Source organism: Aquipseudomonas alcaligenes NBRC 14159, from assembly GCF_000467105.1.
Taxonomy (GTDB): domain Bacteria; phylum Pseudomonadota; class Gammaproteobacteria; order Pseudomonadales; family Pseudomonadaceae; genus Aquipseudomonas; species Aquipseudomonas alcaligenes.
Genome location: NZ_BATI01000034.1, coordinates 1 through 53969, shown reverse-complemented (window position 1 = coordinate 53969; position 53969 = coordinate 1). Strand labels below are relative to the sequence as shown.

Genomic DNA, 53969 nt, shown 5'->3' with positions numbered 1-53969 from the left:
GAAAAAGTGACCGTCCGACGGGGTTGGTGCATTTTTTGCGACTGAATCAGCGGCATTAGTGGTATTGTGCGCGCCGAAAACTTCCCGCCCGAGTGCCCTGCAGGCCTCGGCGCGCCGGGCCTGAGGCCGGCGCAGGGTGGCTTCGCCGCCGCGACGAGTTGAAGAATTGAACGCACGGATTGCCCACAGGCGAAACGTGCCGGACGAGGTTGCTCGGTGTCTGTCAGGCCAAATCATCGGCCACGGCGCCAGCCCTCCGAAGCTCCAGACACCCGTCTGGCTGTCAGTGATTAGACGCCGATGCGCGGCTCAAAAGGCCGATGTCAGCGGTTTGGTACTGCAGATCTTGGAGAAGCGTTAATGACGCAAGTCAATCACGAAACTGTGGATGTGCTGCTGGTCGGCGCCGGCATCATGAGCGCTACCCTGGCGGTGCTGCTCAAGGAACTGGACCCGAGCCTCAAGCTGGAGATCGCCGAGCTGCGTTCTTCGGGCGCCATCGAGAGCTCCAACCCGTGGAACAACGCGGGTACCGGCCACGCCGGCCTCTGCGAGCTGAACTACACGCCGCAGGCGGCGGACGGCTCGATCGATATCAAAAAGGCCGTGCAGATCAACGCCCAGTTCGAAGTCTCCAAGCAGTTCTGGTCGCACCTGGCCGGCAAGCCGGGCTTCGGTTCGCCGCGTGACTTCATCAACCCGGTGCCGCACCTGAGCTTCGTGCGTGGCGAGAAGGATGTCGGCTTCCTCAAGAAACGCCATGAGCTGCTCAAGCAGCACCATGCCTTCGAAGGCATGGAGTACACCGAAGACAAGGCCACCATGGCCGAGTGGATGCCGCTGATGATGGCTGGCCGCGATGCCAGCGAACGCATCGCCGCAACCCGCTCCGCCAACGGTACCGACGTCAACTTCGGCGCCCTGACCAACCAGCTGCTGCAGTTCCTGTCCACCCAGGGCGGCGTCACCATCAGCTACAGCCAGAAGGTCACCGACCTGTCGCGCAGCGCCCAGGGCTGGACCGCGCAGGTGAAGAACACCAAGAGCGGCGAGCAGCGCGAGATCCACGCGCGCTTCGTCTTCCTCGGCGCCGGTGGCGGTGCGCTGCCGCTGCTGCAGATGTCCGGCATTCCGGAAGGCAAGGGCTTCGGCGGCTTCCCGGTCAGCGGCCAGTGGCTGCGTTGCGACAACCCGGAAGTGGTCAAGCAGCACCAGGCCAAGGTCTACAGCCAGGCCGAAGTGGGCGCTCCGCCCATGTCCGTGCCGCACCTGGATACCCGCGTGGTGGATGGCAAGACCTCGCTGCTGTTCGGCCCCTACGCCGGCTTCACCACCAAGTTCCTCAAGTACGGCTCGTTCCTCGACCTGCCGCTCTCGGTACGCCCGAGCAACATCGGCCCGATGCTGGCCGTGGCGCGCGACAACTTCGACCTGACCCGCTACCTGATCAAGGAAGTGTTGCAGTCGCCGGAACAGCGCCTGGACGCCCTGCGCAAGTTCTACCCGAACCTGAACCCGGCCGACTGGCGCCTGGAGATTGCCGGTCAGCGCGTGCAGATCATCAAGAAGGACGCCAAGAAGGGCGGCATCCTGCAGTTCGGTACCGAACTGGTGGCGGCCGAGGACGGCTCCATCGCCGCGCTGCTGGGCGCCTCGCCGGGCGCTTCGGTGACCGTCTCGATCATGCTCAACCTGATCGAGCGCTGCTTCGCCGACAAGGCCAAGGGCGAGTGGGCGGCCAAGCTCAAGGAGATCTTCCCGGCCCGCGAAAAGGTGCTGGAAGAGGATGCCGCGCTGTATCGCGAAGTCGCCGAGCAGACCAGCAAGGCGCTGCAGCTGGCCTGACAGGTCCGCATACAACAAAGCCGCCCTCGGGCGGCTTTTTCATGCCTGGCGTTCAGGCCGCCAGGGCAGGGCGCGGTCGCCTGCCGATATGCCGCGGCGCCACCATGGCCTCCAGCGGCAAGGTCTGGCCCAGCCACTGGCTGCGCAGTTCGCGCACTTCCACCCAGCCTGCTTCGCCGGGCAACTCGCGGGCCTCGCGCAAGGCGCGGCAGGTGCCCATGGCATCCAGCAGGGCGAAGCGGCGCATCCGTGCGCGCGGGGTCAGCAGGGACCAGAGACTCATCATCGGAACATTCCTCCTCAGGTGCGCCAGTCTTATCGCACGGGGCGGTGACAGGGCGATGACAGGAACCCGCCCGGCGCCGCAGCGGTCGGAAAGACAGTCGGCAGGCTGCTGGGTATACTGCCGGCCATTTTCCGTTGCCTTCTTTTCTGGAGATCGCCCATGAACAAACACCTGCTGTTCGGTCTGCTAGCCGTACTCGGCGTCAGCCTCGTCGGCTGTGCCCACAGCCCGCAGCAACTGCGTCCGCAGCCGAAGCTCAATGCGCCGCTGGTGGCCGTTGGCCAGGGCCAGCCGGTGGTGGTGCGGGTGGTGGACGGTCGCCAGTCGCCGGTGCTCGGTACCCGTGGCGGCCTCTACCCGGAGACCAGCAACATCAGCGTGCAGGGCCAGGACATCCTGCCGCGCCTGCAGGCCGAGGCCGAGGCCGCGGTACGCCTGCTCGGCTTCACCCCGAGCCCGAACGCCTACAATGCGCCGCAGCTGACCCTGACCCTGGCCGACCTCAAGTACCAGTCGCCGAAGGAAGGCATGTATGTCACCGAGGCTGACATCAGCGCCACCTTCCGCGCCGATGTGCAGAACAGCAACCGTCGCTACAGCGGCCGCTATGGCGCCTCGCTGAATCAGCGTTTCGGCATGGCGCCGAATCAGGAGACCAACACCAAGCTGGTCAGCGACGTACTCAGCGACGCCCTGACCCGCGCCTTCAAGGACCCGACCATCGGCCAGCTGCTCGGCCAGCAGTAACTCACGCGCAATGAAAAAAGCCCGGCCAGTGCCGGGCTTTTTCATGCGTGCCGCGCGCGGGGTTCAGGCCGCCTCGGCATAGAGTTCGGGCAGGCTGAAGCCGGTGCGTTCGTCGATGTCCGGCAGGTCATAGTGCTCATGGCCACCGAGGGCGCAGTACACCAGCCAGTGGTGGTCCTGCACGTTGAAGGAGAGCTCGTCTACCAGGGCTTCCACCTCCTCCAGCGAGTCGATCAGATAGTCGCGGTCTACAGGTTGCGGGTTGAGCATGGCGGTTCCTCCGCTGTTGTGAATGTCGCTCCGTCACGGTAGTGACTGTTGAGTCACTAAAAGGAGAATCAAACCCTAGGCCAGGAAAATGACCGTTTTTAGATGTATTGGTGATAACTCGGCTCGTTCGTCGGAAACGGAATTTATAACCGAGCACTTTTCAGTAGACTGCCGCCCCGCAACGACGGGCCTTGAGCTCAGCTTGAGCGTTGCGTTGCCTGCTTTTGGTGCGCCGACGAATGGCATAGGCCGTACGGTATGGCGTCGCAGTGGCTGCTGCCTGTTTTCGGTGTCGGTCCTTTCCTGTTGATGGTGCACAGCCCTGGCTGTCGAGGTGATTCGCGTGTCCCTGCAGTACTTCTGGTCCCTGTTCTCGAGCTATCCCGGGCAAGTGGTCAACGGCCTGGCCCTGTTCTTTGCCGTGGCCGGCAGCTGGCTGCTGCTGGCGACCCGCCTGCGCGAGCAGCGCGCGTACGCCCGCCTGGCCGGCGAAAGCGAGCTGGAAGAGATTGATCAGGAAGCTTCGCTGCTGGACGAGCCGACCCTGCGCATCAACCGTTTCTTCTACCTCTTCGGCAGCGCCACCCTGAGTGCTGCGCTGCTGCTGTCCTGGTTCAGCACCCGCCTGTAAGCCAATGCAGACCTCGGCAGTTGCCGAGGTCTGCGCAGATCGCGACAGAAAACCGCCCGGTCATCCTCTTTTCTCGACTTTTCGTCGCAGCCCGCTGCCCGACATTCCTCCGCTCGGTGCGGGCCTGCCACCTCGCTGCCCTGCCGAGTGATGCGACATAGGGTGCACTAAATTCCCTCGATGAAGCGCCGTTGATGGCGCCCGGCTATTACCCGTGAGCGGCACGCCTGAGGCGCGCATGGGCTTTTGCCGTGACTGTCTGGTCATATTACAGGGTGGCCTAATAAGCTAATTAGAACTCCTGCTCTAATTAGATGCGGCGCCGATATAAATTGATGTTTCATTAGTCGAATATGGCTTTTTGCTATTCATTACAGAAATAGTTCACGGAATGCCGTGTTGACATTAATGGCTGGCTAAAAATAGGATTCGGCCAGCTTTGAAGCTGAACCATAAGCGGTCGTCAGGAAGTCGCCGCCAAAATAATAATAAGTTCTGCAGTGTCCAGGCTCTGGTCTTTTGGCGTTGCGGGGGATGAATGGATGCGGCACGGCATAGTTTCCTTGTTTGCAATTATCGGGTGGGCCTTATGGATGCCACCTGCGCTGGCGGCTGCTCAGCAGTCCACGCAAACTTCAAATGCCTCTCCGGCAATTGTCGAAGATGCACAGGCCGTGGATATCATTCGGCGCGCCGATCGTATTCGTGCGCCGGCTGAACCCTTTCGTTATGCGCTGACCCTGGTGGAAATGAAGGGCGATCATGAAGTTGCCCGGCAAAGTTTCGATGTGGCCATGCGTTTTTACAAGGCGGAGGCCGGGCAGGAAGGCGATGCGCGCGCATTGGTGCGCTTCGTTGAACCGCCCAGTGAAAAAGGCAAATCGCTGTTGTCGATATTCGACAAGCTCTGGTATTACGAGCCTAAGTTGCGTCGGCCAATTCCCATTTCGCGCCAGCAGCGCCTGGTGGGGCAAGTTTCCAATGGCGATGTCGTCGCCACAGATTTCGATCTTTCCTATATCTCCAAGTTGGCGGCCACCGAGGAGTGTGACGGGCGCAAGTGCTATCGCCTGGAACTGCAGCGGCGCTGGCCTTATGTTACTTACCCGAAAATCATTTATTGGGTGGATGCGGAAAATTATCGCCCCTTCAAGGCAGAGTTTCTCGCCACCAATGACAAGTTGATCAAGCGTGCCTGGTACCGCGATTACAAACCGGCCCTGGGGGTCGAGCGGCCGCATGAAATCTATATCGAAGACAGTCTGAAGAAGGAACAGTACACCCGCATGCTGTACTCCGACGTGCGCCTGGAGGCCGTGCCGGAGGCGTACTTCCAGAAAGAATACTTGCTGCGTCTGCGTTGACTCTCTGACATGGAAGGGTGTGGTGTTGCGATGAGGCGCAGTGGCGTTCTATTGGCCTGGATTTGTCTGGCGCTGCTGGCCAGACCGGCCGGCGCGGAGCCTTCGTGCAGCCTTGCAGGCTTTGCCGGGAGCGAAGCAGGACGCTCTGCGACGCGGGAAGCACAGCTGAACCCAGAGGGGGAATTCACCCGTGCGATGAGTTCGGCAGCGGCCTACGGCGAGGTGAATGGTGACTGCGCGGGCGAGGCGGCCAAGTTGCATTTCAACCTGTTCGGCGAGCATCTGCGCACGTTCGGTGAGAGCGGCAGCGCCCAGCAAAGTGAAGGTCACGACACGCGTGGCTTTGTGCGCGAGGCCTATGTATCGCTGACGCCACATGAGTCTGTTTTTATCGATATTGGCAAGAAGGATATACGCAACGGTCAGTTCTTTTTTGTCAGTCCGTTGGACTTTCTACAGGCGCCGAGCAATTACGCCGAGCGCGGTGTAATCAATGCATTGGGTGTGTCCTGGCGCGACACTTATCGCGAAGGCGCTCTGCTCGCACAGATGTCCTGGTTCAATCAGGCCGGCACACTGGAATTGGCGGTACTACCGCAACTGGCCAACCCGTCGCACAAACCACGGGTGGCGGAGTGGAACACTTCGCAGCGCACAAATTCGGCAGAGCGCTATTACCTGTCGTATACCACGGCGGTGTTCGAGGACTTTAATCCTCGGCTGGTACTGGTTGGTGGTGAAAGTTATGCCTTCGGTCTGGGCACCAGCGGTTTCATCAATGACGACTGGATTCTCAGTGTCGAATTGTCGGTGAATGAAAAGAGTCAGGTTCGCAAGTTAGATGAAGCGGCGCTGAATAAATTGCAGGCCTGGCAGTTGCCGACTGCGGATGATTTTTTCAAGGAACAGGATCGGCAGCGTTTCTATCAGTTCGGTGCCGGTCTGCGCTACACCACGGATAACAATACGGCGATCTCCCTGGAATACCTTTTTCAGGATCAGGGCTGGCATCAGCGAGATTGGGATAACTACTTCGAGACGCTGGAGTTGCTGGAGGGGGCTTATCAGGCAACCTCGGTGGATCTGTTCAGGGATTATCAACTGTTGTTTGCTCAAGAAGCCGACAACATGGCGCGGCGTGATCTGCTGCCGGGTCGTAATTACCTGATGTTGCACCTGGATGATAACGAGGCGGAGTTGCGCAGGTGGTCCTGGGAAAGTTCGACGATCTACAACATCGAAGATCGCAGCTTTGCCCTCAATCTGCACCTGTCCTCGCAGTTGACGCGCAACTTTGAAGTCTATTTAGGCGGCGGTTATCTGGACGGTCCGGATAACAGTGAATTCGGTCGGTTGGGAAACAGCGGGGTGGGTTATGCAGGCGTTCGAGCAATCTGGTGACAAGGCGGGTGTGGCCCTGCTGTTTCCGGGGCAGGGTACCCAGCATATCGGCATGGGCGAGGCGGTCTGCGACCAGTCGCCCGCCACCGCGCGGGTCTGGGACTGTGCAAGCGACATCGCCGGTTTCGACCTGCGCCGCCTGTGCAGCAAGGGGCCGATGCCCAAGCTGGACAAGACCCAGTACCAGCAGGTGGCGGTCACCTGCGTCAACATCGCCAGCCTGGTCGCCCTGCGCGAGCGCGGCGAGCCGGATGTGGCGGCGCTGGCCGGGCACAGCGTCGGCGAGTTCTCCGCGCTGTTCGCCGCCGGTGTGCTGGGCATGGAGGATGTGTTCCGTGGCGTGGCTGCTCGCGGGCGCATCATGCAGGCACTGGCCGAGCAGACCGATGGCGCCATGTACGCCATCAAGGGCGTTGGCCGCGACGCTATCGCCGAGCTGATCGCCGCGCATGAACTGGGCGATGCGATTACCGTGGCCAACGACAACTCGCCGCGCCAGCAGGTGATCTCCGGCAGCAAGGCGGCGCTCAAGGAGCTGCTGCCGGCGCTGCTGCGGGCCGGCTTCGAGCAGGTCAAGCTGCCGGTCAACGGCGCCTGGCACAGCGCGCTGATGCTGCCCGGGCGCGAGGATTTCCAGGCGGTCATCGACGGTCTGCAGTTCGCCGCACCCCAGCTACCGCTGTTCACCAACCAGGCGGCAGCCGCCGTCAGCGATATCGAGCAGATTCGCCAGGATCTGGTGGTCAATCTGTATTCCACCGTGCGCTGGCGCGAAACCATGCAGGCACTGGTCACCAGCGGCGTGGGCGGTTTCCTCGAGGTTGGTCCGAAGAAGGTGCTGGGGCGCCTGCTGCAGGATTTCACCGAGCTGCAGCCGCTGCCGCCGGTAGGCCATGTCTCCGACCACCTGGCGCCGCATGCGGCGCTGGCCGACTGAGGCGCCGGACATGTTGCCGACTTTCCGCCAGCACGCCGGCCGCTATGGTTTCGGCTTATGCCTGGGCGTCAGTTTCCTGTGTCTGCTGATGGCCTTTGCCCTGCTGCGCAACAGCCAGGCGCTGGGTCTGCTGGAGGTGCTGCCGGCCGGTTTCGCCATCGCCTTCGGCGTCACCCTGGGCGCCTCCCGTGATGCGCCGGGTTACTGGATCTACGCGGCACGTTCGCTCAAGTTCATGGTCCTGCCGAGCGAGCTGCAGCAGCTGCAGCAGCTGCGCGTCAGTCCGCTGATCGGGCTGCTCAATCCGCTGCGGCGGCCGCTGAGCCTGCCGCTGCTGCTGGCCGGGCTGATCACGGTGTTGCTGTGGGCGGGGCTGGCGCTGCTGCCGGCCTATCCGGCGCTGGTCACACTGGTGGTGCTCGGCCTGCTCTTTCCGCTGCTGCTGGCGTTGCTGCTGACCGGCAGCGCGCCCTACTTCATGGTCCTGGCCAGCGATCAGGGCGAGAACGCCATGTTGCCGCAGATGACGCGCCTGCGTGATGCCGGTCGCTATCGCGCCGAGGATCTGGCCATCAGCCTGCTGATCAGCCTGGCGCTGATCTGGCCGCTGCATGGCCGCCCGGACTTCGACCTGCAGAGCGGTTACGGCAAGCCGGAGTTCGCCGTGGCAGCGATGATCCTGGGCTGGATCGTCACCTTCTTCCTGCTGCTCGGCGCGCGGCGCTCGCGCCTGTACTCGGCCGTGGGTGAGCGCCTCTCCGCACTGCTGCGCACCCCCTCGGCGCCAGTAGCAGGCAGTGCCCGGGTGCTGCCACGCATGGCTCTGTATTACGCCGCCGTTGGGCTTTGGGCCCTGGTGCTGTGCGGCTTGCTGGCACAACTGCCGCAGCCGCTGCCGTTCCCGCTGTTCTGCGCACTGTTGCTGGTCGCTCCCGGCTGGGCCTTCTGGCGCGAGCGCGGACTGACCCAGCAGCGCGACGCCGAGCAGGCCGGCCTGTTCATCCGCGAGCTGGGCGTGCAACCGGTGGCGGCCGGCATGCCGCAGAGGCCATGAGCATGCACATCGGTATCGACATCGTGGAAATCGAGCGTATCCGCACCGCCAGCCGGCGCAGTGGCGAGGGTTTCCTCAACCGGGTCTACACGGCCCCGGAACGTGACTACATCGGCGACGCCGAGGCCAACGCGGAGCGCGCGGCGGGCATCTGGGCGGCCAAGGAAGCGGCGGTCAAGGCACTGGGCACGGGTTTTCGCGACGGCATCCAGTTCCACGACCTGCGTATCGAGCATGAAGACGCGGGGCGGCCGTACCTGGTGTTCGGCGGGCGCTTCCTCGAGGAAATGCAGCGGTCGGGTCTGACCGCGGCGAGTTTGAGCATATCCCACTGCGGCACCCACGCAGTGGCGGCGGTTGTGCTCGGGTGACAACCAGAAGATAGGGCTAGGGCAATGGCAACGTATACGGATTTGCAGGGGAAGGTCGCTTTGGTGACCGGCGCCAGTGGCGATATCGGCCTGGCGGTGTGCGAGAAGCTGCTGGAGGACGGCAGCAAGGTGTACGCCACCTACAACAACAACCCGGCGCGCCTGGGTGAGCTGGCCGACCGCCAGGAGTTCGCCGGGCGCCTGGTGGCGCTCAAGTGCGACATCACCAACAAGGCCGAACTGGACGCCGCCATGGCGCGGATCGAGGAGGCCGAGGGCAAGCTCGACGTGCTGGTGAACAACGCCGGCAAGTACCGCGACAACCTGTTCTCGATGATGGACTTCGACGAGTTCGACGACGTGGTCAAGACCAACCTGTACGGCACCTTCATGGCCACCAAGGCGGCCCTGCGCCTGCTGCGCAAGGCCAAGCAGGCAACGGTGGTCAACGTCTCGTCGATCGCCGGCCTGACCAACAGCTTCGGCCAGACCAACTACAGCGCGGCCAAGGCCGGGATGATCGGCTTCACCCGCACCCTGGCCGGCGAGTTGGGCTCCAAGGGCGTGCGCGTCAATGCCGTGGCCCCGGGCCTGATCGAGTCGGTGATGACCAAGCGCGTGCCGCGCAACGTGATCCGCCAGACCCTCTCGGTAATCCCCCTGCAGCGCATGGGCGAAACCCGCGAAGTGGCCGAGGCCATCGCCTTTCTCTGCTCCAGCTCCTCGAGCTACGTCGTCGGCCAGACACTGGTGGTCGATGGCGGCCTGATCATGCGTTAAGGAGGCCCCATGGCCGATACCGAAGAAAGTCTCGTCGCACCCTCGCTGCTCATGAAGATGGGCCCCTGGCGCTATCCGTTCTTCCTGGTCGACAAGATCTGCGAATTCAAGCGCGGCTCGCGCGGCTACATCACCGCGGTGAAGAACATCTCGTTCAACGAGCCGCAGTTCACCGGGCACTTCCCCGACAGCCCGATCATGCCTGGCGTGCTGATCGCCGAGGCGATGGGCCAGACCAGCGACTACCTGACCCTGCTCACCGCCTTCTGCGAGGAGTACGAGCAGCGTTTCGACTGCGACCTGTCCGAGCGCCGCGACCTGCAGAAGGCCCTGCACAGCGAGGAGGGCATGGAGATCATCGCCGCCATCCGCAAGAAGTGGGGCGGTGTGCTGGCCTCCCAGGACCTCAAGTACAAGAGCGTGGTCCTGCCCGGCGACACCCTGTTCATGCGCAGCGAGCTGGTGATGAAGGACCCGGCCGGCTTCAGCCACTTCAAGGTCGAGGCACGCATCGGCCGGCGCGTCACCACCGTCGGCAAGCTGGCCAATTTCTGGTTCGACATGAGCAAGCCATTCAACTACCCGGGCTAAGCCCGACCGCGAGGACCCCACTATGGACAAGCAACTGCAAGACGCCATCGCCCAGCGCCGGGCCGTACTGGACAAGCTCAAGGACAGCCTGATCGACCGTCTCAACCTGTACCAGAACCGCGCCCAGATCGACGACGACACCCCGCTGTTCGGCAGCGGCCTGAAGCTCGACTCGGTGGATGCCACCGAGCTGGTGGTGATGCTCGACGAGGAGTTCGGCGTGCGCGTTTCCGAGGGTGACGACCCGTCCTACATGCGCAACGTCAACTCGCTGGCCAACTTCATTCTGCAACGCCAGGCCGCAGCCGCCTGACTTCTGCCGCACACAATTCGAGGGACACAACGATGAATCCGATGGAAGCCGTTCACCAAGCCGCCGGCGCCACCCTGGGCGAACGCAATGGCGTGCGCATCCCGCTGCACTATGGCGAGCCCGCTGCCGAGCACCAGGCCGCGCGCAAGAACATCCTGATGGTCGATTACTCGCACTTCGGCATCGTCGAAGTCCAGGGTGACGAAGGCTATGACTTCCTCAACCGCGTGGTCGGCGGCGACCTCTCGGTGATCCGCGACGAGCAGGCGCTGTATACCGTGCTGCTGGACGACAAGGGCCAGATCGTCACCGACCTCTATGTGCTGTGTGACGATGAGCGCTTCCTGCTGCTCACCGAATGGGTCAAGGGCGACACCCTGGCCGCCAGCCTGCAGGCGCTGGTCGGCGAGGAAGCAGTCGAGATCGCCGCGCAGAACCAGCTCGGCACCCTGCTGTTCGAAGGCCCCTACAGCTGGGAGCTGATGGCCGAGCTGTTCGGCTTCGACGTGCTCGGTCTGCCGTTCCTCGAGTTCATGCACGTGGACGACGTGACCCTGCTGCGTGCCGGCAAGCACGGCGAGTTTTCCTACAAGGTGCTGGGCCCGCGTGAGTCCCTGGCCGAGCTCTGGCAGCGTGCCCTGGAGGCCGGCGCCAAGTTCGACCTGAAGACCGGCGGCATCGAGTTCCAGAGTCGTTCGCGCCTGGAGAACCCGTGCTGGGACCCGGCCCTGGCCGGTGAATTCACCCGCTGCCCGATCGAGCTGCAGCTGCAGTGGGCGGTGCGTTACGACAAGGACGAGTTCGTCGGCAAGGACGCCCTGCTGGCCAAGCTGGAAGAGGGCGCCGCGCAGCGCGTGGTCGGCTTCCTGGTCAAGGGCGACGGCGCCGCGGCCAACATTGGCGATGCCGTGTACAGCGGCGAGAGCGTGATCGGCAAGGTGATCACCCTGGGCTGGTCCGAGGGTGTGCAGGCGCATATCGGCCAGGCGCTGCTCGACAGCGACTACGCCTACGCCGGCCTGGACGGCTATGCCATCGACGCCAGCGGTGCGCGCGTTGCCATCAGCACCGTGGCGATCCCCTTCCTGCAGAACTTCAGCTTCCTGGTCAACCCGGCCGAGCACAGCTACGTCGACCCGTCGCGGCCGAAGAGCCTGCTGGAGCAGCAGGCCCAGTAATCCACGTCATCAGCCACAGCGAGCGGGCCGCCGGGGCGGGCGGTCCGTTCTCAGGTCGCCGCCTCGGAGGAGTCACACATGGTTCAGCGCAAGCGGGTAGTAGTCACAGGGATGGGCGTGCTCACGGCGCTCGGCAATACGCTGGAAGCGTTTCGCGAGGGCCTGTTCGCCGAAAAGGCGGCCATCGGTCCCAGCCAGCATTTTCGCCACTATTTCGACGATGCCCTGGCATCCGAAGTGCTGCAGCCGGTCGAGTACCCCGGCATCGATCCGCAGCGCCTGCCCGAGCTCGACCGTACCTCACTGTGGGGGTACAAGGTCGGCCGTGATGCCCTGGAGCATGCCGGCCTGCTCGGCGATCCGCTGCTGGAACGCACCAGCCTGGTGGTCGGTGTGTCCTCGGCCAGCGCCGAGGCCATCATGCCGCTGATCGAACACCAGCCCGAGCAGTTCAGCCCGCGCAAGATGGAAGTGTGCGGCAATTTCTCGGCGATCTGCCCGGTGGTGACTTCGCTGCTCGGCCTCAAGGGCGGCTTCGAGCTGGTGGCCACGGCCTGTACGGCCAGTACCAACGCCATCGGCATCGGTTTCGACCAGATCCAGAATGCCAAGAACCCGGTGGCGCTGATTGTCGGCTCCGACCCGGTCTACCTGCCCACCTTCGCCGGTTTCTATGCGCTCAAGGCGATGCGTGAGGAGCCCTGCTGCCCGTTCTCCGGCACCCCCGGCATGTCCGTCGGCGAGGGCGCCGGCGCGCTGGTGCTGGAGGAGTACGAGCACGCCAAGGCGCGTGGCGCCACCATCTATGGCGAGATCATCGGCTACGCCACCAGTTCCGATGCGCACCATGAAACAGCGCCGGACCCGCGCGCCGAAGGCGCCACCCTGGTGATGCGCGCGGCGCTGCGCAACGCCGGCGTCGGCCCGGAGGCCATCGGCTACATCAATGCCCACGGCACCGGCACCGAGGCCAACGACCGCGCCGAGACCCTGGCGATGAAGAAGGTCTTCCCCAACATCGCCGATATCCCGGTGAGTTCGACCAAGTCCTACTTCGGCCACAACATCGGCTCGGCCGGCATCATCGAGATGATCGCCTGCCTGACCACCCTGCCGTCCGGCAAGGTGCTGCCGACCCTGAACTTCTCCACCCCGCGCACCGGCTGCGACCTCAACTACGTGCCCAACCATTTCCAGGAGCACCAGGTCGGGCTGTTCATGAAGAACAACTACGCCTTCGGCGGCAACAACTGCAGCATCGTCGCCTCGGTGACCCCGGAGACTGCGGCGGCCACCGAGTACCAGCCGCGCCGCGTGGCCATCACCGGCTTCGGTGCGCTCAGCTCGCTGGGCTATGGCGCCGAGCAGATCGCCGAGAACATCCGCAATGGCGTCGATGGCTCGCTGTCGGTATCGGCCGATGACTGGCTGGGTAGCGGCGAGCAGGCCCACGACCTCAATCAGCTGATGCAGGCCAATCCGGCGCTGGCCGAGCGCCTGGCCGGCATGACCGAGGCCGACCTGCGCGCCATGCAGTTTCGTGCCCACGAGGTACGCGGCATCGAGGCGCGCAAGCACCTGAAGAACTACGACCCGCGCAAGGCCAGCCGCATCGGTACCCACGGCCTGCTGGCCGTCGAGCAGGCGCTGCAGAGCGGCGGGCGCAAGGTGCGCCACGGTGATACCGACGTCGCGCTGATCATGGGCATGTCCAAGGGCCCGCAGGCCACCATTGCGCGCTATGCGCAGAGCCTGCACCCGGACCCCAAGCGCGCGCGTACCTTCGAATTCCCCTCGGCGCTGATGAACTCCACCGCCACCTTCTGCGCCATCAGCAAGGGCCTCAAGGGCTACAACACCACCCTGTCCACCGGCTACAACGCCGGCCTCGGGGCGCTGCTCTACGGCTACGAGCTGGTGCGCCAGGGCCTGCAGCCGCAGGCGCTGGTCGGCGGCGCCGAGGAGAATGCCTATGCCTCGGTGCTGATGTCACCGGCGACGGCCGATCGCCTGTGCTGGAGCGATGCCGCGGATGCCTTCCAGGTCTATGGCGCCAACCCCAGTGGCTTCACCCTGGGCGAGGGCGCCGCGGTGGCCCTGCTCGAAGACCTCGACGCCGCCCGTGCACGCGGTGCGCAGGTGCTTGGCGTGGTGCTCGGTTATGGCCGCTCCTGCGATGCCGCCTACCCGGGCGAATCCGGTTTGGCTGCCGGCAACGCGATGATCGCGGCGATCCAGCAGGCGCTGGCCGAGGCCGGCCTGCAGGCCAGCGAGGTCGACCTGATCTGCGGCACCAGCTGGGGCACCGGTGACAGCGCGCAGAAGGAACTGGACGCGGTACGCGCCGTGTTCGGCGCGCTGGCGGCCGAGGTGCCGCTGGTCAACTACAACGGTCACTTCGGCTTCGTCGAGTCGGCCGCCGGCCTGCTCAACCTGGCGCAGGTGCTGCAGATCATGCGCAGCGGCGAGATCGCGCCGATTCCCTACACCCGCGAGTTCTGCGCCGACGACATCGCCTTCGTGCGCCAGCCGCTGCGCCGCGAGGTGCGCCACGCGCTGGTGCTGGGCGCTTCGGACGGGGGCAACAACTACGCCCTGCTGGTGCGCAAGGATGGCTGACGCCGGGCGTGCGGTGATCTCCGGCCTGGGCGTGTTCAACGCCCTTGGCCAGAATGCGGCCTCGCTCTGCGCGGCGCTGGCCGAGCAGCGCCTCGGCCCGCGCACGGGCTTTTTCGCCAGCGAGCGGGCGGCCCAGGGCAACGGCCTGATGTTCAATCCGCAGCAGGTGGCGATGCCGGCGTTGCCGGCGACCCGGCGCAACCCCGCCGGCTGCGATGCCGAGACCGCCTGCGTGCTGATCGAGAAGGTACTCGACGAAGCGCTGGCCCAGGCCGGCCTGAGCCGTGCCGAGTTGGCCGGTTCGCGCGTGCAGTGCTACATCGGCGGCCAGGGCGTGCAGCCGGACATCATGAAGTTCACCGCCTACCTGCAGCGCAACGATGCCGAGGACCTGCTGTTCAACCCCGGCATCCGCCAGATGCACAGCGACAGCTATGCCGAGGAGCGCCTCGGTCGCCTGCTGATGCGCCGCATCGGCCTGGCGCTGCCGCCGCTGGCATTGTCCACGGCCAGCTGCTCCAGCCTGTCGGCGCTGTTCCTCGCCCGCCAGGCGATCGAGAGCGGCGCCGCCGACCTGGTGCTGGTGGCCTCCTGGCAGCAGGTGTCGCAGTACAACCTGATGTTCATGGGCGGGGTCAACGCCCTGGCCCGTGAGGTGGCACAGCCGTTCTCGGCCGCCACCGAGGGCGTGCTGCTGGGCGGTGGGGCGGCGCTGGTGATCCTCGAGAGCGAGGCCCATCTGCAGGCCCGCGGCGGCCGCGGCCAGCTGCGCATCGATGGCTTCGCCGTCTGCCAGGGCGGTGGCTCGGGGCGCGGCGGGCAGTCCTTCGCGCCGGATTTCCGCACCCTGGCGCGCACCGTTGAGGCCTCTCTGGAGCAGGCCGCCGCCACGCCGGCCGACATCGGTTGCCTGTTCATGCACGGCAACGGCATTCGCGGCAGCGACCAGGCCGAGCTGATGGCGGTGCGCAAGCTGTGGGGCGACCACGCCGTGCCGGCCGTTTCCTACAAGGCGCAGCTTGGCTACCAGGTGGCGGCCAGCGGCCTGACCGACCTGGCCATCGCCGCCGACGCCCTGCGCGAGCGTCGCCTGCTGGCCTTCAAGGCCCTGGCGCCGCTGGACGCCGCCGGGGTGCACCTGCACGCCGATGCCGCCCCGCTGACGCTGCACAGCGACAAGCTGGTCAAGCTGGGTCTGGGTATCGAAGGTTCCATGGCTGCCTGCACGCTGACGCGGCTGGCCGGATAAGCGAGAGCATCATGTCTGTCGAAGAAATGCAGTTGACTCCGCTGCGCCCGGCCAGCGCCGCCGAGCTGCAGACGCAGCCCGAGCAGTACAGCAATACCCTGGCCCTGGTTGGCCTCTCGGTACTGCAGGCAGAGCGCGCCCCGCAGCGCTTCGAGCCGCGCTGGTTCCGCGCCTGGGAGGCGCAGCTGTACCGCAAGGCCGCGCGCCAGACGGGCCGGCGCCAGTGGGATTTCAGTCGTTTCAGCCAGGACGGTGGCCTGGATGCGGCCAAGTCCGGCTACCGCGACACACTCAACGCCGTCGCCCAGGCGGCCAAGCAGGCGGTGGCCGCCGCCGAGGCCAGCTGCGGACGGCGCAGCGCGCGTGAGCGCATGGCCCTGCTGTATTTCGACTTCTGGGGGCAGAGTTCGCACCTGGAGCAGGCGTTCAACTGGCGCGACAGTTTCGATCTCGACGTGATCCCCAAATTCATCCTGCGCGACCAGGCTACCGAGGCCTTCTCCTGCAAGGTGCAGGCGGGGCGCGGAGCCTTCATCCAGGCCCTGCGCATGGCGCAGTCGCTGCTGCACAGCGGTGCCGCCGACAGCGTGCTGCTGGGCGGGCTGTTCCGCAGTTTTCCGGTGCTGTGCTTCGCCGAGGCGCTCAGCGGCAACGCTGCCGAGCGCGCCTGGCTGGGGCGTGGCGGCCAGCACAACGCGCCGCTGGTGGAGCGCGCCGGTTTCATGGTGCTGCGGCGCGGCGAGGCGCTGGCCAGCGCGCGTCAGCCCGGCCTGCTGCTGGGTGCGCCGCGTTACCTGCAGGCCCCCGCCGGCCGCGAGGCGGCGGGCCAGTGGCTGGGCGAGCGCTGGGCCGAGCAACTGCCGGAGCGGCGCGCGCTGGTCTACGGCGGCCACTATCCGTCCAGCCTGCTCGATCAGGTCGAGGCCGGCGCGGTGGCCGCTGCTGGCGAGCACTGGGTGTACGAAAACATCTGCCGGCGCTTCGGTGACAGTGGCGGGCTCAATCCGCTGCTGGCGCTGCAACGGCATGCCGAACGCAAGGCGGCGACCGCGGATACCCCGCCGGCGCTGCTGAGCCTGAGTGACAGCCAGGGCGGCACCTGGCTGCTGCGGGGGGAGTGATGAGCATGGACAAGGATGCCCAGCTGGCGCATACGCCGGCGCCCGGCGAGACCCGCCGGCTGCAGCTGGTCAAGGCGACCCAGTTGCCCATCGTGCGCCTGAGCGCGGTGGAGAAGTGCTACGGCAAGGGCGAGGGCCGCGTGCAGGCGCTGCGCCGCATCGACCTGCAGATCGAGCGTGGCGAGTTCGTCGCGCTGGTGGGCCAGTCGGGCAGCGGCAAGAGCACGCTGCTCAACCTGATCGGTGGGATCGACCGTCCCAGTGCCGGCGCCGTGCATTTCCTCGGCCAGGACCTGGCCGACCTCAACGACCGCGAGCTGGCCGCACTGCGTGCCCGCGAGATCGGCTTCATCTTCCAGTTCTTCAACCTGCTGCCGGTGCTCAGCGTGTTCGACAACGTCTACTACCCGCTGATGCTCAACGGCTACCGCAAGGAGCAGGCGCGCCACCTGGTGATGCAGGCGCTGGAACGGGTCGGCCTGCAGCAGCATGCGCTGCGCCGGCCGGTGGAGCTGTCCGGCGGCCAGCAGCAGCGGGTGGCCATCGCCCGTGCACTGGTGAAGAAGCCGGCGCTGGTGATCGCCGACGAACCCACCGGCAACCTGGATTCGGAAACCGGCCGCTCGGTGCTGGAGCTGATGCAGGAAATCAACCGCGAGAACGGCACCACCTTCATCATTTCCACCCATTCCGATGCCGTGCGCGATGTGGCCGGGCGGGTGGTGAGCATCGCCGACGGGAGGATCGCGCCATGAGCCGCTGGCTACTGCTGCTGAGCCTGCTGGTCGCGGGAGGCGCCCAGGCTTCCATCGACGCCGATCAGCTGCGTGAGCAGGGGCGCGCCGCCCTGGATGCACTGGTGTCGCGCCATGCCTCTGCGCCCGTGCGTGAGCAGGGCATCCTGGCCGTGGTGCGGGCGCCCAGCGAGGGCCTCGACGAGCGCACCCTGGAAGCGCTGGCGACCTGGCGCGAACAGCACCCCGACGACCTGCCGGCCAAGCTCTACGAGGGCTACGGCTGGCTGTTCATGGCCGGCGAGTACGTCAAGCGGCAGAACTACTTCCGCGCCGCCGAGCTGGCCAAGCGCGGCTTCTTCCTGATGGACGAGGCGGTCGACCAGAACCCCGAGGACTGGCGCCTGCGCCTGCTGCGCGCGCGCCTGGACTGTTACGTGCCGGCCGAGTTCGGCCGCCATGTGGTGGCGCTCAAGGATCTGCGTTACCTGCGCGAACACGCCGAGCAGGTGCCGGCCGAGCTGCTGCCGCTGGTGGACTTCCTGCAGGCGCGCGCCGAACGCGCGGCGGGCGATGAGGCTGCGGCCAACGCCCTGGTCTCGCCCTGGCGTGAATTGCTGCAGGCCGAGGACCGTCTGCCCATCACCCGCGCCGAGGTGGAGCGGGTCCTGACCACGATCGTGGAGGCGGCGCCATGAGCGAGCTGTTGTACTACCTGGCCAACGCCATCATCGTCTACGCCCTGCTGCTGGTGCTGTGGACCGCCCTGCGCCGGCCCACCTCGATCCGCTACGCCTTCGCCAACCTGTTCCGCCAGCGCCGCCGCTCGGGCATTACCCTGTTGGCGATCATCATGGGCGGGGTGGCGGTGTTCACCTTCGGTGGTTTCGTCCAGCACTCCTTCTCGGCCCTGCGCGAGCAGACCATTCGCACCAACCTCGGCCACCTGCAGCTGTACCGCGAGGGTTACCTCGCCAGCGGCGCCACCAACCCGCTGCGCCACGGCATCCCCGGCTACCAGGAGATCAAGCGCATCCTCGCCGCCGACCCCGAGCTGGGGCCGCTGCTGAAGACGGTGACCGGGCAGATCGAGTTCTCCGGCATCGCCTCGCACTACGAGTCGGAGACGTCCACCTTCATTTCCGGCGTCGGCATCGAGCCGGCCAGCTCGCTGACCCTGGGCGCGCTGGACCGCATCGTGCTGGGCAGCGACCTGTCGCGCATCGACGGCCTCGGCGTCACCATCGGCACCGGCGTGGCCAAGGGCCTGGGCGCCGGTTACGACAGCGAGCTGGACCTGCTGGTGGTCAATCCCAAGGGCGGTCAGAACGCCATGTCGGTGACGGTGCGCGGGGTCATGGAGTCGGGCATCAAGGAGTACGACGACCGCTCGCTGAAGATGCCGCTGGAAACCGCCCAGGCGCTGCTGGAAACCGACGAGGTCAGCCGCATCATCATCCTGCTCAACGATACCGCGCAGACCGACGCCGCGCTCAAGCGGGTGCAGGCGATCATCGCCGAGCATGGCCTGGCGCTGGAGGTGCGGCCCTGGTCCGAGCTGGCGGTGTACTACCACCAGGTGGTCAGCCTGTTCGACGGCATCTTCTTCTTCATCAAGTCGATCGTCAGCGTCATCGTGGTGTTCATGATCGGCAACACGCTGATGATGAACGTGGTTGAGCGCACCCGCGAGATCGCCACCCTGCGTGCCCTCGGCCTGACCCAGCGCGAGGTGGGGCGGCTGTTCATCCTCGAGGGCATCTTCATCGGCCTGCTCGGCGCCGCGCTCAGCGTGGCGGTAGGCATCGGCCTGGCCGAGCTGATCAACATCCACGGCCTGCCCATGCCGCCGTCACCGGGCTACACCAAGGGCTACCTGGCCTTCATCCTGTGGGACGAGGATGTCGACCTGTTCTGGTTCACCTGTGCGCTGGCCATCGTTACCGCCGTACTGGCCTCGATCATTCCGGCGAAGCGGGCTTCGAAGTTGCTGATCGCCGAGGCGTTCAGATTTACCTGAGCAATTGAAAAGTTGCCGGTCGGAGGGCTTTCAAGTTGTCCGGCTGGCAGTAATAAACGATGCACCTGAGTGCAGGAAAAGTTGCGCCTGTAAGTAGGCGTTTAATATTGCGCTGCTGTTATTGAAGTTGTTGTTGGCGAGCGCACTTCATATACAGAGTGAGAGAGAGTTATGACAACGGAACGGCAAGTCGTCCTCATTACCGGCGCCGCCCGCGGCATAGGCGCCGCCATCGCCGAGCGCTTCATCGATGACGGCTTCGATGTGGTGCTCAACTACCGGCGCAGCCAGGGCAAGGGCGCCGCCAACCTGGACAACCTGGTGGCCCGCGCCGAGGCGCGCGGCGTGCGTGCCTACAAGGCGCTGGCGGACATCTCCGAGAGCCGCGACGTGGAGCAGATGATCAAGAGCCTGCGCCTGGACGGCCTGGAGCGCATCGACCACCTGGTGCTCAACGCCGCCAGCTCGCCGTTCAAGCCGGTTCTCGAACTGACCAAGCACGACTGGAAGCAGCTGTTCGGCACCAGCCTGGTCGGCAACGTGGCAGTGATCAATGCTGTGGCGCCGCTGATGCCGGCCGGCGGCACCATCTGCGCCATCTCCGGGGTGGGCTCGCACCTGGTGTTGCCCAACTACCCGCTGGGCCTGATGAAGGCAGCCCTGGAGAACCTGGTGCGCTACCTGGAAGTGGAGCTGTATGACCGCGGCATCCGCGTCAACGGCGTGTGCGGCGGGCTGGTGCGCAGCGAGATGCTGCCGTACCTGTCGGAGATGTGGCCGCGCATGATCGCCAACATGGAATCCTGCGGCCGGCGCTGGGCGCTGGAACCCGAGGAAATCGCCAATGTGGTCGCCTTCCTCGCCTCGGAGCGCTCCAGTGCCATTCGCGGGCAGATCCTGGTCGCCACCGGCGGGGTAGGTCTGGCGGCCTGATCCTCCAGCGCTGCAACAAGCCGGCGCTAAGCCGGCTTTTTCATGCCTGCCAGTACGGTAGCCCGGATGCAATCCGGGGGACGGAGCTGCCTGCTTCCCGGATTACATCCGGGCTACGAGTGCTCCCCCCTCCCGCTGGCGGGAGAGGGGGCGGGCGGCCCGCGTAGGGAGAGGAGGCTTCAGCCTTCGCAGCGCTTCAGCACCAGGGTGGCGTTGGTGCCGCCGAAGCCGAAGCTGTTGCTCATCACCGTGTTCAGGTTTACCCCGCTGCGCGCCTCGCGCAGCACCGGCATGTCGGTCAGCTCGGGATCGAGGTTGTCGATGTTGGCCGAGCCGGCGATGAAGTTCTCGCGCATCATCAGCATGCAGTAGATCGCCTCGTGCACGCCGGCGGCGCCCAGGGCGTGGCCGGACAGGCTCTTGGTCGAGCTGATCGGCGGCATCTGGCGGCCAAACACCTTGCGGATCGCGCGCATCTCGGCCAGGTCGCCCACCGGGGTGGAGGTGCCGTGGGCATTGATGTAGTCGATCGGCTCCTCGACACTGGCCAGCGCCTGCTGCATGCAGCGCATGCCACCTTCGCCGCTGGGCGCGACCATGTCGTAGCCGTCGGAGGTGGCGCCATAGCCGATGATCTCGGCGTGGATGCGCGCGCCCCGCGCCAGCGCATGGTCCAGCGCCTCGACCACCACCATGCCGCCGCCGGCGGAGATGACGAAGCCGTCGCGGCGCGTGTCGTAGGGCCGCGAGGCCTTTTCCGGGTTGTCGTTGTGCTGGCTGGAGAGGGCGCCCATGGCGTCGAACAGGTAGCTCTGGCTCCAGTGCTCTTCTTCGCCGCCCCCGGCGAAGACGATGTCCTGGTTGCCCAGGCGGATCTGCTCCATGGCGTGGCCGATGCAGTGCGCGCTGCTGGCGCAGGCGGAGGCGATGGAATAGCTGAGGCCCTTGATGCGGAACGGTGTGGCCAGGCAGGCGGAAACCGTGTTGCTCATGGTGCGCGGCACGCGGAACGGGCCGACGCGGGCGATGCCCTTCTCGCGCAGGATGTCCATGGCCTCCATCTGGTTGAACGCAGAGGCGCCGCCGGAGCCGGCGATCAGGCCGGTGCGCGGGTGGGAAACCTGCGCGTTGTTCAGTCCGGCATCCTTGATCGCCTGCTGCATGGCCAGGTAAGCATAGGCCGCAGCGTCGCCCATGAAGCGCTTGACCTTGCGGTCGATGTTCAGCGCATCCATGTCCAGCGGCACCGCGCCGCATACCTGGCTGCGCATGCCGACTTCGGCGTAGGTAGGGTTGAAGCGGATGCCCGAACGACCCTCGCGCAGATGGCGGGTGACGCTCTCCAGGTCATTGCCGAGGCTGGAAACCAGCCCCATTCCGGTGATCACGACGCGGCGCATGTGCAAATTCCTTTTCAGACCGTGGGCCGGGCCGGTTCGAGCTGCGGAAGGCGGCGAAGAATGCACTCGGGCAGAAGTTTGCGCACACCGTCCGGTCAATAAAAGTTGCCGGTTTTCCCTGTGCGATAACTAACCAAAGTTCGTGGCTGATTGCCAGCGTTAGTTGCTGAATATGTGGGCTTTGGCGAGAAAAAACAGCAGCGTGTTAAGCAACTTGAAGCGCGGGCGGATATATATCGAAATAACGCCGAAAGTTTGGCCGGATGATCAGATTAAAAGGCCCGCCGCATGGCTCGGCGGGCCTTGCACTTACAGCGGCAGGCCGGCCTTGATGCGGTACTGGTTGCGTACCGGCGTGGCATACTGGCGAATCAGCCAGGGATGCTGCTCGGCGGGGCAGGCCGCGAGGCGGCGTTGCCACTCGCTGCGGGCAGTGGCTACCTCAGCTGCGGGGAACAGCTGCTCGACCGATGGCACGGCGAGGGCACTATCGCGCTCCTCCCACTCGGCATAGGCCAGCAGGTGCACCGGGAACAGCCGGTAGCCACTGAGGATGTGCTGGTCCATCAGCGTGGCCAGCTGCTTGGCATCCTCGAAGCCTTCGCGCACCGGCGCGCCGAAATGCACGTGGACGCGGCCCTTGTAGCCGGTGATGCCCAGGGCGATGCTGGCGTCGTCCTCGCCCGGCGCCTTCTCGTAACCGCCGGTGCTGGCGCGAATCTTTAGTTCGCGGGCCTTGGCCTGGTCGCAGGGGTCGTACTCGTAGCTGATCGACACCGGCACCAGGTTCAGCGCCGCCAGCGCCTCGGCGAACGGCTCGTCCTTGCGGCTCATGTGGAACATCTTGAGGATCGCCGAATCGGTACGGTCGTCGCCGTCCTTGGCCCGGCCTTCGGCCTGGGCGATCCAGATCGACTGGCCTTCCTCGCGGATCGAGTGGTTGATATAGGCCGACAGCAACTGGAATGCCGCCAGCTTCTCGCGCCGCCCGGTAATGCTGCGGTGCACGATGAAGCTCTTGTTCAGGCGCATCAGGTCGCTGACGAATGGGCGCTGCAGCAGGTTGTCGCCGATGGCGATGCGCGGGGTCGGCAGCCCGGCGTGGAACACCGCGTAGTTGACGAAGGCCGGGTCCATCACGATGTCGCGGTGGTTGGCGAGGAACAAGTAGGGCGTGCCCGCCTTCAGGTGCTCGATGCCGGAGAAGCTGATGCCGTTGGTGGCGCGCTCCACTGTGCGGTCGATATAGGGCTCGATGCGCGCCTGCAGGGCATCCACCGAGGCGATATCGGCCGTCTCGCGGCGCAGCAGATGGGCTATAAGAGGTTTGAGCAACCAGCCGAATGGCCCGGCCAGGCGCGGGAAACGGAAGCGAGTCAGGGTGCCGAGGAAGGTGTCGTCGCTCAACAGGCGCGCCAGTACGGCGGGGACTTCGTGGTCGGCGTAAGGTCGGATGGAATCGAATTCGCCCATCATGTTCTCGTTGTTCGGCTACTCGGATTGCCCCACCGGGGCCACGTGCTCCGCAGGTGCGCGGGGTCAGCAATAGACCGGCGATTATAACGGCAAGTCACACGGAGGCCGCGATGCTGGAATCACAGATGTACCAGTGCCCCTATTGCTGGGAAGAGGTCGAGGCGCTGCTCGATCTGTCTGCCGGTGATCAGGAGTATGTCGAGGACTGTCCGGTGTGCTGTCGGCCGATCATTTTTTCCCTGCAGACCGATGGCGAAAACTGGTCGCTGGATGTGCGCGGGGAGAATGATTGATGCAACGCATCTACGAGCCGCAGGACCTGCTGGAGGCTGAGCTGTTGCTGGGCATGCTGGCCAGCGAGGGGGTGGAGGCGCATCTGGCCGGGCGCCACCTGCTCGGGGCGGTGGGCGAGTTGCCGGCGCTGGGCCTGCTCGGCCTGCTGGTGGAGGATGAGGAGGCCGAGCGGGCGCGGCGGCTGATCGCCGCGTACAATGCCGCCGCGCCGCTGCCGGGCGAGGAGCCAGACGGGCTCCCCGGTGTGTTGCTGTGTTGAGTTCTTTTGCCTCCTTCTGCTGGAAACCCCGCCGCCCATGAGTGGACGCTACGCCCTGTTCCGTTGGCCCCAGGCCCTGTCGAGCCTGCCGGGTTTTCCCGAAGGATTTCCGCAGCGCTGGAACCTTTCGCCCGGCGCCCAGGTGCTGTTCATCCACCAGCCCGAGGGCGAGCTGCAGGCCGCTGCCGGCCGTTGGGGGCTGACGCCGGCCTGGCTGGAGGACCTCTCCAGGGCGCCGGCCCATGCCCGGGCCGAGACGCTGGCCGAGCAACCGATGTTTCGCGAGGCCTTCCGCCTGCGCCGCTGTCTGCTGCCGGCCAACGGCTTCTATGAGTGGCGCGGCCAGGCCAACCGCAAGCGCCCATACTGGATGAGCAGCGAGGGGCTGCTGTACCTGGCCGGGATCTGGGAGGCCTACCCGACCGCCGGGCAGACCTACCTGAGTGTGGCGATGATCACCGCGCCGGCCAGTTACCTGCGCCGGCCGATCGTTCTCGATCAGGCGGCGACCCGCGCCTGGCTCGACCCGCAGACCCCGGTCGAAGCGCTGCAGGCCCTGCTGGAGGCGCCGCAACCGGCGCTGCGCGAGCGGGCCTTGAGCACGCTGATCAACGACCCCGCCTTCGAGGGGCCGGATTGCCTCACGCCGGCCTAGGCCGGAACCTCCTGGTACTCCGGACGCCGCGCCAGTTCTTCCTTCAATAGCGCCACCAGCAGACGCACCTTGGGCGACAGGTGCCGCTGTTGCGGATATAGCGCCCACACGGCAGTGTGTGGCGGGCGCTGTTGCGGCAGCAGGTCGACCAGCGCGCCGCTGCGTAGGTGCGGCTGCACGTAGTAGTCCGGCAACTGGCACAGGCCGAAGCCACGCAGGGCGGCGTCGAGTACTGCCTCGCCGCTGTTGCAGCGCCAGTTGCCCTGCACCCGTTGGCTCAGCTCGCGACCGTCCTGCTGGAAACTCCACTGGTCGCTGCTGCCGACCAGGCAGTTGTGCCGGCCCAGCTCGGACAGCGAATGAGGTCGGCCGTAGCGCTCCAGGTAGGCCGGCGCCGCGCACAGGTGCATGACTCGTGGCGCCAGGCGGGTGGCGACCAGTCGCGAGTCATGCAGGCGGCCGAGGCGGATGGCCAGGTCGAAGCCACCCTGCAACAGGTCGAGAGACTGGTTGTTCAGCTCGATCTCCACCCGCAGCTGCGGGTGACGCTCCATGAAGCTGTTCACCAGCGGCACCACGAAGCGCTCGCCGTAGGCCACGGCACAGGTCATGCGCAGCAGGCCCTTGGGCTCCCCGGCCAGGTCGCCGATGGCGCGCAGGGCTTCGTCGCGGGCGTCCTGCAGGCGCTGGCAGTGCTGCAGGAAGGTCTGCCCTGCCTCGGTCAGCGTCACCTTGCGTGTGCTGCGGTAGAACAGGCGCGTTTGCAGGCGTTCCTCGAGGCGCGCCACCTGGCGGCTGACCTGCGAGGTAGAAAGCCCCAGGCGCTGCGCAGCAGCGGCGAAGCGGCCGCATTCGGCGACCGCGACGAACTCGTCCAAGCCTTCCCAGTTGCTCATCGATTATCCCTGGTTGGCAATAATGTTTTGCTGACTGCCTGGATTATCCAGAAAAACGCCGAGGTCTACACTCTCGGCACTTTTCATCCACTGGAGAACGTCCATGATCAAGTCCCGTGCTGCCGTCGCCTTTGCGCCCAATGAGCCGCTGAAGATCGTCGAGATCGATGTCGAGCCGCCGAAGGCCGGTGAGGTGCTGGTGCGCATCGTCGCCACCGGTGTTTGCCATACTGACGCCTACACCCTGTCCGGTCAGGATTCAGAGGGCGTGTTTCCCTGTGTACTGGGTCACGAGGGCGGTGGCATCGTCGAAGCAGTGGGCGAGGGCGTGACCTCGGTGAAGGTCGGCGATCATGTGATCCCGCTGTACACCGCTGAATGCCGTGAGTGCAAATTCTGCAAATCCGGCAAGACCAACCTGTGCAGCTCGGTACGTGCCACCCAGGGCAAGGGCCTGATGCCGGACGGCACCACGCGTTTCAGCTACAACGGTGAGCCGGTCTATCACTACATGGGCTGCTCGACCTTCTCCGAATACACCGTGTTGCCGGAAGTCTCGGTAGCGGTGATCCCCAAGGAAGCGCCGCTGGACAAGGTGTGCCTGCTCGGGTGTGGTGTGACCACTGGTATCGGTGCCGTGCTCAATACCGCCAAGGTGGAAGAGGGCGCCACGGTGGCGATCTTCGGCCTGGGTGGCATCGGCCTGGCAGCGATCATTGGCGCCAAGATGGCCAAGGCCTCGCGCATCATCGCCATCGACATCAACCCGGCCAAGTTCGACGTGGCCCGCGAGCTGGGTGCCACCGACTTCGTCAATCCGAAGGACCACGCCAAGCCGATCCAGGACGTCATCGTCGAAATGACCGATGGTGGCGTCGACTACAGCTTCGAGTGCATCGGCAACGTGCAACTGATGCGCGCTGCGCTGGAGTGCTGCCACAAGGGCTGGGGCGAGTCGACCATCATCGGCGTGGCGCCGGCTGGTGCCGAGATCAGCACCCGTCCGTTCCAGCTGGTGACCGGGCGCGTCTGGCGTGGTTCGGCCTTCGGCGGCGTCAAGGGCCGCACCGAGCTGCCGAGCTATGTCGAGAAGTCGCAGAAGGGCGAGATTCCGCTGGACACCTTCATCACCCACACCATGGGCCTGGAGCAGATCAACGAGGCTTTTGACCTGATGCACGAAGGCAAGAGTATTCGTACCGTTATCCATTATTGATCCGTAGGGTGGATAACGCCGCCGCAAGGCGGCTTATCCACCTTCAGTGGTGGAAACGCTATGCGGCTTCCACGGGGCGGCCTCCCGCACCACGAGAGAGGAGTTTCACGTGACTCTGGACATCGTCTCCAGCAATAAGAGTTTCGGCGGCTGGCACAAGCGCTACCGGCACCGCTCGACGGTGCTCAACTGCGACATGGTGTTCGCCGTATACCTGCCGCCGCAGGTGGAGCAGGGCGCCAGGCTGCCGGTGCTGTACTGGCTGAGCGGCCTGACCTGCACCGACGAGAACTTCATGCAGAAGGCGGGAGCGCAGCGTATGGCTGCCGAGCTCGGCCTGATCATCGTCGCGTCCGACACCAGCCCGCGTGGCGAGGGCGTGCCGGATGACCCGGACAAGGCCTGGGACTTCGGCCTGGGTGCCGGTTTCTACCTCAACGCCACCCAGGAGCCCTGGGCACGCCACTACCGCATGTATGACTACGTGGTGCAGGAGCTGCCGGCGCTGATCGAGGCCAACTTCCCGGTCAGCGACCAACGCGGCATCGCCGGCCACTCCATGGGCGGTCACGGTGCGCTGATCTGTGCGCTGAAGAACCCTGGTCGCTACCAGTCGGTCTCGGCGCTCGCGCCGATCAGCAATCCGCTGCAGTGCCCCTGGGGCGAGAAGGCTTTCTCCCGATACCTGGGTGAGGACCGTTCGCGCTGGCGCGAGTGGGATGCCTGCGCGCTGCTGGCCGAGGCAACGGAGCGGCTGCCGATTCTGGTCGACCAGGGCGACCGCGACGACTTCCTTGAGGTCCAGCTCAGGCCGCAGGCCCTGCAGGCGGCGGCCAGCGCCGTGGGCCATCCGTTGACCCTGCGCCTGCAGCCGGGTTACGACCACAGCTACTACTTCATTGCCAGCTTTATCGACGACCACCTGCGCCATCATGCGGCGGCGCTGCTCGCCAGCGGCGGGTAGTCGGCATTTGCGGTCGGGGCACCGGTCTGACTAACCTGAGTGCCCTCAGCCAGAGGAGCCTGTGATGCATCCCTTTGAAGCCAAGCAGCCTGAGCGGTTGGCCATGTACCTGGGCTATGCCGGCCTGATTCCTTTCGTCAGCGGCGCGCTGGGCGTCTGGGTCGCGCCGAGCAGCTGGCGGCCTTTCGTGATGACCGCGCTGCTGGATTATGCGGCCGTGATCCTGGCCTTCATGGGCGCCATCCACTGGGGCCTGGCGATGCGTGCCCAGGCCAATGACGAACGTGCCAGGCTGCAACTGGGGCTGTCGGTAATCCCGCCGTTGCTGGGCTGGGTTGCCATCGCCAGCGGTAAGCCCTTCGGACTGGTTCTACCGATCCTCCTTTTCGCCTTCGTGATGCTCTACTTCGCCGACCTGCGTGCGACCGCGCTGGGCCTGGCGCCGCAATGGTATCCGGCGCTGCGCCGGCCCCTGACCCTGGTCGTCAGCATCAGCCTGCTGCTGGCCTGGGCCAGCCTGCTGCGTGCATGACTGTTGTCGTCTTGGGTGATCGATTGCGCGAGCCCATCGCCCGCCTGGGGTAGAATCGTCGCCTGATTTTCTTCGGGGCGTTTCTCTTATGCGTATCGGTCATGGCTACGACGTTCATCGCTTCGGCGAGGGCGATTTCATCACTCTCGGCGGCGTGCGCATTCCCCACAAGTTCGGCCTGGTGGCCCACTCCGATGGCGACGTGCTGCTGCATGCGCTCAGTGACGCCCTGCTCGGCGCCTGTGCCCTAGGCGACATCGGCAAGCACTTCCCCGACACCGACCCGACCTTCAAGGGAGCCGACAGCCGCGCGCTGCTGCGCCATGTGGTCGGGCTGGTGCAGGCCAAGGGCTATGTGGTCGGCAATGTCGACGCCACCATCGTCGCCCAGGTGCCGAAGATGGCGCCGCATATCGAGACCATGCGTGCACGCATCGCCGAGGACCTGCAGGTGGAGCTGGACGCCGTCAACGTCAAGGCCACCACCACCGAGAAACTGGGTTTCACCGGGCGCGAGGAAGGCATCGCGGTGCACGCCGTGGCGTTGCTGGTGAAGGCATGAACGAGCTTGAGCTGCTCGGCCCGCGCGCCCATGGCGAGGCCTGCGGGCAGGCCGTACTCAAGGCCACCGCCGGGGATTTCCAGGTCGACGAAGTGCTCGACATTCCGCTGTCCGGCACGGGTGAGCACCTGTGGTTGTGGGTGGAGAAGCGCGGTCTCAACACCGAGGAAGCGGCGCGCCGCCTGGCCCGTGCGGCCGGGGTGTCGCAGCGCAACATCAGCTATGCCGGGCTGAAGGATCGCCAGGCGCTGACCCGCCAGTGGTTCAGCCTGCACCTGCCAGGCAAAGCCGATCCGGACCTGTCCGCCGCCGAGGGCGAGACCCTGGCCATCCTCAAGGCCGTGCGCCACTCACGCAAACTGCAGCGTGGCGCCCATTCGGCCAATGGCTTCACCCTGCGCCTGACCGGCCTCAAGGCCGACCGCGCGGCGCTGGAGCTGCGCCTGCAGCACCTCCGTGAACAGGGGGTGCCCAACTACTATGGCCTGCAGCGTTTCGGTTGGCAGGGCGGCAACGTGGCCGATGCCCGCGCCTTTGCCGAGCGCGGCGAGCTGCCGGAGCAGCGCAACACCCGCTCGCGTCTGCTCTCGGCGGCGCGCAGCTATCTGTTCAACCGTGCCCTGGCGGCGCGCGTGGCTGAGGGTAGCTGGAACCGCGCGCAGCTCGGCGACCTGCTGGCGTTCACCGACAGCCGCAGTTTCTTCATGGCCGGCGAAAGCGAGTGCAGCGATCCGCGCCTGGCCATTCTCGACCTGCATCCGACCGGGCCGCTGTGGGGCGAGGGGGCTTCGCCTGCGGCGGGTGCGGCTCATGCCCAGGAGCAGGGCATCGCAGAGGCGGAGCCGGCGCTGGCGGCCTGGCTGGCGAAGGCGGGCATGGCACACGAACGGCGTATCCTGCGCCTCCCCATCGCCGGTCTGACGTGGCATTATCCCGAGCCTGAGATAGTGCAACTGCAATTCGTCCTGCCGGCCGGATGCTTCGCCACCGCCGTGGTGCGCGAATTGGTCGATCTGCTGCCGGCAGGGCAGACGGACTCTCCATGCGAATTCTGATCTCCAACGACGACGGGGTAATGGCGCCCGGTATCGCCGCGCTGCACGACGCACTGGCCGACTACGCCGAGTGCCTGGTCATCGCGCCGAGCGAAGACAAGAGCGGTGCCAGCAGCTCGCTGACCCTGGACCGGCCGCTGCATCCGGCGACCCTGCCCAACGGTTTCGTCGCGCTCAACGGGACGCCGACCGACTGTGTGCACCTGGGCCTCAATGCGCTGCTCGATCCGCTGCCGGACATGGTGGTGTCGGGCATCAACCTGGGCGCCAACCTGGGTGACGACGTGCTGTATTCCGGCACCGTGGCCGCCGCCCTCGAAGGGCGCTTCCTGAGCAAGCCGGCGTTCGCCTTCTCGCTGGTATCGCGGCAGACGACCAACCTGCCGACGGCGGCCTACTTCGCCCGCAAGCTGGTCGAGGCGCACGACAAGCTCGACCTGCCGCCGCGCACCGTGCTCAACGTCAACGTGCCCAACCTGCCGCTGGAACACATCCGCGGCGTGCAGCTGACCCGCCTGGGGCATCGCGCGCGCGCTGCCGCACCGGTCAAGCAGGTCAACCCGCGCGGCAAGGAGGGCTACTGGATCTCCGTTTCCGGCGATGCCGAGGACGGCGGCCCGGGTACCGATTTCCACGCGGTGATGCAGGGCTATGTCTCCATTACCCCGTTGCAGCTGGACCGTACCTTCCACGAGGCCTTCGCCGGGCTGGACGGCTGGCTGGAGGGCCTGCTGTGATGCGCGGTCAGGATCATCTGCAGCGCCAGGGGGTCGGCATGACCTCGCAACGCACCCGCGAGCGCCTGATCGAGCGGCTGTACGAGGAAGGGCTGTCCAATGCCCGCGTGCTGGAGGTGATCCGCCGCACGCCGCGCCACCTGTTCGTCGACGAAGCGCTGGCCCACCGTGCCTACGAAGATACGGCGCTGCCGATCGGCCATAACCAGACGATTTCGCAGCCTTACATCGTCGGTCGCATGACCGAACTGCTGTTGGCCGGCGGCCCGCTGGACAAGGTACTGGAGATCGGTACCGGTTCCGGCTACCAGACCGCCGTGCTGGCGCAGCTGGTGGAGCGGGTGTTCTCGGTGGAGCGCATCCAGTCGCTGCAGGACCGCGCCAAGGAACGCCTGGCCGAGCTCAAGCTGCGTAACGTGGTGTTCCGCTGGGGCGATGGCTGGGAAGGCTGGAATGCGTTGGGGCCCTACAACGGCATCATCGTGACCGCGGCGGCCAGCGAGGTGCCGCAGGCGTTGCTGGACCAGCTGGCCATCGGCGGGCGTCTGGTGATCCCGGTGGGTGCCGGCGAAACCCAGGAGCTGCTGCTGATCGTTCGCGAAGAAGACGGCTACTCCCGTCATGTGCTCGATCTGGTGCGCTTCGTGCCTCTGCTCAATGGGCCGCTGGCCTGAGCATCGCTATCGATCCGCGGGCGAACACTGGCGATGCCGGATATTTCCGGCACAATGCAGACACTTATCTACAAGAAACACCGGCAGGGGAGCACGGGGTGAGTCTCAAGAGCAGACAGCAGCGAAAGCACCTGAAGGGCCTCGGCCTGGGGGCGGCGGTTTTCGCGGCAATACTGTCGGGCTGCAGCAGCTCGCCTTCCACGCCACCCCAGGTGGTGGATCGTACTCATGGCGGCGGCACGGCGGCGCCTGTCCGTCCGCAGGCCACGGCCGGTGCCTACAGGGTGCAGCGTGGCGATACCCTGTATTCGATTGCCTTCCGCTTCGGCTGGGACTGGAAGGCCCTGGCGGCACGCAACAGTATTCCCGCGCCCTACACCATCCGCCCGGGGCAGCTGATCCGCTTCGATGTGCCGTCAGCGGGCGGTGCTCCGGTGGTGGTGCAGCAGAGCAAGCCGCCGGCCACCAAACCGCCGACCTCTCGGCCGCCGGTGCAAAGCCAGCCACCGGCCAAAACGCCGACGCCGCCGACCGCACAGCCTCAGCCGCCCGTGGTGGCTGCTGGTGGCAGCGCAACCGCCGGCAAGGTGCAGCCGGTACAGCGTTCGGCACAGGGCTGGGCCTGGCCTGCCAATGGCATGCTGATCGGCAAATTCTCGTCAAACGGGAGTTTGAATAAAGGAATTGATATCGCCGGAGAATTGGGCCAGCCTGTTTTGGCTGCGGCTGATGGTGCCGTCGTGTACGCCGGAAGTGGTTTAAGGGGCTACGGCGAATTGGTAATCATCAAACACAGCGATGCCTACGTAAGCGCCTACGGACATAACCGCAGGCTGCTGGTGCGGGAGGGACAGCAGGTCAAAGTCGGACAGCATATCGCCGAAATGGGATCCACGGGTGCCGATCGGGTGAAGCTCCATTTTGAGATTCGCCGCCAAGGTAAACCGGTAGACCCCCTGCAATATCTGCCTCGCCGCTGACTCTGCCGCCAACCTGTTCCATGCGTGGGAGGAGCGGGCTTTGGTGTGGCCAGGGAGTCATCCAGCGATTCATCAGGTGCGCAATGATCGGCGGCAGGCCAGGATCCAACTGGCTTGGGGGGCCGGTTCTCCCTGATGCAAAACTGGATTGGGTGCCGCCAAGGCTTGTTGTCGAACTCAGCACAGGACAACAACAATGGCACTCAGCAAAGAAGCGCCGGAGTTTGACGTAGACGATGAGGTTCTCCTGATGGAGCCCGGCATCGTCCTGGAGGAACTGACAGAGGAAGCCGAGCTGTCCCTCTCCAGCGCCAAATCCAAGAACTCGACCACTACTCTCAAACAGCACAAGTACATCGACTACACCCGGGCGCTCGATGCGACCCAGCTGTATCTCAACGAGATCGGTTTTTCCCCGCTGCTCACCCCACAGGAAGAAGTCCACTTCGCACGTCTGGCGCAGAAAGGCGACCCTGCCGGGCGCAAGCGCATGATCGAAAGCAACCTGCGCCTGGTGGTGAAGATCGCCCGCCGCTACGTCAATCGCGGCCTGTCCCTGCTGGACCTGATCGAGGAGGGCAACCTCGGGCTGATTCGCGCCGTGGAGAAGTTCGACCCGGAGCGCGGCTTCCGCTTCTCCACCTATGCGACCTGGTGGATTCGTCAGACCATCGAACGGGCGATCATGAATCAGACCCGTACGATCCGCCTGCCGATCCATGTCGTGAAGGAGCTGAATGTCTACCTGCGAGCGGCCCGCGAGCTGACCCAGAAGCTGGACCACGAGCCCTCGGCCGAGGAGATCGCCAACCTGCTGGAGAAGCCGGTCGACGAGGTCAAGCGCATGCTCGGCCTCAACGAGCGGGTCACTTCGGTTGATGTGTCACTCGGTCCGGACTCGGACAAGACCCTACTCGATACCCTGACCGACGACCGTCCGAGCGACCCTTGCGACCTGTTGCAGGACGATGATCTGTCGCAGAGCATCGACCAGTGGCTGTCCGAGCTGACCGACAAGCAGCGCGAAGTGGTGGTGCGGCGTTTCGGTCTGCGCGGTCACGAGAGCTGCACCCTGGAAGAAGTTGGCCAGGAAATCGGCCTGACCCGCGAGCGGGTGCGGCAGATCCAGGTCGAGGCGCTCAAACGGCTGCGCGAAATTCTGGAGAAGAATGGTCTGTCCAGCGACGCCCTGTTCCAGTAACAGGTACGGCAGACACAGAGCCCGGCACTAGCCGGGCTTTTTATTGGTAGTTCGTGTAAGTCATGGCTTACATGGGCGTAGGAGATTTCACGAGAATGGCATCGGTTGCGAACTGTCATTCTGTGTCGATGCTTTTTAAGCATTTGACTAATAAGGATATTATTTTATTTGATGGCGGCCTTGAGTAAGGCTTTTCGGCGTAGGGCGGCCTTGCTCGGCGGCGCTGAAACGCTAATATGAAGCCGTGCCTAGGGAGAAGGCACGGTCGCCAGGATGGTGGCCAGGGAACCACTGCAGGATGCAGTTCATCAGGAAGATGAAAGGATTCTCAGGGAGTAGGGAAGAAAGAGCGGGCGGTTAATCACCGCCCCTTTTTTTGCCCGCAGGAAAGCCAGAAACGAAAAGGCCCGCAGATGCGGGCCTTTTGCGTTGCGGGCGCTTAGCGCTCCAGGTGCTGCAGCTTGTCCTTCACGCCATCCCATTCCTCGGCGTCCGCCAGGGCATCCTTGCGCTCGGTGATGTTCGGCCAGACTTCCGCCAGCTCGGCGTTCAGCTCGATGAACTCCTGCATGTTCTCCGGCACTTCGTCCTCGGAGAAGATCGCCTGTGCCGGGCATTCCGGCTCGCACAGGGCGCAGTCGATGCACTCGTCCGGGTGGATCACCAGGAAGTTCGGGCCTTCGTAGAAGCAGTCCACCGGGCAGACTTCCACGCAGTCGGTGTATTTGCACTTGATGCAGTTGTCGGTGACGACGAAGGTCATGCTGATTGTCTCCTCGGGCGGCGGCCTGCTTCCCGTCTGTGCGGGACTTGCAGGCGCTCAATAATGGCCGCGGCTCAGGCTGTAAACCGGGCAGTCGTAAAAATGCGCGCGATTCTATCAGCTTGAGCGCGTCGGCGTTAGATGCGCGTCTTCCATGTATATAACAGTTCCAGGGCGCGGCGCGGGGTCAGATCATCGGGATTGATCTTGCCCAATTCTTCCAGTACTGGGTGTGGCAGGGCGGCGAACATATCGCTCTGCAGGGGCGCGGCAACTTGTCCTGGCTCGCCGCGGGGTACGTCGTGCGGCAGGCTGGTGGTCTCCAGGCGGGCCAGATGTTCGCGGGCACGCTGGATCACCGGACCGGGCACGCCGGCCAGCTGCGCCACCGCCAGGCCATAGCTTTGGCTGGCCGGGCCGGGCAGCACATGGTGGAGGAAGACGATACGCTCGTTGTGCTCGGTGGCATTGAGATGCACGTTGGCCACCACCGGCTCGCTTTCGGGCAGCACGGTCAGCTCGAAATAATGGGTGGCGAACAGAGTCCAGGCACGCAGCTTGGCCAGATGTTCGGCAGCCGACCAGGCCAGCGACAGGCCGTCGAAGGTGCTGGTGCCACGACCCACCTCGTCCATCAGTACCAGGCTGCGGTCGGTGGCGTTGTGCAGGATATTGGCGGTCTCGCTCATCTCCACCATGAAGGTCGAGCGGCCGCCGGCGAGGTCGTCGGAAGAGCCGATACGGGTGAAGATGCGGTCCACCAGCGACAGTTCGCAGGCGGCTGCCGGTACGAAGCTGCCGATATGTGCGAGCAGCACGATCAGCGCGGTCTGGCGCATGTAGGTGGATTTACCGCCCATGTTCGGGCCGGTGATGATCAGCATGCGGGTGCTGTCATCCAGGCCCAGGTCGTTGGCCACGAAGGGCGTTTCCAGTACCTGCTCGACCACCGGGTGGCGGCCCTGGTCGATGCGCAGGCAGGGCTCTTCGACAAAGCGTGGGCGGTTGAGGTCGAGGTTCAGCGCACGCTCGGCCAGGTTGGCCAGCACGTCCAGCTCGGCCAGGGCGCTGGCGGTGTCCTGCAGCGGGGCCAGCTGGGCGATGAGCAGCTCCAGCAGTTCCTCGTACAGCTGTTTTTCGCGGGCCAGGGCGCGGCTCTTGGCCGACAGCGCCTTGTCCTCGAAGGTCTTCAGCTCCGGCGTGATGAAGCGCTCGGCGCCTTTCAGAGTTTGCCGGCGAATGTAGTCGGCCGGGGCCGACTCGGCCTGCTTGCTCGGCAGTTCGATGAAGTAGCCGTGCACGCGGTTGTAGCCGACCTTGAGGTTGGCCAAGCCGGTGCGCTCCTTCTCGCGCGCCTCCAGGTCCATCAGGTACTGACCAGCGTTCTCGCTGATCGATTGCAGCTCGTCCAGCTCGGCGTCGTAGCCGGTCTTGAGTACGCCGCCGTCGCGGATCACCGCTGGAGGGTTGTCGATGATGGCGCGGGCCAGCAGATCGGCCAGTTCCGGATAGGTACGGATGTTCACCGCCAGCTCGGCCAGGTGCGGGGTATCCAGCTGGGCCATGGCGCTCTGCAGCTGCGGCAGCGCGGCGAGGGCATCGCGCAGGCGCGCCAGGTCGCGCGGGCGGGCGTTGCGCAGGCCGATACGGGCGAGGATGCGCTCAACGTCGCCGATGTCCTTGAGCTGTGGCTGCAGCAGCTCGAAGCGGTAGCGGTCGAGCAGACAGGCGATGGCCTCCTGGCGTGCTTCCAATACATTGCGGTCGCGCAGCGGGCGGTTCAGCCAGCGGGTCAGCAGGCGTGAGCCCATGGCGGTCTGGCAGCGGTCGACCACCGACTGCAGGGTGTTGTCGCGGCCGCCGGCGAGGTTGGTGTCCAGCTCCAGGTTGCGGCGGCTGGCGCCGTCGAGGATGACGGTGTCGTCCAGGCGCTCATGGCGCAGGTTGCGCAGGTGCGGCAAGGCGGTGCGCTGGGTCTCCTTGGCGTACACCAGCAGACAGCCGGCAGCACCGATGGCCAGGGTCAGGCCCTCGCAGCCGAAGCCCTTGAGATCCTGCACGCCGAATTGCTGGCACAGGCTCTTGCGCGCGCTGTCGCGCTCAAAGTCCCAGGGCGCGCGGCGCCGCACGCCACGACGCTTCTCGATCGGCAGGCCCTGCGGCCAGTCATCGGGGATCAGCAGTTCGGCGGGGCTGAGGCGCTCCAGCTCGGCCAGCAGGTTTTCCCAGCCTTTCAGTTCCTGCACGCTGAAGCGGCCGCTGGTGATGTCCAGCACGGCCAGGCCGAACAGCTTCTCGTCACCGAGGATGGCACCGACCAGGTTGTCGCGGCGCTCGTCGAGGAAGGCCTCGTCGCTGATGGTGCCGGGGGTGATGATGCGCACAACCTGGCGTTCCACCGGCCCCTTGCTGGTGGCCGGATCGCCAATCTGCTCGCAGATCGCCACCGCCTCGCCGAACTTCACCAGACGCGCCAGATAGCCCTCGGCCGAGTGGAACGGAATGCCGGCCATGGGAATCGCCTGGCCGGCCGACTGGCCACGGGCGGTGAGGGTGATGTCGAGCAGGGCTGCGGCTTTTTTGGCGTCCTCGTAGAACAGCTCGTAGAAGTCGCCCATGCGGTAGAACATCAGCATGTCCGGATGCTGGTTCTTCAGCTTCCAGTACTGCTGCATCATAGGTGTGTGGGCTGACAAATCGCTCATGCTGTTCGGTCCGGCTGAAATCGCAAAAGCGCCTAGTGTAGGGTATCCCTCCTTCTCGTTTCACCCCGGAGCGCACATGGATTCCATCACGCAGCTGGCTGAACAACTGGGCGCGCAGCTCAAGGCGCTTGGCGCCCAGGTCTGCACCGCCGAGTCCTGTACCGGCGGAGGCATTGCCGAGGCGATTACCCGTATCGCCGGCAGTTCGGCCTGGTTCGAGGCCGGCTATGTCACCTATTCCAATGCCCAGAAGACGGCCCAGCTCGGCGTGCCGGCGGAATTGTTCCCGCGCGTTGGCGCGGTCAGTCGCGAAGTGGTGGAGGCCATGGTCGGCGGCGCCAGTCGCCACAGTGGGGCTCGTTTTGCCGTGGCGGTCAGTGGCATCGCCGGGCCCGATGGGGGGTCGCCGGACAAACCGGTCGGCACTGTCTGGCTGGCCTGGGCCGATGGTGCGCGCTGTTTCGCCGAGCGCTGCCTGTTTGCCGGTGATCGTGAGGCGGTGCGGCGGCAGACGGTCGAGCGGGCGCTGGCAGGATTGCTCCGACTGACGGCGGGAGAAAATCCGTCGCGGGGGTAGGCGAGCGATTTGCCTTATGGAATACTACTGTCTACTTATACAGTTGTTGGTGAGCGAACGGCTCCCTTTGATCACGTGAGGATGGAAATGGACGAGAACAAGAAGCGCGCGTTGGCGGCAGCCCTGGGTCAGATCGAGAAGCAGTTCGGCAAGGGTGCCGTGATGCGCATGGGCGACCACGACCGCCAGGCCATTCCGGCCATTTCCACCGGCTCCCTCGGCCTCGATATCGCACTCGGCATCGGCGGCCTGCCGAAGGGCCGTATCGTCGAGATCTACGGGCCGGAATCCTCGGGTAAGACCACCCTGACCCTGTCGGTCATCGCCGAGGCCCAGAAGGCCGGCGCCACCTGTGCCTTCGTCGATGCCGAGCACGCGCTGGACCCCGACTACGCCGGCAAGCTGGGCGTCAATGTCGACGACCTGCTGGTCTCCCAGCCGGACACCGGCGAGCAGGCCCTGGAAATCACCGACATGCTGGTGCGCTCCAATGCGGTTGACGTGATCATCGTCGACTCCGTGGCCGCGCTGGTGCCCAAGGCCGAGATCGAAGGCGAGATGGGCGATGCCCACGTCGGCCTGCAGGCCCGCCTGATGAGCCAGGCGCTGCGCAAGATCACCGGCAACATCAAGAACGCCAACTGCCTGGTCATCTTCATCAACCAGATCCGTATGAAGATCGGCGTGATGTTCGGCAACCCGGAAACCACCACCGGCGGTAACGCCCTGAAGTTCTACGCCTCCGTGCGCCTGGATATCCGCCGCACCGGCGCGGTGAAGGAAGGCGACGAGGTGGTCGGTAGCGAAACCCGCGTCAAGGTGGTGAAGAACAAGGTGGCTCCGCCGTTCCGTCAGGCCGAGTTCCAGATCATGTATGGCAAGGGCATTTACCGCACCGGTGAGATCATCGACCTGGGCGTGCAGCTCGGCCTGGTGGAGAAATCCGGCGCCTGGTACAGCTACCAGGGCAACAAGATCGGCCAGGGCAAGGCCAACGCCGCCAAGTACCTGGAAGACAATCCGGAAACCGGCAGCGCCATCGAGAAGATCATCCGCGACAAGCTGCTGGTGGCCGGTGCCGCCGCTCGCGGTGCCGCCGAAGCGGAGGCGGACGATCTGGCCGATCTCGACGCCTGATTCCCGAGGCTGAGTGGCCATGACCGCCATGCTCGATACTGCCGTTGCCGTGCGCCGCGCGGCGATGGACCTGCTGGCCCGGCGCGAGCATGGCCGTGTCGAGCTGACGCGCAAGCTGCGCCAGCGTGGGGCGCCACAGGAGTTGATCGACGGCGCCCTCGACCGCCTGGCGGAAGAAGGGCTGTTGTCGGAGAGTCGTTACCTGGAGACCTTCGTCGCCAGTCGTGCGCGATCCGGCTACGGGCCGATGCGTATTCGCGAGGAGCTGGCTCAGCGCGGCTTGTCACGCCCGGCTATCGAGCAAGCCCTGAGCGAGGCGGAGGTGGACTGGGGGGAGCAGCTGCGCGAGTTGTGGCAACGCAAGTTCGCCGGTCAGATCCCCGAGGACATGCGCGAAAAGGCCAAGCAGGCGCGCTTTCTGGCTTACCACGGCTTTTCCCAGGAGCAGATAGGGCGCCTGCTGCGCGGTGTCAGTCTGGACTGATTTCCCCTTGAGCCCGGAGCTTGTCCCCTCTCCGGGCTCTGTTTTTTCTGTGCTGCCAGGTGCGCCATTCCTCTCATGCGCCTGGCGCCTTTCTCAGTCGTTCTGTGCCCAGTTCTGTGGCAGATTGATGAAGTCCACCAGCTGACGCAGGCGTCCGTGGTCGCGGGCGTTGAAGCGGAACGCCAGGCGGGTCAGCTCGCACAGCTCGGGCTCGTCGGTTTCGGTTTCGCAGTAGGGTTGCTGCAGAAAGCCCTCGCCGCGACAGAGATCGGCGAACTCCTTGTCCAGCGTGTGCATGGCCTCTGCGCTGAGCGGATGCGTCATGCGAATCACGAACTGCTCCTTGAGCCAGCGCGAGGAGTGGAAGTTGCGGTAGAAACGGGCAATTTCCTGGCCGGCCTCCTCGGCACTGTGAACCAGATGCAGCAGGTGCATGTCGCTGGGCAGGATGTACTGGCGCTCTTTCAGTTGCTGGCGCAGGAAGTCCTGAAAGTGCTCCCAGTAGTTGCTGTTCGGTTCATCGAGCAGGACGATGGGAACCAGCGGGCTCTTGCCCGTCTGCACCAGGGTCATCACCTCCAGTGCCTCGTCCAGGGTGCCGAAGCCGCCCGGGCAGAGCACCAGGGCATCGGCTTCCTTGACAAAGAACAGCTTGCGCAGGAAGAAGAAATGGAACGACAGCAGGTTGCTGGTGCCTCGCACCGTGGCATTGGCGCTCTGCTCGAAGGGTAGGGTGATGTTGAACCCCAAACTGTTCTGCAGCCCCGCACCCTCGTGGGCGGCGGCCATGACGCCGCCACCGGCCCCGGTGATCACCATCAGGTCGAGGCGTGAGAGGGTCTGGCCGAGCTCCCGGGCCAACTGGTAGACGGGATGGTCGGTCGGCGTGCGCGCGGAGCCGAAAACCGTGACCTTGCGCCGGCGCTTGAACTGCTCAAGGGTGCTGAAGGCCTGTTCCATCTCGCGCAGGGTCTGCAGCATGATCTTGGCGTCCCAGCGGTTGCGGTCGGCCTGGGCCATGCGGATCACGGTGGTGATCATTTCCTGGTAAAGCGGCAGGTTGGGGCTGTTGGCGGGGACCACCAGCGCGGCCAGTTCCTCCACCTTGCTGGTCAGATCGATGCCGCTGGTCTGGAAGTGTCGGGACAGATAGTCATCCGGTTCGTAAGGCATGGACATCTCCTTCTACTGATGTGGGCTTCGGTCCATGGCCTGCGGCCGCTGCCCATAGCGAAATTATGGCTTGCCGGCGCCATGCCGTTCGTCCGTCATGCGCGAAGGTCCGCGGCGCTCTGGTTTACTTGCAGTGTCGACCACTCGGTCGACGCAGGAAGGGAGGGGCAGGTATGCCCAAGCTGACACTGGAGCTGGATCTGCAGCTGTACCGTCTGCTGGTGCAGGCTGCGCGCATCAACAATCTGACCCTGGAAGAAGAATGCCTGCGCAGGCTCGAAGGTGGCGTGCGCCGGGCCAGCTACATGCAGGCGCTGCTGGCCGAGCTCCGCGCCGATGGCGAGCAGCAACGCGGCAAGGGCTGATTACTGCAGGCCGCAGTCGGTCTTGACGAAGCGCGCTACCGCCACCGGGCGATTGCTCTTGTACTCGCTGAACTGGTAACGCAGTACCGCACCCTGGGTCAGCAGGTTGCGATAGCCCGGGTTGGTGCAGACGCTGGCGGCCAGCTGGTTGCGCACGGTGGCCGGGTTGGCGCGCATCTGCTCGGCGTGCGCGGCGCGTACGCTGAGGTGGTTGACCAGCTCGTTGCCCTCCACGGTGTAACCCTGGTCGAGAATGTCCTCGTTGATTGCCCGCGGCGTGCCGACGCTGCTCTCCTTGGCAACCCGCTCCAGCAGGCGCGTCAGTTCATGCTCCTGCAGCGAGGCGGCGTGAGCGGCAGGCAGCAGGGCGGCGAGGGCGAACAGGGTGATGAAGCGGGGCATGAGGCTCTCCATGGTATGCAGTGCTGGTTTCGACCGGTGCTCCTGGCCCGGGTTCAGCAGGTGCCCATCTTACTCCCTGCCGGCGGCGAAGGTAGACTGCGCGCCTTTTCCGTGGAGTCGCTCATGAGCAGCCATGCCGTTTCCCGCCTGCGCAGCGAGCGCCTGGCGCGCAGCCTCAAACCCTTTGTCTCGCGTGGCTCGCGTTCCGAGCGCTGCCCCGGGTGCCGGGTGATTCCCAGCTACTGCCTGTGTGCCTGGCGGCCGAGCGTCGAGGTGCAGGCAGGCGTGTGCCTGCTGATGTACGACGTGGAAGCGCTGAAGCCGAGCAATACCGGCTGGCTGATCGCCGACCTGGTGGCCGATACCCATGCCTTCGGCTGGCAGCGTACCGAGGTCGATCCGCGTCTGCTGGCGCTGCTGGACGATCCGCAGTACGCCCCCTGCGTGGTGTTCCCCGGCGAGTACGCCGAGCCCGAGCGGGTGATCGAGGTGCTGCCACCACCGACCGACGGCAAGCGGCCGCTGTTCATCCTGCTCGACGCCACCTGGACCGAGGCGCGCAAGATGTTCCGCAAGAGTCCCTACCTGAACCGTTTTCCGGTACTCAGCCTGCGCCCGGAGCAGTTGTCGCGCTACCGCCTGCGCCGCTCCAAGCGCGACGAGCACCTGTGCACGGCCGAGGTAGCCGCGCTGTGCCTGGAGCTGGCCGGTGAGCCGCGTGCGGCGCAGGCGCTGGACGCCTGGCTGGACCTGTTCACCGAACACTACCTGAGCGCCAAGCACCGCCGTGTGCTGGACGAGCAGAGCCCGGCGCATCAGGCCATCCAGCCTTTTCTGTAGCGCGACAGCGCCAGGCTAGGCGGCACTCAGGCGCGCTTGGGCCACAGCTGCGCCAGCAGCATGCCGGCGAACATCAGCGCGCAGCCGAAGTAGCCTTTCAGCGCCAGCGCCTCGCCGAGCAGCAGGGCGCCGGCGATGGCGGCGAATACCGCCTCCAGCGAGAGAATGATCGCTGCGTGGGAGGCGATGGCATGCTTCTGCGCCACTACCTGCAGGGTAAAGCCGACCGCCACCCCGAGGAGGCCGCCATAGAGAATGGCCGGGCCGGCGGCAAGGATGGCCTCGAGCCTGATCTCCTCGAACAGCACCGCCAGCACGAGGCTCAGCACCGCGCAGACGGCGAACTGCAGCAGGGCCAGGCGCAGCGGGTCGTGACGGCTGGCGAAGAAGCTCACCAGCAACACGTGGATACCCCAGACGAAGGCACCGGCCAGCTGCAGCCAGTCCCCGGAGGCGACCTGGAAGCCTTCGCCGACGCTGAGCAGGAACATGCCGACCACCGCCAGTCCCGCGCCCAGCCAGGTGCCCATGCCGGTGCGCTGGCCGATCAGCAGGCCGAGCAGCGGCACCACGATGACATACAGGCCGGTGATGAAACCCGAGTTGGTCACGCTGGTGAACAACAGGCCGACCTGTTGCAGGTTGATTCCCAAGGAAAGCGCCAGGCCCATGGCCAGGCCGCCGAGCAGTAGGCCGCGGTTGACTGGCTCGGGCTTGTGCTCGCCCTCGCGTTTGCCCAGCCAGAGCACCAGCGGCAGCAGCGCCAGGGTGGCGAGGGTGAAGCGCAGGCCGGTATAGAGGAAGGGGCCGATCGCATCCATGCCCAGGCGCTGGGCGACGAAGGCAGAGCCCCAGATCATCGCGGTCAGCAGCATCAACAGGTCGGCGCGCAGGGCTTGGCTTCGCATGGCGGTTCTCGGCAGGAAAAGCTGGCGACTTTGCCGCAAAGCGCGGAACTTGACCACCCCGTCACGGCTCGGCATGCTGAGCGCCGCCTCGCCAGCCAGCTCGACAACAAGAACAGGAAAGCCATGGCCGCATACGAGATTCTCATTGCCGATGATCACCCGCTGTTTCGCAGCGCTCTGCACCAGGCGCTGACCCTCGGGCTCGGCCCGGAAGTGCGCCTGGTGGAAGCGGCCAGCATCGCCGAACTGGAAGCGCGCCTGAGCGAGAAGAGCGACTGGGACCTGGTCCTGCTCGATCTGAACATGCCCGGTGCCTACGGCTTCTCCGGCCTGGTGCTGTTGCGCGGCCAGTACCCGCAGATTCCGGTGGTGATGATCTCGGCGCAGGAAGAGGCGGCCGTGGTCGCGCGCTCCCGCGAGTTCGGCGCCAGCGGCTTCATTCCCAAGTCCAGCCCGCTGGAGACCATCCAGCAGGCCGTGCGCCAGGTCCTCGAGGGCGAGGTCTGGTGGCCGCCGCAGGCGTTCGAGGCGGTCAGCGTTTCGGCCGAAGCCAAGGCCGCTAGCGCCGGGCTGGCGAGTCTGACGCCCCAGCAGTTCCGTGTCCTGACCATGGTCTGCGAAGGCCTGCTGAACAAGCAGATCGCTTTCGAGCTGAGCGTGTCCGAGGCCACCATCAAGGCCCATGTCACTGCCATCTTCCGCAAGCTGGGCGTGCGCACCCGCACCCAGGCGGCGCTGCTGCTGCAGCAGATGGAATCGATCCCCGGGCAGTGAGCCCTTCACGCATTTTTGACGGTCAGGTGCTTAAGGTGCCGACCTCCATTGCACAGGACTGTCGTTCTCCATGTCGCCATTCAAGGGCCAGACCGGCCTGAAACGTATCCTCAACGCCGCCGGCTATTCCCTCGACGGCCTGCGCGCGGCCTTTACCGGCGAAGCCGCCTTCCGCCAGCTGGTGCTGCTCAACGTGGTGCTGATTCCGCTGGCTTTCTGGCTCGACGTGAGCCCGGTGGAACGGGCGCTGATGGTGGCGGTGAGCATGCTCTCGCTGATCGTCGAGCTGCTCAATTCGGCGGTGGAAGCGGCCATCGACCGCATCTCGCTGGAGCGCCACCCGCTGTCGAAGAATGCCAAGGACATGGGTAGCGCCGCGCAGCTCACTTCGCTGGTGGTGATCGGCCTGGTCTGGGCGATCATTCTGCTCGGCTGATCGCCGGCTCCGCCGCTGGGCGGAGCTTAGAGCACCCCGGCCTTCTTCCAGGCCAGATAGCGTCCGACCAGCTCCGGGCCCAGCTCCTTCGGCCGTGCATCCAGCACCGGTACGCCGTGCGCCAGCAGGCGCTCGTGCAGGCCGGCGCGGGCATTCAGGTAATCGACCGTGCCGCAGTAGGCCAGGGCCTGCTCGTAGTCCTGTACCTGGGTGTGGCGCAGGCGATCCAGTACTTCCTCGCGCAGGCTGGCTATCAGTACCCGATGCTGGCGGCCCAGGCGCTTGACCGCACCGAGCAGCTCTTCGTCGTCCTCGTCGCGCAGGTTGGTCACCAGTACCACCAGCGCACGGCGGCGCTGGCGCGCCAGCAGGGCATTGATCGCGGCTGCGTAGTCAGCCGGGCGACGGGTGCTGTCGAGCGCGTACACGGCGTTGAGCAGGCTGCCGATATGGGCCTGGCCCTTGACCGGGGCCACGTACTGGTCCTGCTCGCCGGCGAAGGTCGCCAGGCCCACGGCGTCGCCCTGGCGCAGCGCTACGTAGCTGAGCAGCAGGCAGGCATTGAGCGCATGGTCGAAGTGCGACAGCTCGTCGTCCTGGCTGCGCATGCGGCGGCCGCAGTCGATCAGGAAGACGATCTGCTGGTCGCGTTCGTCCTGGTATTCGCGGGCGATTGGCGTGCGCTTGCGCGCGGTGGCTTTCCAGTCGATCTGGCGCAGGGTGTCGCCGTCGCGGAAGTCGCGTAACTGGTGGAATTCCAGACCGAGGCCGCGGCGCTGACGCTGGCGCACGCCCATCTGGCTGAGCCAGTCGTCCACCGCCATCAGCTGGGCGCCGTAGAGGCGGGCGAAGTCCGGGTAGACGCGGGTTTCGCTGGCCTGGTCGATGAAGCGGCGGGCCTGCCACAGGCGCAGCGGGCTGGGCAGCAGCAGCTCGCAGCGCGGAATGCGGAAATGTCCGCGCTTGAGTGGGCGTACCCGGTAACCGAACTCGGTCTGCTCGCCCGGATGCAGCTCCACCTGTTGCGGCATGAACTCGAAATCCATGTGCTCGGGCAGGTGGTCGAAGGCCTGCACCACCAGCGGCTGGTGATAATCGTGGTGCAGGGTCAGGCGCACCTCGCTCCAGCGTCCCAGCGGCAGGTTGCCGGGCAGCTGGCGCTGCAGGCGCGGCGTCGGCAGGCGACGCAGCCAGAGGGCATCTGCAGCGGCGATCAGCAGCAGTGCCAGCAGCAGGCCCCACCACAGCGGCTGCAGGGTCTGCGGCAGCTTGATGCCGAGCAGCGGCAGGCTGCCGAGGACGATCGCCAGGGCCAGCAGGCCGCCGATCAGGGCGAGTAACAGGCGCGAGGGTTTCACAGGCGCGGAGCCGGAACCTGGTCGAGCAGCTGCTGCAGCACCTGATCCACCGACAATCCTTCGATATCCAGTTCCGGCGCCAGGCGCACGCGGTGGCGCAGCACGGCCAGCGCGCAGGCCTTGACGTCGTCCGGCACCACGAAGTCGCCGCCGCGCAGCAGGGCGCGCGCGCGACCGCCGCGGACCAGGGCGATCGAGGCGCGCGGGCCGGCGCCCATGGCCAGGCCCGGCCAGCTGCGGGTGGCGCGGGCCAGACGCACGGCATAGTCGAGCACCTGATCGTCGATCGCCAGTTCGCTGGCGATCTTCTGCAGGGCCAGCACGTCCTTGGCTGACAGCAGGGTGCGCAGCGGTGCCACTTCGAGCATGTCGGCCTTGGCCGAGCGGGTGACCTGGCGGACCAGGGTCAGCTCTTCATCGGCCTGCGGGTAGTCCATGCGCAGCTTGAGCATGAAGCGGTCCAGCTCGGCCTCTGGCAGCGGGTAGGTGCCTTCCTGCTCGATCGGGTTCTGCGTGGCCATCACCAGGAACGGCTGCGGCACCGGCATGGCGCGGCCTTCCAGGGTGATCTGGCGTTCCTGCATCACTTCCAGCAGGGCGGCCTGGGTCTTGGCCGGGGCGCGGTTGATCTCGTCGGCCAGCAGCAGGTTGGTGAAGGCCGGGCCCTTGCGCAGCTTGAACTGTTCGCTGGCGAGGTCATACACGGCATGGCCGGTGACGTCGCTGGGCATCAGGTCCGGGGTGAACTGGATGCGCGCGAATTCGCCGCCGAAGCACTTGGCCAGCGCGCGGACCAACAGGGTCTTGCCCAGGCCGGGCACGCCCTCGACCAGCACGTGACCGCCGGCGATCAGCGCGGTGAGTACGTCGTCCACCACCTGGCGCTGGCCGACCACGGCCTTCTGCAGTTCCAGGCGCAGGGCCTGCAGCATCTGGCTGGCGCGCTGGCGCTGCTGGGCGGCCGGGTTGGCCGGCGCTGCAGTCGGCGTGGCGGCCGCGGCTGGCGCAGGCGCTGGCACGGCGGCAGGGGTGTCGGGGCTGGTGCTGGGTTGCTGCGGAATTTCGCTCATAGGGCATTCCTGAGAGTTTGCAGGTTGGCGACCTGGCGGGTGAAGTCGGCGGCGGACAGACGCTGTGCCGGCAGCGGGCGCATGGCGGCGCTGACGGCGCCGCTGGGCAGGCGGGTGAGACGACCGAGGACCTGCCACTGTTCGGCCACCGGCAGGCGTTCGAAGCCGGGGTGACGATGGCGGGCACGGCGCAGGATGTCGCGCTGCAGAGTGCTCAGCAGCTGTTGCTGGCCGACGCGGCGCAGCAGGAAGTCGGCGCCGGCGCGCAGGTGTTCCTCCAGCTGGCGGCGCGACGGCACCTGCGGCGTCTGCAGCGGGCCGTGGCGCAGGCCGACGTGCCACAGCAGCAGGGCCAGTAGCAGGGCGAGGGCCACCAGTGCGGCGGGGTAGTGCTTGAGCAGCTGGCTGAGCAGGTCATCGCGCTCGGCGCTGTAGACCAGGGTCACGGCGCTGTCCTGGCCCAGGTACCAGAGCAGCCAGGCGTTGTCGTAGTCGCCGATGCGATCGTTCTGCCACAGCCAGGCGTCGGTCAGCACGGTGATCAGGCCCTGCTCATGCTGCAGTTGCAGCATGTGGGTGGATTCGCCGCTGTTGGCCCAGGCGTAGGCGCGGTTCTCGCTGTCGAGCAGGTGGAAGCTGGTGTTGAACTCGACGTAGGCCGGGGCGTCCTCGTTCTCCAGGTAGATCTTGGTCAGCTCCGGGTAGCGATCTTCTTCCTCGGCGGCTTGCGCCTCCTCGTCGGTGCCCGCAGTCTCGGCTTCGGCTTCGGCTTCGGCTTCGGCTTCGGCTTCGGCTTCGGCTTCGGCTTCGCTATCCAGCGCTTCGTCTTCGACGGCCTCTTCGCTGCCTTCGTCCTCTTCGAGGCTGGTGTCGTACTGCTGCACGCCGATGCTGTCCAGCAGCAGGTCGCCGCTGCGACCTTCCTCCTCGTCCCACATCTCTTCGGCGACGAACACCAGGTGCCCGCCCTTGGCGGTCCAGTCCAGTACCTGTTGGTTCTGGCGCGGCGTCATGTTGTGGCGTGGCCCCAGCAGCATCAGGGTCTGACCGGCGGCGGGCAGGTCCTTGAGCACTTCCAGGCCATCGGCGCGCCTGACGTTGATCTTCTGTTGGCGCAGGAACAGTTCGGCCGCCAGGTAATCGTTGGCCCTCGCCTCGGGAGAGGGGCCGTGGTCGATCTGTTCTTCGTAGGGTTGCAGCCGCTGCACCAGCAGCAGGCCGCCCCAGCCGAGGAGGATCAGCAGCAGGCCGCCGAGGGCAAGCTTCATCGGCCGAGTCATGCGCGGCGCTCCTGGGCGAACAGGCGGCGCCAGGCCTCGCAGATGCCTCGCTTGAGATTTTCCGGTGGCAGGCGGTGGCCGTAGGCGAGGTTCTGCCAGTGGCGGGTCAGCGCCTGGCTGAAACGGCTCAGTTCATCGTTGTGCAGGCCCTCGACCAGGCGCAGCACTTCGCCCTCGGTGTGCGAACCCTTGAGGGGCAGGCGGAAATCATGCAGCAGGCGGCTGAGCAGGGCCCGATAGAGCAGGCCGAGGGCTTCGCGCGGGTGCTCGGCCCAAAGTCTTTCGGCCTCGCCGGCGACATCGTCGGGCAGGCTCTCCGGCGCGATTTCGAGGCCGAAAAGCTGTTGCGGCATGGCGCGGATGCGGCGCTGCGGCAACCCGATGCGGCCGGCGAAGATGCTCAGCCACTCGCGATAGCGCCACAGCAGCAGGCCGATCAGCAGGATCAGCGCGGCCCACAGCAGGGTTTCGACGGTCAGGGCGACCAGGTCCAGCTTGCCCCACCATTCGCCGATCTTGAGCAGCTTCTCGATCGTCTCGGCGAAGCCCTTGATGTCTTCCTCACTCGGTTCTTCGGCTTTTTCTTCCTCGCCGAAGCGCCAGCGGGTGACGGTTTCGCGATTCTCGAAAGGCGCCGCCTCGAGCAGACGGGTAATGCCGTCCTGGGCGGCCTTGCTGGTCAATGGCTGGCTGAGCAGGCGCTCGGCATCCGGGCCCATGGGATCGTCGAAGGGCACCGGGCAGCTGGCGGCCGGCTCGTCGGCCAGTGCTTCGCCGGCCGGCAGTAACAGCACCAGGGCGATGCCGGCCAGCAGCAGGGCATAGGCGCTGCCGAGCAGGCGCTGGCGCAGGCGGCGGAAGGTCAGCTCGATGTCCCAGGCTTCCAGCTCGGTGCGGCGGTTGAGGTAGAGGGTGAAGCCGCAGGCGACGTAGATCGGCTCCCAGAACACCAGCACCAGCACGTAGAGCAGGTTGGACAGGTGTTCCAGCCACAGCCACTCGCCGCTACTGGCTGCGATCAGGGCGTTCCAGTCCCACTCGATCTCGACCTGCTGCGGCACCAGCAGCCAGAGCAGGGTGGCCAGGCCCATCCACAGGAGCATTTCCAGGTGCACACCGAAGATGGTCAGCCACGCGGCGCTGCCGGCGTGGCGCTGGCCGAGCACGGTCAGGCGCTTGCTGCGGGCCTCTCCGCCCAGGCCTTCGAGCTGCAGCACCGGCAGGTCGAAGCTGCGCGTCGGGCTCAGGCGGCGCCAGGTCAGGCTGGCCAGCAGCTGTGGCTTGAGCAGGCGCGGCAGGGCGCGCAGCGCTTCCCGGAGCGTGGGCACCTCGCCGAACAGCGAGCGCGACAGGATATGCAGGGGCAGGCGTTCCCAGGCCGGCTTCAGCCACCAGAACAGCAGTACGGCGAGGCTCGGATAGCGCCATAGCAGCGCGCTGAGGAGGGCGAACAGCGGCAGCGTCACGGCGGCCCAGCTGAGCATCAGCAGGCCGGCGTGGCGCCGGGCCAGGAGCACGCCAAGGTCGATGGCTTCCCAGGCGCTGCGCGGACGGATGGCAACGCTGGCGTCAGTCAGGCGCATGGTGAGTCCGTCCGGCGAGCAGGAAGTAAGCGGTCACCAGCAGCCACAGGCCGGCGCCGACCCCGTACTTGGTCAGGGGGCTGGCGTAGGTCATGGAGGACCAATAGGCCTCGACGAAGGCGGCGATCAGCAGAAACAGAATGACCCCGGCCACCAGCTGGATGGCCTGGCGGGCAGCGCGGCGCAGCGCTTCGCCGCGGGGCAGGCGGCCGGGGGCGAGCAGCGCCCAGCCGAGCTTGAAGCCGGCGGCGCCGGCGAAGGCGATGGCGGTGAGTTCGAAGGCGCCGTGGCCGATGACGAAGGACCAGAAGGTCTCGCTGTAGCCGATGCGCGTCAGGTGGCCGGCGATGGCGCCGATCACCAGGCCGTTGTAGAGCAGGAAGAACAGGCTGCCGAGGCCGAAGATCAGGCCGCTGGCGAAGGTCTGAAAGGCGATGCCGATGTTGTTCATGATGTAGAAGCCGAACATCATCCAGTCGTCGCCGGAGTCGCGCTCGGCAAAGCGGCCGATGCGCTGGGCGCCGGGGTCGTACATCCGTTCCATTTCGCGCACCTGTTCCGGCGCGATCAGGCTGTAGATCAGTTCGGGGAACAGGTAGGTCAGCAGGCCCATGCCGATCAGGGCGCCGAAGAACAGCAGGCAGCCGGCCAGCACGGCGCGCCATTCATGGCGCACCAGTTGCGGGAAACCGGCAATCACGAAGCGGATGATCTGCGCACCCAGATGGCTGCGGTGGCGATAGAACTGCTGGTGGCCACGCATGGCCAGTTGCTGCAGCTGGTCGATCAGGTGGCTGCTGTAGCCGCGCTCTTCGGCCAGGGCCAGGTGCTGGCACAGGTGGCGATAGTCGTTGGCAAAGCGTTCGCTTGCCTGGCGCTCGGCCTTGCCCTTTTCCAATGCGCTCAGGCACTCGTCGAAGCGTTGCCAGTCGGCAGCGTGGCGCTGTTCGAACAGATGCTGCTTCATGCCGACCCCAACAGGCCGCGAGCGATGCCGTGCAGGCGCTTCTCGGTCTGCTCTGGCAGGCTCTCCAGGGGCTCGGCGAGAATGCCGGCCAGCTCGGCGCGGCGCGCGGCCGAAAGGTCGGCACTGCGCTCGGCGAAGTCCAGCAGGGCACGCTGCTCGACCAGACTCAGGCTGAAGGGCGCGCGCTCGGCGTCTGCTTCCGGCAGTTGCGGACGCTTGGGCGGCTCGTCGCGATAGACCACCAGGGTGCCGGCGGCGAGGTCGCCGAGGCGTTTGAAACTCGGGTGGCTGAGGCTGCTGACGGCGCCGACGCAGTAGGCGAAGGGCAGCATGTCCACGGCGCGCAGCAGGTTGCGGGTCAGCGAGGCCGCCCAGCCTACCGGCGTGCCGTCATCGTGTATCACGCGCAGACCCATGGCCTTCTTGCCGGGGGTGCGGCCCTGGTAGAGCACTTCGAACAGCACCGGGTACCACCAGTTGATCAGGAAATACAGGATGGTGCCGAGGCCCATGCCGAACTGGCCGAGGATGGCCAGGATGAAAAAGGCGCCCAGCAGGATGGCGCCGCGGATCAGCAGGTCGATGCCGAAGGCGAGGGCGCGCGGCAACAGGCCGGCGGGCCGGAGGATCAGGTCGATGCCCTCTGGCGTTTCCACCTGGTGGCGGGTGTCCAGCAATGCGGCTGGGGGCGTGGCTGAAATGGCGGACATCGGTCTACTGCATCGAAGAATGCCTGATGCTAGCGAGCAGCAGGGCGCTAAAGCAATCGGGCCGCGCGAGGCGGCCCGAACTTTCACCGCGCTCAGTGGGCCGGCGGGGGCAGCACGCCGAAGATGCGGTTGTACAGAACGCCGATCATCACGATGAACATCGGGATGGTCCAGATCAGGCCGATGCCCAGCGGCAGCATGCTGATCCAGACGACGATGTTCATCGTCAGGAACAGGAAGAAGACCTTGAACCAGTGCTGGGTGATCGCCTTGCAGGACACCATCATGGCCTGCCAGGGCGACAGCTTGCGCTCGACCACCAGCGGGATGGTCAGCAGCGTGGCGATCGACAGGTAGATACCGGGCAGTACCAGCAGGGCGAAGCCGATGATGATGGCGATGCTCATCAGGATGGCTGCGCCCAGCAGCGCCAGGGTGCGATTGAAATGGGCGAAGAATTCGCCGAAACGCAGCGGTTGTCCGGCGGCCTGGCGAATGCCGATCATGTTGAAACCGGCCATGAACGGATAGGTGATGGCCAGGCTGACCACGGTGCTGAGTACGGTGAGCAGCAGCATGCCGACAACGCCAGCCATCGCCGCACCTTCGCCGCCGCCGATGGCGGCCAGGCCGAAGGCGCCCAGCCCCAGGACCATGGCGACCAGATAGAGCGCGAGCTGGGCGCCGATCAGGACGCCGGCACAGGCGAACAGACCGCCCCAGATCAGGCCTTTGGTGCCTTTGGTTTTGCGCCAGGCTTCGCCAAGCAGGTCGAAGATGGCGAAGTCGTAACGACGGGTCAGTGCTTCCTCGATCGACAGGGCCTGGCCGGGCGCCGCCTTGTCCATGAGGTCGCTGCTGGGAATGGTATAGGGGTTCTGGAGCGTTACTTCATTCATGCGAGACATTCCTGGTCGTGGTAGGTATTCCGAGGGGCGCATGCTAGCGACAGTGGCATGGCGCCAGCAAGTACGCGCCGCGCGGCGCGTGAGCGCGATCATGCTTTGTTAGACTGGCCCTCTCACGTTGAAGGATCGCCCATGAGCTCCAGCATCTTCTGGTACGACTACGAAACCACCGGCATCAACCCGCGCTGCGATCGTCCGCTGCAGGTCGCCGGTCTGCGCACCGACGAGCAGCTCAACGAAATCGGCGAGCCGCTCAACCTCTATTGCAAGCCCTCCGACGATATCCTGCCGCATCCGGCAGCCTGCAGGATTACCGGCATCACGCCGCAGATTCTGGCGGAAAAGGGACTGACCGAGGCCGAGTTCATGGCGCGAGTACATGCTCAGCTGGCGCAGCCAGGCACCTGCGGCGCCGGCTACAACAGCCTGCGTTTCGATGACGAGGTGACGCGTTACAGCCTCTACCGCAACTTCTACGATCCCTATGCCCGCGAGTGGCAGGGTGGCAACAGTCGCTGGGATCTGATCGATCTGGTGCGCGCCACCTATGCGCTGCGCCCGGACGGCATCGAGTGGCCGCAGGACGAGGAGGGGCGGGTTTCGCTCAAGCTGGAGCGGCTGACCCAGGCCAACGGCATCGAGCATGGCCAGGCGCACGATGCGCTGTCCGATGTGCGGGCCACCATCGATCTGGCGCGGCTGATCAGGGCGCGCCAGCCACGGCTCTATGATTTTCTCTACAAGCTGCGTGGCAAGCATCAGGTGATGGAGCAGATTAGCCTGCTGCAACCGGTGGTGCATGTGTCCGGTCGTTTTGCCGGCAGCCGCCACTATCTGGCACCGGTATTGCCGCTGGCCTGGCATCCGCGCAATCGCAATGCGCTGATCGTCTGCGACCTGCAGGCCGATGTGCAGCCTCTGCTGGAGCTGGATGCCGAGACATTGCGCCGGCGTTTGTACACGCGGCGCGACGAGCTGGGCGAGGGCGAATTGCCGGTGCCGCTCAAGCTGCTGCATATCAACAAGTGCCCGGTCGTGGCGCCGATGAAGGTGTTGCGCGAGCAGGACCTGGTTCGCCTGCAGCTCGACCTGGCCGAGTGCGAGCGGCAGGCCGAGGTACTGCGACAGGCGCAGGCGGTCTGGCAAGCCAAGTTGGCGGAGGTTTATGCGAGCGATGACTTTGCAGCGCTGGACGATCCCGAGCAGCAGCTTTATTCAGGGTTCCTCGGCGATCGCGATAAGCGTCTGTGCGAGCAGGTGCGGGCTGCGTCTGCCGAGCAACTGGCGCGCGACCACTGGGCGTTCGCCGATGCGCGCCTCGATGAGTTGCTGTTTCGTTACCGTGCGCGCAACTTTCCGAGTTCGCTGGCGGGGGAGGAACTGGCGCGCTGGCGGGAGTTCTGTCGGCAGCGTCTGAACGATAGTTCCGTGGGTGCGCCCAATACGCTGGATAACTTCGCGCAGGCATTGCAGGAGGAGTGGCCGCTGGCATCACCGGCACAGCAGCAGGTATTGCAGGCCTGGCGCGAGCATGCGCAATTACTGCGCAACCGCTACGGCTCCTGAGGTATTGGCGGACAAATAAAAATGCCGGCAAGCGCCGGCATTTTTCATTGCGCAGGGATTAACCCAGCAGGGTGGCCCAACCTTCCACGGTGGCAGCGCCCCACTTGGCCTTCCACTCTTTCAGGGTCTTGTGGTTGCCGCCTTTGGTTTCGATCACTTCACCGGTGTTCGGGTTCTTGTATTGCTTGACCTTGCGCGCACGCTTGCCGCTGGCCGGTTTGGCGGCGCCGCGGGCGGCCTTGCCGGCTTTGGCACTTTCAGGGTCGAGCAGGGCGGTGATGTCACGCAGGGACTTCTGGTATTCGGCCATCAGGCTGCGCAGTTTGCCTTCGAATTCCAGTTCTTTCTTCAGTTTGTCATCTTGCGACAGATTCTTCAGGCGCTCTTGCAGCTCTTTGATGGCTTCTTCGGTGGCGCGGTATTCGTTAATCAGCGACATGTTGTTTTACCCAGGTGGCCAGTTGCAGTTAGTAAGTGGCCTGATAATAGACAGACACAATCGCCAAGTAAACGGGTCGGAAAAGTTTTGCCGGAATTAATCAAGCGCTATGTCGCTTTCACCGATATCAGGGTCGCTATTGTTACAGCGCATTGCCCAATGCATATCGCCTTAGGAAA

57 protein-coding genes are annotated in these 53969 nt (G+C 65.6%); 39 read left to right on the top strand and 18 right to left on the bottom strand.

Annotated features, from left to right (window positions below; genetic code table 11):
* The first annotated feature begins 360 nt into the window (after positions 1-360).
* Complete coding sequence (gene mqo / locus PA6_RS17545; protein ID WP_021702297.1) at positions 361-1845, top strand: malate dehydrogenase (quinone); 1485 nt, start codon at positions 361-363, stop codon at positions 1843-1845.
* 52 nt (positions 1846-1897) lie between these two features.
* Here mqo and PA6_RS17540 read toward each other — a convergent pair whose 3' ends face one another.
* Positions 1898-2131 (bottom strand): hypothetical protein, encoded by a 234-nt coding sequence (locus PA6_RS17540; protein ID WP_021702296.1) that lies wholly within the window; start codon positions 2129-2131, stop codon positions 1898-1900.
* Between the two features lie 159 nt (positions 2132-2290).
* Between PA6_RS17540 and PA6_RS17535 the strand changes: the two genes are divergently transcribed.
* Positions 2291-2878 carry a YajG family lipoprotein gene (locus tag PA6_RS17535; protein ID WP_021702295.1) on the top strand — a complete coding sequence of 196 codons (588 nt, stop codon included), beginning with the start codon at positions 2291-2293 and terminating at the stop codon, positions 2876-2878.
* 63 nt (positions 2879-2941) lie between these two features.
* Here PA6_RS17535 and PA6_RS17530 read toward each other — a convergent pair whose 3' ends face one another.
* A complete protein-coding gene (locus PA6_RS17530) occupies positions 2942-3148 on the bottom strand; it encodes a hypothetical protein (protein WP_021702294.1) in 207 nt (68 codons plus the stop codon).
* 343 nt (positions 3149-3491) lie between these two features.
* On the opposite strand from PA6_RS17530, the gene PA6_RS17525 reads away from it, so the two are divergent.
* From PA6_RS17525 to PA6_RS17445, 17 genes are all read left to right on the top strand, one after another.
* Positions 3492-3779, top strand: a complete 288-nt coding sequence (locus tag PA6_RS17525) for a hypothetical protein (RefSeq protein ID WP_043216911.1) — start codon at positions 3492-3494, stop codon at positions 3777-3779.
* A gap of 593 nt (positions 3780-4372) precedes the next feature.
* On the top strand, positions 4373-5143 hold the full coding sequence (locus PA6_RS17520) for an outer membrane lipoprotein-sorting protein (protein ID WP_217997227.1): 771 nt from the start codon (positions 4373-4375) through the stop codon (positions 5141-5143).
* Between the two features lie 30 nt (positions 5144-5173).
* The gene (locus tag PA6_RS17515) at positions 5174-6544 is read left to right on the top strand and encodes a hypothetical protein (RefSeq protein ID WP_043216907.1); all 1371 of its coding nucleotides are present in this window, start codon (positions 5174-5176) and stop codon (positions 6542-6544) included.
* Complete coding sequence (locus PA6_RS17510; protein WP_021702290.1) at positions 6519-7481, top strand: ACP S-malonyltransferase; 963 nt, start codon at positions 6519-6521, stop codon at positions 7479-7481. The genes PA6_RS17515 and PA6_RS17510 overlap by 26 nt, the downstream gene beginning before the upstream one ends.
* 10 nt (positions 7482-7491) lie before the next feature.
* Positions 7492-8535 carry a hypothetical protein gene (locus tag PA6_RS17505; protein ID WP_021702289.1) on the top strand — a complete coding sequence of 348 codons (1044 nt, stop codon included), beginning with the start codon at positions 7492-7494 and terminating at the stop codon, positions 8533-8535.
* Positions 8532-8906, top strand: coding sequence for a holo-ACP synthase (gene acpS, locus PA6_RS17500; RefSeq protein ID WP_217997226.1), 375 nt, complete (start codon positions 8532-8534; stop codon positions 8904-8906). Before PA6_RS17505 ends, acpS begins: the two co-directional genes overlap by 4 nt.
* 24 nt (positions 8907-8930) lie before the next feature.
* Complete coding sequence (gene fabG / locus PA6_RS17495; protein WP_021702287.1) at positions 8931-9686, top strand: 3-oxoacyl-ACP reductase FabG; 756 nt, start codon at positions 8931-8933, stop codon at positions 9684-9686.
* 9 nt (positions 9687-9695) lie between these two features.
* Positions 9696-10277, top strand: a complete 582-nt coding sequence (locus tag PA6_RS17490; RefSeq protein ID WP_021702286.1) for a 3-hydroxyacyl-ACP dehydratase FabZ family protein — start codon at positions 9696-9698, stop codon at positions 10275-10277.
* 22 nt (positions 10278-10299) lie between these two features.
* Positions 10300-10590, top strand: coding sequence for an acyl carrier protein (locus PA6_RS17485; RefSeq protein WP_021702285.1), 291 nt, complete (start codon positions 10300-10302; stop codon positions 10588-10590).
* Positions 10591-10631: 41 nt separating this feature from the next.
* Positions 10632-11768, top strand: a complete 1137-nt coding sequence (locus PA6_RS17480; protein ID WP_043216902.1) for an aminomethyltransferase family protein — start codon at positions 10632-10634, stop codon at positions 11766-11768.
* 78 nt (positions 11769-11846) lie between these two features.
* Positions 11847-14387 (top strand): beta-ketoacyl-[acyl-carrier-protein] synthase family protein, encoded by a 2541-nt coding sequence (locus PA6_RS17475; protein ID WP_021702283.1) that lies wholly within the window; start codon positions 11847-11849, stop codon positions 14385-14387.
* The gene (locus tag PA6_RS17470) at positions 14380-15636 is read left to right on the top strand and encodes a beta-ketoacyl synthase N-terminal-like domain-containing protein (protein ID WP_021702282.1); all 1257 of its coding nucleotides are present in this window, start codon (positions 14380-14382) and stop codon (positions 15634-15636) included. Before PA6_RS17475 ends, PA6_RS17470 begins: the two co-directional genes overlap by 8 nt.
* 11 nt (positions 15637-15647) lie before the next feature.
* Positions 15648-16757, top strand: a complete 1110-nt coding sequence (locus PA6_RS17465; protein ID WP_043216900.1) for a hypothetical protein — start codon at positions 15648-15650, stop codon at positions 16755-16757.
* Positions 16758-16762: 5 nt separating this feature from the next.
* Positions 16763-17512 carry an ABC transporter ATP-binding protein gene (locus PA6_RS17460; protein ID WP_021702280.1) on the top strand — a complete coding sequence of 250 codons (750 nt, stop codon included), beginning with the start codon at positions 16763-16765 and terminating at the stop codon, positions 17510-17512.
* Positions 17509-18189, top strand: a complete 681-nt coding sequence (locus PA6_RS17455) for a hypothetical protein (protein WP_021702279.1) — start codon at positions 17509-17511, stop codon at positions 18187-18189. Before PA6_RS17460 ends, PA6_RS17455 begins: the two co-directional genes overlap by 4 nt.
* Entirely contained in the window at positions 18186-19511 is a 1326-nt protein-coding gene (locus tag PA6_RS17450; RefSeq protein WP_021702278.1) for an ABC transporter permease, read from the top strand. Before PA6_RS17455 ends, PA6_RS17450 begins: the two co-directional genes overlap by 4 nt.
* A gap of 171 nt (positions 19512-19682) precedes the next feature.
* Positions 19683-20444, top strand: a complete 762-nt coding sequence (locus PA6_RS17445; protein ID WP_021702277.1) for an SDR family oxidoreductase — start codon at positions 19683-19685, stop codon at positions 20442-20444.
* Between the two features lie 179 nt (positions 20445-20623).
* On the opposite strand, the gene fabB is transcribed toward PA6_RS17445, so the two are convergent.
* Both fabB and PA6_RS17435 read right to left on the bottom strand, forming a co-directional pair.
* Positions 20624-21844, bottom strand: a complete 1221-nt coding sequence (gene fabB / locus PA6_RS17440) for a beta-ketoacyl-ACP synthase I (RefSeq protein WP_021702276.1) — start codon at positions 21842-21844, stop codon at positions 20624-20626.
* Positions 21845-22153: 309 nt separating this feature from the next.
* Entirely contained in the window at positions 22154-23317 is a 1164-nt protein-coding gene (locus PA6_RS17435) for a 1-acyl-sn-glycerol-3-phosphate acyltransferase (protein ID WP_021702275.1), read from the bottom strand.
* A gap of 113 nt (positions 23318-23430) precedes the next feature.
* On the opposite strand from PA6_RS17435, the gene PA6_RS17430 reads away from it, so the two are divergent.
* Genes PA6_RS17430 through PA6_RS17420 form a run of 3 tightly spaced genes read left to right on the top strand, consistent with a single transcriptional unit; the run spans position 23431 to position 24528 of the window.
* A complete protein-coding gene (locus tag PA6_RS17430) occupies positions 23431-23613 on the top strand; it encodes a CPXCG motif-containing cysteine-rich protein (protein ID WP_021702274.1) in 183 nt (60 codons plus the stop codon).
* A complete protein-coding gene (locus PA6_RS17425; protein ID WP_021702273.1) occupies positions 23613-23873 on the top strand; it encodes a putative signal transducing protein in 261 nt (86 codons plus the stop codon). The genes PA6_RS17430 and PA6_RS17425 overlap by 1 nt, the downstream gene beginning before the upstream one ends.
* A 37-nt stretch (positions 23874-23910) precedes the next feature.
* The gene (locus tag PA6_RS17420; RefSeq protein ID WP_021702272.1) at positions 23911-24528 is read left to right on the top strand and encodes an SOS response-associated peptidase; all 618 of its coding nucleotides are present in this window, start codon (positions 23911-23913) and stop codon (positions 24526-24528) included.
* Here the strand turns inward: PA6_RS17420 and PA6_RS17415 are convergent.
* Positions 24525-25424 carry a LysR substrate-binding domain-containing protein gene (locus PA6_RS17415; RefSeq protein WP_021702271.1) on the bottom strand — a complete coding sequence of 300 codons (900 nt, stop codon included), beginning with the start codon at positions 25422-25424 and terminating at the stop codon, positions 24525-24527. The two genes, PA6_RS17420 and PA6_RS17415, sit on opposite strands and share 4 nt — an antisense overlap.
* A 103-nt stretch (positions 25425-25527) precedes the next feature.
* Here PA6_RS17415 and PA6_RS17410 point away from each other — a divergent pair, with 103 nt between their 5' ends.
* The 9 genes from PA6_RS17410 to rpoS all read left to right on the top strand — a co-directional run bounded on the left by PA6_RS17410 (position 25528) and on the right by rpoS (position 33345).
* Positions 25528-26640, top strand: a complete 1113-nt coding sequence (locus PA6_RS17410) for an S-(hydroxymethyl)glutathione dehydrogenase/class III alcohol dehydrogenase (protein ID WP_021702270.1) — start codon at positions 25528-25530, stop codon at positions 26638-26640.
* Between the two features lie 109 nt (positions 26641-26749).
* Positions 26750-27604, top strand: a complete 855-nt coding sequence (fghA, locus tag PA6_RS17405) for an S-formylglutathione hydrolase (RefSeq protein ID WP_021702269.1) — start codon at positions 26750-26752, stop codon at positions 27602-27604.
* A 64-nt stretch (positions 27605-27668) separates the two neighbouring features.
* Positions 27669-28136: a DUF3429 domain-containing protein gene (locus PA6_RS17400; protein WP_021702268.1), complete on the top strand. Its 468-nt coding sequence runs from the start codon at positions 27669-27671 to the stop codon at positions 28134-28136.
* An 88-nt stretch (positions 28137-28224) separates the two neighbouring features.
* A complete protein-coding gene (ispF, locus tag PA6_RS17395) occupies positions 28225-28698 on the top strand; it encodes a 2-C-methyl-D-erythritol 2,4-cyclodiphosphate synthase (RefSeq protein ID WP_021702267.1) in 474 nt (157 codons plus the stop codon).
* Entirely contained in the window at positions 28695-29753 is a 1059-nt protein-coding gene (gene truD / locus PA6_RS17390; protein WP_021702266.1) for a tRNA pseudouridine(13) synthase TruD, read from the top strand. Before ispF ends, truD begins: the two co-directional genes overlap by 4 nt.
* Positions 29741-30490: a 5'/3'-nucleotidase SurE gene (gene surE, locus PA6_RS17385; protein WP_021702265.1), complete on the top strand. Its 750-nt coding sequence runs from the start codon at positions 29741-29743 to the stop codon at positions 30488-30490. The genes truD and surE overlap by 13 nt, the downstream gene beginning before the upstream one ends.
* The gene (locus PA6_RS17380) at positions 30490-31164 is read left to right on the top strand and encodes a protein-L-isoaspartate(D-aspartate) O-methyltransferase (protein WP_021702264.1); all 675 of its coding nucleotides are present in this window, start codon (positions 30490-30492) and stop codon (positions 31162-31164) included. The genes surE and PA6_RS17380 overlap by 1 nt, the downstream gene beginning before the upstream one ends.
* 98 nt (positions 31165-31262) lie before the next feature.
* Positions 31263-32144 carry a peptidoglycan DD-metalloendopeptidase family protein gene (locus PA6_RS22905; RefSeq protein WP_021702263.1) on the top strand — a complete coding sequence of 294 codons (882 nt, stop codon included), beginning with the start codon at positions 31263-31265 and terminating at the stop codon, positions 32142-32144.
* A 196-nt stretch (positions 32145-32340) separates the two neighbouring features.
* On the top strand, positions 32341-33345 hold the full coding sequence (gene rpoS / locus PA6_RS17370) for an RNA polymerase sigma factor RpoS (protein ID WP_021702262.1): 1005 nt from the start codon (positions 32341-32343) through the stop codon (positions 33343-33345).
* A 439-nt stretch (positions 33346-33784) separates the two neighbouring features.
* Here rpoS and fdxA read toward each other — a convergent pair whose 3' ends face one another.
* Entirely contained in the window at positions 33785-34108 is a 324-nt protein-coding gene (fdxA, locus tag PA6_RS17365) for a ferredoxin FdxA (RefSeq protein ID WP_021702261.1), read from the bottom strand.
* A 137-nt stretch (positions 34109-34245) separates the two neighbouring features.
* On the bottom strand, positions 34246-36813 hold the full coding sequence (gene mutS, locus PA6_RS17360) for a DNA mismatch repair protein MutS (RefSeq protein ID WP_021702260.1): 2568 nt from the start codon (positions 36811-36813) through the stop codon (positions 34246-34248).
* Between the two features lie 76 nt (positions 36814-36889).
* Here mutS and PA6_RS17355 point away from each other — a divergent pair, with 76 nt between their 5' ends.
* From PA6_RS17355 to recX, 3 genes are all read left to right on the top strand, one after another.
* Positions 36890-37390 carry a CinA family protein gene (locus PA6_RS17355; protein ID WP_021702259.1) on the top strand — a complete coding sequence of 167 codons (501 nt, stop codon included), beginning with the start codon at positions 36890-36892 and terminating at the stop codon, positions 37388-37390.
* A gap of 87 nt (positions 37391-37477) precedes the next feature.
* Positions 37478-38527 carry a recombinase RecA gene (gene recA / locus PA6_RS17350; RefSeq protein WP_021702258.1) on the top strand — a complete coding sequence of 350 codons (1050 nt, stop codon included), beginning with the start codon at positions 37478-37480 and terminating at the stop codon, positions 38525-38527.
* A 19-nt stretch (positions 38528-38546) separates the two neighbouring features.
* A complete protein-coding gene (recX, locus tag PA6_RS17345) occupies positions 38547-39011 on the top strand; it encodes a recombination regulator RecX (RefSeq protein ID WP_021702257.1) in 465 nt (154 codons plus the stop codon).
* 93 nt (positions 39012-39104) lie between these two features.
* Here the strand turns inward: recX and PA6_RS17340 are convergent, their stop codons facing one another.
* Complete coding sequence (locus tag PA6_RS17340) at positions 39105-40184, bottom strand: LOG family protein (protein ID WP_021702256.1); 1080 nt, start codon at positions 40182-40184, stop codon at positions 39105-39107.
* Between the two features lie 173 nt (positions 40185-40357).
* Between PA6_RS17340 and PA6_RS17335 the strand changes: the two genes are divergently transcribed.
* Positions 40358-40549 carry a hypothetical protein gene (locus tag PA6_RS17335; RefSeq protein ID WP_021702255.1) on the top strand — a complete coding sequence of 64 codons (192 nt, stop codon included), beginning with the start codon at positions 40358-40360 and terminating at the stop codon, positions 40547-40549.
* Here the strand turns inward: PA6_RS17335 and PA6_RS17330 are convergent, their stop codons facing one another.
* Complete coding sequence (locus PA6_RS17330; RefSeq protein ID WP_021702254.1) at positions 40550-40951, bottom strand: quorum-sensing-regulated virulence factor family protein; 402 nt, start codon at positions 40949-40951, stop codon at positions 40550-40552. It lies immediately after the preceding gene.
* Positions 40952-41074: 123 nt separating this feature from the next.
* On the opposite strand from PA6_RS17330, the gene PA6_RS17325 reads away from it, so the two are divergent.
* Entirely contained in the window at positions 41075-41791 is a 717-nt protein-coding gene (locus tag PA6_RS17325; RefSeq protein ID WP_043216891.1) for a tRNA-uridine aminocarboxypropyltransferase, read from the top strand.
* A 26-nt stretch (positions 41792-41817) separates the two neighbouring features.
* Here PA6_RS17325 and PA6_RS17320 read toward each other — a convergent pair whose 3' ends face one another.
* A complete protein-coding gene (locus PA6_RS17320) occupies positions 41818-42699 on the bottom strand; it encodes a DMT family transporter (protein ID WP_021702252.1) in 882 nt (293 codons plus the stop codon).
* A 123-nt stretch (positions 42700-42822) separates the two neighbouring features.
* Between PA6_RS17320 and erdR the strand changes: the two genes are divergently transcribed.
* Together erdR and PA6_RS17310 are read left to right on the top strand one after the other, a co-directional pair.
* Entirely contained in the window at positions 42823-43473 is a 651-nt protein-coding gene (gene erdR, locus PA6_RS17315; RefSeq protein ID WP_021702251.1) for a response regulator transcription factor ErdR, read from the top strand.
* Between the two features lie 70 nt (positions 43474-43543).
* Complete coding sequence (locus PA6_RS17310) at positions 43544-43909, top strand: diacylglycerol kinase (protein ID WP_021702250.1); 366 nt, start codon at positions 43544-43546, stop codon at positions 43907-43909.
* Positions 43910-43935: 26 nt separating this feature from the next.
* Here PA6_RS17310 and PA6_RS17305 read toward each other — a convergent pair whose 3' ends face one another.
* The 7 genes from PA6_RS17305 to PA6_RS17275 all read right to left on the bottom strand — a co-directional run bounded on the left by PA6_RS17305 (position 43936) and on the right by PA6_RS17275 (position 51776).
* A complete protein-coding gene (locus PA6_RS17305; RefSeq protein WP_021702249.1) occupies positions 43936-45267 on the bottom strand; it encodes a DUF58 domain-containing protein in 1332 nt (443 codons plus the stop codon).
* The gene (locus tag PA6_RS17300; protein ID WP_052520184.1) at positions 45264-46337 is read right to left on the bottom strand and encodes an AAA family ATPase; all 1074 of its coding nucleotides are present in this window, start codon (positions 46335-46337) and stop codon (positions 45264-45266) included. Before PA6_RS17300 ends, PA6_RS17305 begins: the two co-directional genes overlap by 4 nt.
* Positions 46334-47617, bottom strand: coding sequence for a DUF4350 domain-containing protein (locus tag PA6_RS17295; RefSeq protein WP_021702247.1), 1284 nt, complete (start codon positions 47615-47617; stop codon positions 46334-46336). Before PA6_RS17295 ends, PA6_RS17300 begins: the two co-directional genes overlap by 4 nt.
* Complete coding sequence (locus tag PA6_RS17290) at positions 47614-49200, bottom strand: DUF4129 domain-containing protein (RefSeq protein ID WP_021702246.1); 1587 nt, start codon at positions 49198-49200, stop codon at positions 47614-47616. Before PA6_RS17290 ends, PA6_RS17295 begins: the two co-directional genes overlap by 4 nt.
* Entirely contained in the window at positions 49187-50167 is a 981-nt protein-coding gene (locus PA6_RS17285; protein ID WP_021702245.1) for a stage II sporulation protein M, read from the bottom strand. Before PA6_RS17285 ends, PA6_RS17290 begins: the two co-directional genes overlap by 14 nt.
* Entirely contained in the window at positions 50164-50877 is a 714-nt protein-coding gene (locus tag PA6_RS17280) for an RDD family protein (protein ID WP_021702244.1), read from the bottom strand. The genes PA6_RS17285 and PA6_RS17280 overlap by 4 nt, the downstream gene beginning before the upstream one ends.
* Before the next feature lie 92 nt (positions 50878-50969).
* Positions 50970-51776 (bottom strand): hypothetical protein, encoded by an 807-nt coding sequence (locus PA6_RS17275; RefSeq protein WP_021702243.1) that lies wholly within the window; start codon positions 51774-51776, stop codon positions 50970-50972.
* A gap of 141 nt (positions 51777-51917) precedes the next feature.
* Between PA6_RS17275 and sbcB the strand changes: the two genes are divergently transcribed.
* Complete coding sequence (gene sbcB / locus PA6_RS17270) at positions 51918-53351, top strand: exodeoxyribonuclease I (RefSeq protein WP_021702242.1); 1434 nt, start codon at positions 51918-51920, stop codon at positions 53349-53351.
* A 58-nt stretch (positions 53352-53409) separates the two neighbouring features.
* Here the strand turns inward: sbcB and mvaT are convergent, their stop codons facing one another.
* Complete coding sequence (mvaT, locus tag PA6_RS17265) at positions 53410-53790, bottom strand: histone-like nucleoid-structuring protein MvaT (protein WP_021702241.1); 381 nt, start codon at positions 53788-53790, stop codon at positions 53410-53412.
* Positions 53791-53969 lie beyond the last annotated feature (179 nt).

Bases quoted from the DNA above. Each gene is read 5' to 3' on its own strand.
- mqo (WP_021702297.1), top strand. From the start codon at position 361: ATGACGCAAGTCAATCACGAAACTGTGGATGTGCTGCTGGTCGGCGCC.
- PA6_RS17540 (WP_021702296.1), bottom strand. From the start codon at position 2,131: ATGATGAGTCTCTGGTCCCTGCTGACCCCGCGCGCACGGATGCGCCGC.
- PA6_RS17535 (WP_021702295.1), top strand. From the start codon at position 2,291: ATGAACAAACACCTGCTGTTCGGTCTGCTAGCCGTACTCGGCGTCAGC.
- PA6_RS17530 (WP_021702294.1), bottom strand. From the start codon at position 3,148: ATGCTCAACCCGCAACCTGTAGACCGCGACTATCTGATCGACTCGCTG.
- PA6_RS17520 (WP_217997227.1), top strand. From the start codon at position 4,373: ATGCCACCTGCGCTGGCGGCTGCTCAGCAGTCCACGCAAACTTCAAAT.
- PA6_RS17515 (WP_043216907.1), top strand. From the start codon at position 5,174: ATGAGGCGCAGTGGCGTTCTATTGGCCTGGATTTGTCTGGCGCTGCTG.
- PA6_RS17510 (WP_021702290.1), top strand. From the start codon at position 6,519: ATGCAGGCGTTCGAGCAATCTGGTGACAAGGCGGGTGTGGCCCTGCTG.
- PA6_RS17505 (WP_021702289.1), top strand. From the start codon at position 7,492: ATGTTGCCGACTTTCCGCCAGCACGCCGGCCGCTATGGTTTCGGCTTA.
- acpS (WP_217997226.1), top strand. From the start codon at position 8,532: ATGAGCATGCACATCGGTATCGACATCGTGGAAATCGAGCGTATCCGC.
- fabG (WP_021702287.1), top strand. From the start codon at position 8,931: ATGGCAACGTATACGGATTTGCAGGGGAAGGTCGCTTTGGTGACCGGC.
- PA6_RS17490 (WP_021702286.1), top strand. From the start codon at position 9,696: ATGGCCGATACCGAAGAAAGTCTCGTCGCACCCTCGCTGCTCATGAAG.
- PA6_RS17485 (WP_021702285.1), top strand. From the start codon at position 10,300: ATGGACAAGCAACTGCAAGACGCCATCGCCCAGCGCCGGGCCGTACTG.
- PA6_RS17480 (WP_043216902.1), top strand. From the start codon at position 10,632: ATGGAAGCCGTTCACCAAGCCGCCGGCGCCACCCTGGGCGAACGCAAT.
- PA6_RS17475 (WP_021702283.1), top strand. From the start codon at position 11,847: ATGGTTCAGCGCAAGCGGGTAGTAGTCACAGGGATGGGCGTGCTCACG.
- PA6_RS17470 (WP_021702282.1), top strand. From the start codon at position 14,380: ATGGCTGACGCCGGGCGTGCGGTGATCTCCGGCCTGGGCGTGTTCAAC.
- PA6_RS17465 (WP_043216900.1), top strand. From the start codon at position 15,648: ATGTCTGTCGAAGAAATGCAGTTGACTCCGCTGCGCCCGGCCAGCGCC.
- PA6_RS17460 (WP_021702280.1), top strand. From the start codon at position 16,763: ATGGACAAGGATGCCCAGCTGGCGCATACGCCGGCGCCCGGCGAGACC.
- PA6_RS17455 (WP_021702279.1), top strand. From the start codon at position 17,509: ATGAGCCGCTGGCTACTGCTGCTGAGCCTGCTGGTCGCGGGAGGCGCC.
- PA6_RS17450 (WP_021702278.1), top strand. From the start codon at position 18,186: ATGAGCGAGCTGTTGTACTACCTGGCCAACGCCATCATCGTCTACGCC.
- PA6_RS17445 (WP_021702277.1), top strand. From the start codon at position 19,683: ATGACAACGGAACGGCAAGTCGTCCTCATTACCGGCGCCGCCCGCGGC.
- fabB (WP_021702276.1), bottom strand. From the start codon at position 21,844: ATGCGCCGCGTCGTGATCACCGGAATGGGGCTGGTTTCCAGCCTCGGC.
- PA6_RS17435 (WP_021702275.1), bottom strand. From the start codon at position 23,317: ATGGGCGAATTCGATTCCATCCGACCTTACGCCGACCACGAAGTCCCC.
- PA6_RS17430 (WP_021702274.1), top strand. From the start codon at position 23,431: ATGCTGGAATCACAGATGTACCAGTGCCCCTATTGCTGGGAAGAGGTC.
- PA6_RS17425 (WP_021702273.1), top strand. From the start codon at position 23,613: ATGCAACGCATCTACGAGCCGCAGGACCTGCTGGAGGCTGAGCTGTTG.
- PA6_RS17420 (WP_021702272.1), top strand. From the start codon at position 23,911: ATGAGTGGACGCTACGCCCTGTTCCGTTGGCCCCAGGCCCTGTCGAGC.
- PA6_RS17415 (WP_021702271.1), bottom strand. From the start codon at position 25,424: ATGAGCAACTGGGAAGGCTTGGACGAGTTCGTCGCGGTCGCCGAATGC.
- PA6_RS17410 (WP_021702270.1), top strand. From the start codon at position 25,528: ATGATCAAGTCCCGTGCTGCCGTCGCCTTTGCGCCCAATGAGCCGCTG.
- PA6_RS17400 (WP_021702268.1), top strand. From the start codon at position 27,669: ATGCATCCCTTTGAAGCCAAGCAGCCTGAGCGGTTGGCCATGTACCTG.
- ispF (WP_021702267.1), top strand. From the start codon at position 28,225: ATGCGTATCGGTCATGGCTACGACGTTCATCGCTTCGGCGAGGGCGAT.
- truD (WP_021702266.1), top strand. From the start codon at position 28,695: ATGAACGAGCTTGAGCTGCTCGGCCCGCGCGCCCATGGCGAGGCCTGC.
- surE (WP_021702265.1), top strand. From the start codon at position 29,741: ATGCGAATTCTGATCTCCAACGACGACGGGGTAATGGCGCCCGGTATC.
- PA6_RS17380 (WP_021702264.1), top strand. From the start codon at position 30,490: ATGCGCGGTCAGGATCATCTGCAGCGCCAGGGGGTCGGCATGACCTCG.
- rpoS (WP_021702262.1), top strand. From the start codon at position 32,341: ATGGCACTCAGCAAAGAAGCGCCGGAGTTTGACGTAGACGATGAGGTT.
- fdxA (WP_021702261.1), bottom strand. From the start codon at position 34,108: ATGACCTTCGTCGTCACCGACAACTGCATCAAGTGCAAATACACCGAC.
- mutS (WP_021702260.1), bottom strand. From the start codon at position 36,813: ATGAGCGATTTGTCAGCCCACACACCTATGATGCAGCAGTACTGGAAG.
- PA6_RS17355 (WP_021702259.1), top strand. From the start codon at position 36,890: ATGGATTCCATCACGCAGCTGGCTGAACAACTGGGCGCGCAGCTCAAG.
- recA (WP_021702258.1), top strand. From the start codon at position 37,478: ATGGACGAGAACAAGAAGCGCGCGTTGGCGGCAGCCCTGGGTCAGATC.
- recX (WP_021702257.1), top strand. From the start codon at position 38,547: ATGACCGCCATGCTCGATACTGCCGTTGCCGTGCGCCGCGCGGCGATG.
- PA6_RS17340 (WP_021702256.1), bottom strand. From the start codon at position 40,184: ATGCCTTACGAACCGGATGACTATCTGTCCCGACACTTCCAGACCAGC.
- PA6_RS17335 (WP_021702255.1), top strand. From the start codon at position 40,358: ATGCCCAAGCTGACACTGGAGCTGGATCTGCAGCTGTACCGTCTGCTG.
- PA6_RS17330 (WP_021702254.1), bottom strand. From the start codon at position 40,951: ATGCCCCGCTTCATCACCCTGTTCGCCCTCGCCGCCCTGCTGCCTGCC.
- PA6_RS17325 (WP_043216891.1), top strand. From the start codon at position 41,075: ATGAGCAGCCATGCCGTTTCCCGCCTGCGCAGCGAGCGCCTGGCGCGC.
- PA6_RS17320 (WP_021702252.1), bottom strand. From the start codon at position 42,699: ATGCGAAGCCAAGCCCTGCGCGCCGACCTGTTGATGCTGCTGACCGCG.
- erdR (WP_021702251.1), top strand. From the start codon at position 42,823: ATGGCCGCATACGAGATTCTCATTGCCGATGATCACCCGCTGTTTCGC.
- PA6_RS17310 (WP_021702250.1), top strand. From the start codon at position 43,544: ATGTCGCCATTCAAGGGCCAGACCGGCCTGAAACGTATCCTCAACGCC.
- PA6_RS17300 (WP_052520184.1), bottom strand. From the start codon at position 46,337: ATGAGCGAAATTCCGCAGCAACCCAGCACCAGCCCCGACACCCCTGCC.
- PA6_RS17295 (WP_021702247.1), bottom strand. From the start codon at position 47,617: ATGACTCGGCCGATGAAGCTTGCCCTCGGCGGCCTGCTGCTGATCCTC.
- PA6_RS17290 (WP_021702246.1), bottom strand. From the start codon at position 49,200: ATGCGCCTGACTGACGCCAGCGTTGCCATCCGTCCGCGCAGCGCCTGG.
- PA6_RS17285 (WP_021702245.1), bottom strand. From the start codon at position 50,167: ATGAAGCAGCATCTGTTCGAACAGCGCCACGCTGCCGACTGGCAACGC.
- PA6_RS17280 (WP_021702244.1), bottom strand. From the start codon at position 50,877: ATGTCCGCCATTTCAGCCACGCCCCCAGCCGCATTGCTGGACACCCGC.
- PA6_RS17275 (WP_021702243.1), bottom strand. From the start codon at position 51,776: ATGAATGAAGTAACGCTCCAGAACCCCTATACCATTCCCAGCAGCGAC.
- sbcB (WP_021702242.1), top strand. From the start codon at position 51,918: ATGAGCTCCAGCATCTTCTGGTACGACTACGAAACCACCGGCATCAAC.
- mvaT (WP_021702241.1), bottom strand. From the start codon at position 53,790: ATGTCGCTGATTAACGAATACCGCGCCACCGAAGAAGCCATCAAAGAG.